This is a genomic window from Alicyclobacillus suci, assembly GCF_017329615.1.
Lineage (GTDB): Bacteria > Bacillota > Bacilli > Alicyclobacillales > Alicyclobacillaceae > Alicyclobacillus > Alicyclobacillus suci.
The window spans coordinates 1-57,671 of sequence record NZ_JAFMTW010000018.1 but is presented as its reverse complement, the minus strand read 5'-3'; the positions used below and the strand labels follow the sequence as shown (position 1 = coordinate 57,671).

The window sequence follows — 57,671 nt, the reverse complement described above, 5'->3', positions numbered from 1 at the left end:
ACGAGCCGATTGCCATCGCCCGCCCACGAATACGCGTCGGGAAAATCTCGGATATGACAATCCACACGCCACCACCCCACGACAGCTCAAACGCGACCGTGTGGAGCAGGATAAATGCCAAGACCACGCCAATACTGACGGTCGCCGCTTCGAACGAGACCCCGAGGATGCTGAGAAAGATGGCCATCATGCTCGCGCCAATCAATAAGAGGCGGCGGCGTCCGACGCGATCGACCAACAACATGAGCACAATCGTGAATATCACCTTAATCGCGCCAATGAGTACGGTTTCAATCAAGGCCGCGTTATCACCTGCCCCCCCCTGTTTAAAGATAATTGGCGCGTAGTAGGCGACAGCACTGGTTCCGGTGAACTGCTGCATCGCGGCAAGCACGACCGCAACCAGCAACGCGACTCGAATTCCTCGCCGCATCAACTCGCGCCACAGGCCATTGACCTCGCTTTCCTCGCGAAGTGAAGTCGTGATCTGCGCGAGTTCTGCCTGCGCCACAACTGCCCCATTAATCTTCTCAAGCACAGCCAATGCGCGCGCCTCGTGCCCCTGTTTGAGCAAGTAACGCGGGCTCTCCGGAACCCAAAACAGCAAAATAAAGAAAATGATACCGGGAATCGCACCCACGCCAAACATCCAACGCCAGCCGTACGCTTGATCCCACGCGTGCGTGTGAATATTTGCAATGACGGCATTGACGATGTAGACAATGAAAATACCTAACACGACACCCAACTGATTGGTCCCAACGAGTCTACCGCGTATGCTCGCAGGGGAAATCTCAGAAATATATAGCGGCGATAGCATGGAGGCCACGCCAATTCCGATTCCACCGACAATCCGCGCAATCACCAACACGGCAACAGAGTTGGCTGCCGCTGCCCCCAAACTCGACGCCACAAACAATAACCCAGCAAGCAACAATACTGGCTTTCTCCCCAACCTGTCACTCAAAAACCCCGCAATCAACACACCGAGCATGGCCCCGAGCGGGATACTGGCCGATACAAATCCTTCAAGGCTAGAGTCCATGTGAAACTGTGTCTGCAGAAAGCCAATGGCCCCCGAAATCACCCCTTGGTCGTAACCAAACAGAAATCCACCAATGGCCGCTACCCCGGACACCAAACTCACAAAACGGGTGTTCGATGGCCGTGCGTATTCCGTCGAAATCTGCATAGACAATTCGTTCACCGTCCCATCTGCGACAAAATTCCTTGCATCGTTCGTCGGGCTATGGAATTCCTCTGCAGTTGGCGCAAGGGATCCAGAAAGCGGTTACAATTTGTACAAAAACACAACCGACAAAGCGCCCGATTTCAGTATACTTGTATACTATTATACTATATGCTGTCCGATTGTTCCATATGATTCTTCAGATAGCATAGAATGGGTGCTCGGCGTGTAGCGGTCGTATATTCTAGGGGGAAGTATATTCAGGAGCAAGCGAAACCATGCTATTCCGCCTGCTCCTTCTCCTCACTTCATAGGGTGTTCCAATAGATTATACTGTAAACGAAACAAATTGATTCGTCTCCGCACTTTGCCATGCAGCTTCCGTGAAACGGGCAACTTGGTACCCACATTCCGCCGGCGCTGCTGGGGAAGCGATGCGCCCGAAAACAAGATTGACAAAATCGGCATCCGGATTGCTCGAGGGCGGCAGAGCCTGTTCTGAAACGCGTTCGACAGGTCCATTCATCCCTTTTGAAACGAGAATCTCCCCGTTTCGGTACCATGCACATCCGTTCGTTCCATGAATAGAGACATCTTCCCACCAATTCACAGTCGCACTGCCAACCACATTGATTGTTCCCATCGCGCCACCCACAAAACGGATGGTCAATGCACTGTCAATGTCGACCTCTGTGCCTCGATTATCGATATTCGCCAGCACAGCCTCAGGTGTCAGACCCGTCAGCCACAATACGACATCTATCAAATGTGATCCTGAATCATTTAACTGGCCACCGCAGGAAAGCGACTTGTTTTGCCGCCAGGTCCCGCGCTGCGACTCAAGCCAGCTTTGCGCCTGGTAAGCGGTGATAAACCGAATCTCGCCAAGTTCTCCGCTTTGGATGAGGTTGCGAAGATAGATATACGGCCCTTGCAGATGCCGCTGATAACTGACGACAAGATGACGCCCCACAGCCTCTGCTTCCTGGATGATTTTTCGCGCGTTCTCACTACCCGCCACAAACGGCTTTTCCATCAACACGTGCAAACCTTTTTGCAGGCAAGCCATACCTTGGTCAAAGTGCTGGCTATGCGGCGTGACAATCACTGCTGCATCCGCTTGAACGGCGTCAAAGGCGTCTTCGATATTCGAAAACGAAGGTACGTCTTGCAACACGCGCGAGCGCGACCGCGCTCTTTTGATAGACTGCTCAGACGGATCCACCAATCCAACAATTTCAGCATTCTCGATTTCTAGAATGTTGCGAATATGCGCCTGCCCCATACCGCCTACGCCAATCATCAGGAATCGCACTTTATTCATCGTCATCGCCCCTCCATGTTTGCAAATTAAGAAAGATGTCCACTCAGATGCGCATAAGCCTTGCGAATTCCATTCAACTCATTGTCTAAAGTTCCAGAGTACCGCGCATCCTCCAACTCAATCGATACACAACCCTTGTAATCGATGCGTTGCAAGCGATATGCCACACGAGCCCAATCCACTTCGCCCGTGCCGGGAATACAATATCTCCATGACCCTTCTGAAAATGCGGGTGTCGCATCCAAACGGGCAGCCATGTTCCCATACAAGTACTGCTGTTCATGAAGCAGTTCCGTGTCTTTGCCGTGACAATGAACGATTCTTTCCGAAAACTCGTCAAAGACGCGAAGATAGTCAATGCCAAGGCGGATGAGATGTGACGGATCGAAACATAATCCCAAAGCACTCGACGGCACTGCACGGAACATGGCGCGCCACACTTCCGGAGTGTAGCCTAGCGTTGGGTAGTGCGGTCCGGGTCCAGGCCACCCTTCAATTGCTATCCGAACCCCGTTTTCCTCACATGTCTTCGCAATGTCCGGAAACGACTCCTCAAAATATTCAAGTGACGCGGCAATCGGCTGATACACATCCTCAGGCACAAGACAGACAAAAGCGGCCTTGCCGCCAAGGCGAGAAATTTGAGCAATCTGATAACAGACACTTTCTACAGCGCGCTTGCGCTTATCGCTGTCGCATGAAATCGTTTGGGCGACATCCTTTAAATCCACGGTTCCGATGGTCAATGCGTTACGACGGCAGACTTCAGCAATTTCCTCATTTATCTCCGGTAAATCAATCGCAATTAGTCCAATCGATTTCAACAATTCCGAAATACGCGGTATCCCCTCTACCCTCAATTTAGACGGAATTCTGGCGCCAATCGGTGTGTTCATGACATCGTCTCCCCTCATTCCAATGTTTGCATCAGCTGCTTACAGCTCGACAAGAAACGTCTTGATTTCGTACGGGTTCAATGAAAACGTCAGACGCTGGGTGGTTGTCTTTTCGCCGATAGGCCGCTCAAGCAAGTCGCATTCTTGCCAGCTCTTTACGCAAAGTCCACTCGTCATCTGAATGACATCGCGGCCACCGGAAAAATCATGCAGGCGAACAACCAACTTGCTCTCGTCTTCCGCTCGTTTGACAGCGTCGACCATGACGTGAGGAGCTGGAATTTGGAAGAGGCTGAACGCATCCTTCCCGGTGCTGCCTTCACAGTAAATCAACGGGTTGTTTAAAAACCATGCAGCCTGCACCGTTCCACCTTCATACCAGTCCCCATGGTGTGGCAACAAGGCGTAAGTGAACTCGTGCTTCCCTTGATCCGCCTCAACGTCCGGGTATGTGGCAGATTTGATCAGCGAGAGGCGCATCACGTTGTCCTTGACGTCGTGTCCATACTTGCAGTTGTTGAGCAGGCTGACGCCATACCCGCGCTCCGACAAATCCACCCACTGGTGCGCAACCGTCTCAAAGCGCGCTTGGTCCCAGCTCGTGTTCCAGTGCGTCGGCCGCTTCACATTGCCAAACTGAATATCGTACGTCGCCTCCGTTGCCCGAATATCGACCGGAAATGCCACTTTCAAAAGTTGCTCCCGCTCGTGCCAATCGACCGTTGTCACAAAGTCCAACCGCCGATTGTCCGCGTATGCCGTCAAGTCCTGTGTAATCGTCGATTGGCCGTACTTCCAGGCAAAGCGAACTTTGATGGAAAGGGGCCCTTCCTCGACAACTTCAGCACCGAGGAAATCGTTCACTTCCCGCATCTTTTCCTGGTAAAAAATATCGATGTCCCAAGCGTCGAACATCATCGGTTTGTCTTCGAAGACCTGAAAAACGTTCCCCCGCTCGCCGGATTTCAGCACTTCCCTGTCCGCTTCGATGTCGTAAATCCGGTCGAGCTGCCCGCGCTGGTTCCACTGGATGTAGTAATGCGGCGTTGTCAAAGCGTTATCCGCTCTCGCAAACGGCGTCGGCAAAGACTCAGACCCGTCCGACGAAACAAACCGAATGGTTGCAAAGCCCAAAGCAGGCAAATCCTCGACTTGAACCAGCACATCGCCGCCGATGACCTGTGTCGTCAACGCCTTGCCTTTTGCGTCGACAAACTGTCCGCCTGCAAATGCGCCTTTGATACGAACCAGTCCGGACGCGGTCCATGGAGCCGAATTAAAAATCGTATACACATCTTCCGTTCCGCTAGAAACCAGCCCGTTGGCGGCCTCGCGCCAGACGCACCTTGCAATATCCTCTGCTTTCTGATATTCCTCGCGGCTGTCTTCATAGACTTCGTGGATAGATGACCCCGGAATAATATCGTGAAACTGATTGCGAAGGATGATTTTCCACCCAGCGTGAAGACTTGCACATGCATACGACTGCCAATCTTGCTTCAGCGCGCAGCCGAGCGCAGACAGCCACTCTGTCTCGCGGTACAACAGCTCAAGCTCGCGGTTCTTGCGCTTATTGTACGCCTGGCTCGTATACGTCCCGCGGTGATACTCCAAGTACAGCTCGCCGTCCCACGTGTGGACGTACGTCTCTGCGCCTTTCACCGTCTCGTGCAAGCGTTCAAAATACGCATCTGCGCGCCCCGTCTGTACTTTCGGAAGACCCGGCATATCCTCCAGCCGCCTGCGCATCTCCAGCATCTCTCGGTTGACGCCGCCGCCTCCGTCGCCGTAACCATAGGACAACAGCAGTTCCCGATTGACCGGTTTGTCACGGTAACGCTTCCATATCCCTTGCACCGTGTACGGGGTGATTTGACCGTTGTACGTGTACCACCACATCTTCTTGTTATCGATTTCCGGCGTTGTGATGAAATGCGCCAACACTTCCGAGCCGTCCATGCCCCTCCACACAAATGTATCGTGCGGCATCCGGTTGTACTGGTTCCAGCTGATCTTCGTCGTCATGAACGTGTCAATGCCCGACTTCTTCAAAATCTGAGGCAACGCCCAACTGTATCCAAACACATCCGGAAGCCACAAATACGTGCTCTTGCGCCCAAACTCCCTTTCGAAGAAACGGGTGCCAAACAGAATTTGCCGCACAAGCGATTCGCCTGAAGTGAGATTGCAATCCGCTTCAAGCCACATCGCCCCCGCCGCTTCCCATCTTCCTTCATTCACCCGCTGCTTCATTTGCTCGTAAAGCTCCGGATAATCCTGCTTGATATAATCGTAAAGCTGAGGCTGCGTCTGCAAGAACACATACTCCGGATACTTCTCCATCAACCGAAGCACGGTCGAGAACGATCTCGCCGCTTTCTCTCTCGTATGCTTCAGTCTCCACAGCCACGCCACGTCGATGTGCGTATGCCCTAAAGCGGTCACCGTGACGGCGTGATGGCGTGAAATGCCCGCGATTCCCTTACGCAGCCCTGCTCTTGCCTCCCGAACAGACATATAAAAGGAACCTGAGCCAGGGACACGCCAGTCAATCATGCGAAACGCCTGCTCAAGGGCTTCAATGAGTTGCGTCCTGTCCGGGTGCTCTTCAGGCAATACCTGAGCGGTTTCTAAGGCCGCTTTTGCCGTGTAATACAAGTCATCTACATCTGTATCGAGCCAGGCAATTTCCGCCCGCTTCACCGTGTGCTTCTGAGGTGTCGGCTTGCCACCGCCCTCAAGGCCCGACCAAAGGCGAAAATCCAATTGCGCGGTCAATCCCGCCAGAGCCTTATCGAAAAACACCTCTTGATGATTTGCATCAACCCCTTGATACGGTTGTCCGTTGACATAGAGCAGCGACTCAAAGCCGGAGTTGTTCCCCCCGCCTGTCTTGCCAAAATCAAAGCGGCCTAACAGGGACCTATCTGCCCAACTCGCAGGAAACGCGGCGCTTGCCGTGATCCAAAGATACCTGTCTCGCCCACCCCACGTATCGCCGACCGATATCGGCCGCCATTCGCCCTCTTCAGCAGGTCTCTGGCCGACTGCCCCATATTCATCTTCTTTACACTTCATATCCGTGAGCGCGATGACGTCGCGATACCGATATTCTGAAAGTTCACGAATGCGAGCTTCTAGTTTCTCCTCTGTCCAAAACAACGATATTCCCTCCTATCCTGACGCGAGCCAAACAGCTTACCCTTTTGTGGCACCGCCAAAGCTAAATCCTCTGGACATATACCTCTGCCCGAAGATGTACAAAAGAACAGCCGGGATGGTGTACAGCATGGAGAATGCCGCCAACTGTCCATATTCAACTGATCCGTACTGACCAAAGAACTGGAATATTGTCACGGAAGCTGGGAGTTTCGCCGGCGTTTGAATCAGAATGAACGGAACGAAAAAGTTCCCCCAGCTGCCTGCAAACGTAAAGATGCCAACCGTGAAGATCCCTGGAATCATGAGAGGAGCCACGACGCTTCGCAGACTTGTCAAAGTAGATGCACCGTCTGTCCATGCAGCCTCTTCGAGTTCAACTGGCACGGAATCCATGAAGTTTTTCATAATCCAAATGGCGTAAGGAAGGCCTGAAGCGGACAGGAACATCATGGTCCAAAACAACGAGTCGGTCATGTGCATGAAAACGAACAGTTCGTAAACAGGCACCATCACGGCCGTGATGGGCAAGCTTGTCGAAAACAAAATGACATACATGAACGGCCGCTTGTATTTCAGCTGATACCTAGACAACGGGTACGCCGCTAGTCCCGCCACAACGACGACGATGATGGACTGTCCAATCGACAGGAGAATGCCGTTCAAAAACGCGCGCTGATTCGCCGGATCGGCCAAAATGGAGCCGAAGTTGGACAAAGACCAGTGTTTGGAAATTTCCAGGGATAAAGTCGCATTGGGCTGAAACGATGCAAAGATCATCCACAAGAGCGGTACGACAAACGCGATGCCGATAAGGACAAGGATGACGTGTGCAAGCACTTTATCCGTTGTCAAACGGTTTATGCGCATCATTCCATTCCTCCTCTCAAAATGCTGAATATAGGCGATGGGTTCGTCACATTTCAATTTTGAGCATCCGCATGTAAACGAAGCTTGCGATAATGCCAATAATGAGGAGAATGAGCGAAATAGCCGTTCCATAACCAAGCTGGTAATCGGAGAATGCCTGTTGGTACATGTAAATTGGAAGCGTTTCTGTCTTGTTGCCAGGGCCGCCGCCTGTAAGGGAGTAAATTAAGGTGAACAGCCCCAAGGTTTGCAGCGTGATGAGGACCATATTCGTCGCGATGGAGCCCTTAATGACCGGTAATGTCACGCGAAACAGCCGTTGAAAACGTCCGGCTCCGTCAATTTCCGCGGACTCGAGAATCTCTTTCGGAACATCACCCAAGGCTGCTTGATAGACAAGCATGGAGAACGCGGTTCCGTGCCAAATGTTCGCTACGACAACAGACACCATCGGAAAAGTGTAAAGCCAAGCGATGGCCTTGATATGAAACCAGCCAAGGATCATATCAAACGTTCCGGTGTTACTGAAAAAAGCGAAGAAAATAAACGCGACGACAATCTCGGGCGTAACCCACCCAGCTAAAACAAGGACGCCGATAACACTGCGAAACGCTCTGTTTCGCTCATTCATGAGAATGGCAAGCAAGAGCCCAAGGATTTGCTGTCCGATGACCGCCGAGAAAATAAGGAAAATGATAGTTTTGAAGACGCTTATGCGAAATGTCGGATCAGCAAACATGGAAGCAAAGTTGCGAAAGCCCACAAACTGTGTAGCGGCGCTTGAGGCGCCTGTGAGAGACAAGTTCGTAAAGGCAAAATAGAAGGTCAACAAAATTGGAACGAAAAAGAATACGAGCAGCAGCACCCACGAAGGGAGCATAAACAAAGCCGCGCGCCAACCAGTGTGACCAGCGCGAAAACCGCGTTTTGACTTCAATTTGCTGGGCTGTGGAACTACGTCAACACTAGCGTTGCTCATCACCGCTTTCCCTCCTCGAAATCCATGACTTCGCTTTTACCATGCCTGGGTCACACGTGAGGCAGACAGGTGCGCATTGTCACCCGCAAATCGTGCACCTGTCCACGCCCTCGTCAAAATTACTTAGTTTCCGTGTTCCCTGCTCCGACGATGCGCTGCACGTTGTTCGCGTACTGTTGCATCGCCTGCTCTGGTGTAGAAGCCCCCGTAGCCACGGACTCAACAGCCGTTTGAATTTGAGTCGAAACACTTGGATATTGTGAGTTTGCAGGTCTGAAATGCGTGAACTTCGTAAAGCTGGTCGCCTCTTTAAAGAATTGTCCTGGAGCATTTTGATACTTCGGGTCGCTTGCGATGTCATTACGAGGTGTCAGATTGCCTTGATTAATGTCATACCATTCCATGTTTTGCTTGTTACATGCCGTCTGGATGAACGCCCAAGCCAGCTTCTGATTTTTCGAAAGCTTGGAAATAGACAATGCCCAACCGCCTGACATAGAGGTGTATCCCGGCGCTTGGCCGTTTTCAGTCGGCATCGCGGTCAACTGGTAATCCTTCGTGCCGTCAGGCCATGGCGATGCACCGTTCGACAACCAGTTTCCAGGCAACCAGTTGCCGTCGATTGCGATACCGATTTGCTGTTTCGGCATGAGTTCCTGTACTTCTGTGTTGCCAGCTTGCGCGTTGAGCACAGTAGAGAGGCTGGGCCCCAGGTTTTGCGAGTAAATCGTTTGAATGAACTTCAAGGAGTCCAAAAATCCAGGACTTTGAACAATCCATTTGTTGGTCTTCGTGTCATACAAAGTATCGTTTGTGCCGTAGAGTAACATCTCGAACGTCTGCATCGTTGTTGCTTCGCCAGTTGCCTTACCCACCTGGCAAAAGAATGGGATAACGCCTGGAACCTTAGCCTTGATGGCCTTCGCAGCGTTAACGACGTCGTTCCAATTCTTAGGGTTCCACGGCACAGGCAACCCGGCCTTTTTGAAGATGTTGACGTCGTAATAGAGGCCGCGTGTATCAGTGCTATACGGCACACCGTAAATCGTGCCGTCATTCGAGGTGGAACCAGACTTCATAGCATCGCTAAACTGCGACCAGTCAGACCAATTTTTCACGTCGTCATTCAAAGGCTGTAAGTAGCCAGCTGAACCGTCCGCATTAATCAAAAACGTATCCTCAGTCACAACATCCGGCGCCGTGCTGGCTGATTTCATCATGAGGTCAATCTTCGTGTAAAAATCATTCTCGGACGCCTCAATCGGCTCCAACTTTACAGTGACCCCAGGATGGTTCTTCTCAAACGCTTTCGCAGATTGCTGCAACCATTCCTCATTGAAGTACGGTGGTTTGCCAAATTGCTGATACGCAACCGTGATGGTGTTGCTTGAGCCGCCACCAGACGATGAATGGGCCCCTCCATTTCCTCCCGCTCCGGACGCAGGCGTCGCCCCGCACCCACCCAGCACGAGCCCTGCCAACGCGATACCCGATACGGCACCAATAAGACGCTTCGCCATTTTGTCTCCCCCAAACGTTTTTAAAGTCATCGACACCACAAATCTGAACAGCCTCGACTCTGTAGCAAGTGCATGAAAATCGATGAAAGCGATTACATCGATAACTCCCGAGAACCCTGAATACACGTAGCAAAGGGTTCCATCTGTCTGAGTTATCTGCGAATTCGATTAGTATCAAATATATATATTGTATCCACTTTGTTCAATGGGTAGGCAGATATTTATTTATCAACATAATTCGACAAAAACCTTATAATCCTTTTATTGCAAGGCTCAACCGAATTAACATACAATTCAGGATATAAATAAAATAGCAAATCGACGATATATTTTGTAGCCAAGCAATTGATTTGTATCAAATGTATACTATACTTATGTTACTGACTAACGCCACTGCTGAAAGGATATGTGCTGGTTGAGATCCGGACCGCCCTTACAAAATGAAATCTACCAAGCCATTCGAAAGCGGATTCTCGCTCGAGAGTTCACACCTGGGAGTCAACTCCCCACTGAACAGAAACTCGCAGAACAATTACATGTAAGTCGGATCACTGTGCACCGCGCACTGCAAAAGCTGGCACAGGAGGGGTTCATCCTTCGGTATCCCGGCAAGGGATCATTCGTGGCTGACAAATATAATGCTGACTTCTCAAGTAAATCGATACAGAGCGAAGGTAACCGTCCCTTGATTGGCTTTATTCTGCCAGATGTCAGTGACGATTTTGGCATTGACGTCCTAACTTCTGCCATCGCACAGGCTGAGGCTGCAAACTGGTCTGTCTTGGTCAGCTTTACAAACCAATCGCAGGAAGCTGAAGAAACAGCGATTCGCCGAGCCGTCCAAGCAGGTGTCAACGGGCTTCTGGTCAATCCGGTGTATGGTGAATTCTACAACGAAGCGTTGCTGCGGCTTCACGTCGAGAATTTTCCTCTTGTCCTGGTTGACAAACGCCTCGATAAAATCCACGTCCCGTATGTGACGACAGACAACCATACCGCCGCCTATGAACTGACAAAACATCTCATTGACCTTGGCCATCGGCACATTGGATTTATTTCTCCGGGGGTAACGGCGACGGCGACGCTCGAGGATAGGTTCGCTGGGTATTTAGCCGCACTTGAAGACCATGGCATCCCGTATGAACCACCGCTCAACCTGTCAGCGTTGCCAACGGGCGGTGCAGTAAATTCTCCAGACGGACCTGAGGTACGTCGCACGATCCAAAATTATCTCGCTCAGCATAATGAGTTAACGGCCGTCGTGGCCACGGAGTACGTGTTCGCGAGCATTTTGGATGACATCTGCCGTGAGATGAATTTATCCATCCCTGATGATTTATCCGTCGTCTGCTTCGACAGTCCAAAGCTTGCACATCGTGGTGAATTCACTCACATTGCACAGGAACAAAAGCAGATTGGCGCCAAAGCGGTTGATATGTTGTTACGGATTATTCGTGAAGAAAAAAGTGACGATGAAACATCAATTTTGCTACCCGGAAAGCTTGTGACAGAGCGCTCTTCCGCAGCACCGTCAGTATGCGGGATGATTTGAATATCAGAATCCCTGGCGCCAATAATCGGGTTGGGCGCCAGGTGAGAATACGAATCATAAGCCTATTAATCGCGTAACCGCCGTACACTGGTTTCAAGACGCCTTCATGGTCAGTGAACCACTGAAATAGTGAAATAGCGCAAATCCCCACCTTACTTATTGAATAAAATGATATTTATATCAATTAAGACACCTAAGACGCCCATGCGACATTCCGCGGTATTCAGACGACGTTCCTGTAGCATGTAGTCCGCGTGCATGCGCCCCACCGCCGCCGTAGCAACAGTATCGTTCGTGCCCACCTACGCGCGCCGCCATCGGTGAAGCCCTGGCATTGTGCATCGACCTGCTAAAGTTATGTGGATAACCCTGTGGACAATCCTGTTGATAACGCTATATATCTGTGGATTACTTACCGATACAGTATGACGATCCCTATTGATTAATATGACCCTATACAAGCAACATGCACCTACACATCCACACGTGACTCTGCTTGTACCTTTAGATATAATATTGAAATCGCATAAAATTATCTTAACAACTAGATTTCTTTTCTTGTACTTCGAGAATCCTTTATCAAATATTCCAATCCAGGGCACATCTGAATTATGAGCTACACGAAGGGACGTTATCGTGATTGGACCGAGTGATTGAGACGTCAATCCTGGCACAGCAAGTCTACCAAGTATTGCGTACAGACATTATCGGTGGAAAGTACTCGCAAGGGGCAAAGCTGGACATTCATGCCTTAGCTGCTGAGTTTGGTGTGAGCCGTTCTCCTGTGAAAGACGCAATCAGCCAACTAGTACACGAAGGTCTCATAGAAATAGTCCCCAGAAAAGGCACGTACGTCACTAAGATAAACTGCGAAGATTTCCTAGAATTATTGGATGTGCGGTTAATGATTGAGTTGTGGACTGCACAGCAAGCAATAAATACACTATCTGAGTACAAAATGAAATATTGGAATGACCTTTTGAAAGAGATGGATTCTTTAATTTTGCAGAAACCGTTTCCTTTTGAGCAATACTCGCAGTGTGATATGAAATTCCATCGAGTACTTGTTGAAGCTGCAGGTAACACACGGCTTGTAAAGCTTTACGATTCACTAAATGCACCTGCAGCACTTGCAAGGGTGGTATATCATCGGTCTTATGAGAGCACAATTGCTCGTCACGATGACCATACACGAATGTATGAGGCCGTTTGTAAACGAGATTTATCAGCATTACTTCATACACTTGAATCTCATATACGCAGTTTACAAGAAGAATCAAAAAATTTATGGGACGACAGCTTTCCTAGTGACTCAGATAATTGATAGCATTCATCCGACTCGCTTAGACAGTTGGATGACAAGAGGCGTGTATGATATACGCCTCTTGTCATCCACCAAAACGATACGTCGATATGCCTCGCGTACTCGTCTTCATCACGAATAAGCGCCCTGCTAAGGGTTGCTCAGCAAGTTGCTGTGTAGACAAGCCGTATCGAGCAGAAGTAATATACAACTCATCAAGTGCGTCCCCCCCAAATGCGCATGAAGTCACACGAGCAACAGGCAATGCATACTTTTCAATTTTAAGTCCGGTCTTTGGATTCCAACGTGAGATCTCATATCCATCCCAGTGCGCAATCCAAAGCATTCCCTCGGCATCCACAGCCATTCCATCCGGATTTCCAAACTCATGTGCAAAATCTATGAGCACTCGCTCATTACGAAGGGTGGCCGTCTCCAAATCAAAATCATAGGCAAACACCTGACGAACCCCGGAGTCTATGTAATACATAATTTGATTATCCGGACTCCATCCCATTCCGTTAGAAACGGTAACTTTTCTGCGTACAAGATGGATTTTCTGGTCAGTATCTAAATAGAACAAACATCCCTTTTGATACTCTTCTTCAAACGACGTCGTCCCTGCCCAAAATCTTCCATACGCATCGCACTTTCCATCGTTGAACCGATTCACACTTAAATCATAATCACGCTCACCTGGCAAACCAATCTCGCTAAACCCTTCTGTATTTAAATCAAGTTTGTAAAATCCTTTATGCAAGGCACATATCAACTCATCATCATGACTAGGAACCACACATCCCGTCCACTGCCCAGTCTGAATAGAACGTGACTCGTTTAGCTTCGGATCCCAAATATGAATCTGTTGTCCCGTAATATCTACCCAGTAGAGCCGATGACGTTCATCGTCCCAACTAGGCCCCTCACCTAGATCAGAAATAATATTCGTGACCAAATGGTAATCTGCGTTCTTCATCATATCGCCTCCACACATCATAGAGAAGGAAAGTAGGTATTACACTGAGGCCTTATCTCCAGATGTTTCACGCATCAAACTCATAGGAATAAATGTTAATAAGCAGACGGCGGCTAACATGACATAGTCCCAGTGCCATCCAAAATGCTGAATAAAATATCCCGCGACCGGCGTAACCAATGCTCCAGATAAACCTAGTCCCACACCGACAAGTAACCCGAGGCTCGCACCAGCCGACTTCGGAGCGGAATCGACCAGCATCGCATACAATACCGCATATGGAGAGTTTCGAAAAATACCCCAGATAATTAAAATCAACCAGGCTGTCGCCGCACTGTTAATAAACATGCAGCAAAGGATACAAGCAGTAAACCCAACGGTTAGGATCCTCAGGCAGAATTTTCTCCCAAGCTTATCACTAATTGCACCCCATACAATTTGCCCCATCCATCCGGTAATACCGGATGCACCGGAAATCACAGCCGCTTCAGATAACGGTAAACCTACTTTCGATGTCAAATCCAACGTCAGGAACGTCGCCACGCCCATCTCGGCCCAAAGATACATAAAGTTTGTTAGTAAGCCTAGCCCCACATTACGATCACGAACTGCTTCCGCAAAATGCTTTAACGGGTTGCGGTTGGGTTGATAACTATGATCTACAGGTACTGTCAGTTGACGCTCAGTAATCCAATTATAAACCCGCTGTTCATTCCGCTTTGTTCCAACAAAGGATTGTAAAAGCATAATTACAATCCCAATAATCGGTATCCATAAAAATGTCGCGCGCCAACTTCCAACAGCCAAAATCGCCCCCATGAGTACAGGGCCGACAAACTGTCCAAACGGCATTCCGGTTTGGTGTGCGCCCACAGCAAAACCCCGATCTTCTTTTTGCCAAAACTCACTGACCAGTGCGACATTTACAGGTTCCATCGATCCCGTACCAACCCCCATAATGAGTCGCCAAAACTTTAATCCACCAATACCTGTCGTGAAAAATGTAGCCAGTCCAGAAACAACTGTCAGCATGGCTGTGACCATCCACGACCATGCCCGCCGATGCCCGCGTCCAATTCTATCAGCGATATATCCAATTACTATCGCTCCAACAAAGGATCCAATATAATTCATCGAATTAAGCCATCCAGCCTGCACAGAATTCAGGTGAAACGTTTTCATAATGCCAGGCAGAACGGTCGGGAGTATCTGTCTGTCAATGGAGCAAAGCAACATGGCCAGAGTAGTGACCAGTAGCATGAGCCATGACACTGGATGGGCTTTCGGGAGCCATCTAACACGTGAGTCAGATATTACTTTTTCAACGGACTGGATCTCATTTTTAGCCATTCGTCTCACCTCTTTAATTGGTCATAACCTTTAATGGATGGCGTGCGCTGTGCGAGTTAGATACGCGTATACCGAAGTAGCGATTGGTATGCCAGATTTTAAATACCTATCTTCTTTGATTTGTTCGGGTTCTCCCGGTACCAAAACGCGGTCGAAACCTGGAGCTACCGGGTGTTCATGAATTTCCGCGATCATCTGATCTATATCTTCCAAAAACTGCGATAGAGACGTGAAGAATGCTGGATTAATCACGCACACACAATGACCAAGATGTCGCATCTTGTCATAGTCACCGTACATTGGTGCAACATGTGGACCATATGAAGCTCCCATCAAAATGCCAGAGAGTACATCTACAGCCAGTGCTAATCCATATCCCTTCGGACCCCCGGCCGGAAGGAGTGCGGCAATTTGGAAGGGATTCTGGCTAGGGTTCCCATCCTGATCAACACCCCAGGTCATGGGGACCTGTGTCTCTGTTTCCCGAGCTTGTAGAACCTTTCCAAAAGCCACTTCACTCGTAGCCATATCAAGAATCACTGGACGATGCCTCTTTGCAGGAAATCCAAATGCAATCGGATTTGTGCCAAAAAAAGGCTTCGCTCCACCAAATGGAACCACGCTCTTGTCGGTATGCGTCATCGCTATACCAATCAGATTTTGGTCCGTGGCTTGCTTCACAAAATAGGAGAGTGCTCCACAATGACTACTATTGCGCACGCCAACAAAGCCGATTGCGTTCTTTTGAGCTAAGTGAATTGCATGTTGCATGGCTTCCTTGGCTATCACATGTCCAAATCCATCATCTCCATCAACGATTCCAGACGCGGGACCGGTCTGTTCAAAACGAATGGATGGACTCGGATTCAGCCCTCCTTCTGCGACCCGCTTTACATAATGTTCGGTACGCAATACGCCGTGGGAATGTACTCCACGCAAATCAGCGTGAACCAAGACATCGGCAACAATTTCAGCATGCTCGAGCGGTACATTCACTTGCTGGAGCTTTTTCACGACTAGGGACTTTAATTCTTCATGCGGTACAAGTACCTCAGGCATCAAAGTAACCCCTTTCATCAAAGTTCAAGGAATAAAGCGAAAAGCCACCTTTCTGACATGTAACATTTCACATGTCACAATCAGATTAAAATCAAGCTTCAATTGTGTCAAGATTATTCGTTTAAGAAAAAATATTCTACCGTTTCAGAAATTTCAACATTGATATCTGATATCTGATATCTGATGGAATTTTAGTGCCTCGTCACTTCCCCCTCCGCCAGCCCATCCGGTTTCGGATGGGCTGTTCATCAGGGCTCATAAATCGCCACGCCAATTTTCGAGTCGGCCATGCCATAATACAAATAGTAGGAATCGCGATAGGACACGAGGCCCTCCACGAATACCACGTTGTCCACCTGACCGACAATTTCGTCCGTGGTTCCGGGAACGAAAAATGGCAATTTGGTCCGACGAAGCACCTGCTGCGGACGGTCCTTGTCGAACAGCACTTGCCCGGCGGAGTAACGCATCTTGCCTTGGGCGGGATCGTCCGCTTCCGTGACCATACGAGCTGCATTGTAAATCAGCAGAATTCCTTCGTCTGTGAGCATAGGTTGCGGGCCCGGCTCCACCAGCGCACTGTCGAAATCATCTGGGTGATCTGACGGGGTGATGACCGGTTGTGGATCCGGCGTCCAATGGATTAAATCCTCCGAATAGGCCACCCAAATGTTTGTGTCACCAAAGTACATGACGTAACGGCCGTCCAGCGGCTGCGGCAGAATCGCGCCGGATTTTGACCATACCTTATTCATACCGCCCGTCCACGTCGAAAAGAGAATGCCGTGTTTCGTCCAGTGAAACAAGTCGTTGGACGTGGCCAAACACAAGTACGCGCCGTCTCCGTCAAACGCGGTATAGGTCAGATAATAGGTGTCACCGACCTGTGTGATTCGCGGGTCTTCACATCCTCCAGGCAATTCGTATGGCTCTGTGGGAACGAGTACGGGCTCAGGATAGCGCTCAAAATGAATGCCATCCTCACTGACCGCCAGGCCGATTCGGGATGTGCCATTCCACGTGCCCGCTCCGGTATTGTCCTCGGCGCGGTACAGCATATAAACCTTTTCGTCCCGGACGACAGCAGTCGGATTAAACAAGTCCTTTGCTTCCCACGTTTCGCCTTGCGGTGTCATAATCGGGTTGTGTTCATACTTGCGAAACGGACCGATTGGAAATCGGACAACCGATGTCATGCAATCAATTCCTCCAATGTCCCATTAAGGCAATCGCACAGATATGAGTAACGTCACGTCGTCAATCTGGTTTTGTGTATGTGCCATCTTCGCGTGTTTCCTGTGTGAACTTGTCGACTTCTATGCTGGAATGATGTGTGTAAATATGCGTTGAACGTTGCGGAGAAATTCATCAGCGTGGAGAACTCTGAAACGCGAACGTATTTCTCTCCCTTCAAAACAGACTCTCTGGAGAAGATGTGCGCCCACATCTTCTGTCCCACCCGCCATGTCAACGTGCTGACATGGTGAATCAGGACTTTTTTGTTGATCTTAAAACCCTTGTGATGCGTTGGCAAGTCAAAACTGAGGCGCCCAACAATTTCGTGATAATCTGAAAAATCACGCCCGCCACGGAAAAAGAATACGTGCCCTTCCGCGGCAACCGCCTCACAGCGCCAATGGAATAAACCGCAATTCACCTTGAGGTTCACTGGTGCAAATGGATAGACGGTAGTCCCCCAACATCATTGTGCAAAAATACCATTCCTTCAAAGAGAAGGACGATTGATGCAAGACAAGCTCATCGAATTGAATCGCTTTGAGATCATCGGTAATGCCCGTGCCAATGGCTTTCACAAATGCCTCCTTCAGCGTCCACATCCGAAAAAAATCATCGACATTCCCATTGCCGTTTCGCATGAGAAAGTGCCATTCCTCATGGGTCAAGAACTCAGTCGCTATCGAGACATCGATATTTGTCACCTTCTCGATGTCAACCCCAATCACGCCGTGCCGTGTGACACCACAAATCATCATCTTGTCGGCGTGAGAAACATTAAAATCAAATCCAATGGGCTCCCGTATCTTCGGTTTGCCCGCCGGTAGCTTCTCAAGCGATACATCCTGACCATAAAAATTGCGAAACACGATGGGAACTATCCCCTGCGTTTGGTGAATGTGCGGATCGTAATTGTCCATGATATAGAGCTCCATCACACCACGTGCCCCTTGTTGAAATACGCAGGGCAAATGGATATCCCATTTGCCCCAAATCGTTAACTCGTTTGGGAAGTTGTTGGTTGCGACGTCGGAAAGTATCCTATTTCTGCTGCGTACCCCAGCAGTTTTTCAAAGAACGTTTGCGTGACCGCCGTTCGCTTCAACTGTGCCTTATCGACCAGTCCCTCGACGTTTTTACAGTCGAAGATATACGGAGAGTCAATCGCTCCATCGCCTTCTAACTGTGTGATAGCAAATTGAATCGCGTCCTGATAGCAATCATCCGTTTGATTCAAAACCCAATTGACATACGCGGCATTGTCCATCAACTCGATATGATAGCCACACGCCCGTATCATGTCTATCATCGCGGTATAGTGAATTGGTGTTGGATTACACACGTGAAACACTTTGCCTGACGTGCGACCGTCCTGCATCAGCTTCAAAATAACCCCACTTGCATAATCGACTGGCGTAATGTCCACGTGCCAATCCACGAGGGGTGCCCGCTCCAACAGTAACATCGCCTTCACCATGCGATAGAACGCATTGCTGTCGATGTTTTTTTGAAATTGTCCAGTCTCCGAGTGACAGACCAGGTTTCCGATACGGTAGATAGTCGCCTGCAATCCCGTTTCCGCCGCATCGTAAACCAACATTTCGGCCTGCAGTTTCGAATCGGTATAGACATTCTCCACGTGCAAACCGCTCGGGAATTGACCCGTGCTAACAATGGATGCCCATTGTCCACTAAGTGCTAACTCTTCCGGAATCCCCACCGTCGAGATATGGTGGAATCGGACGCCTGGGGTGGAGCGCGCGAGTTCTAAAACACGTTTGGTCCCCTCGACGTTTGTCTTCTCGAAATGCTGTCTATCGCCAAAATGCCGCACGTCTGCAGCACAGTGAACTATCGCGTCCAGCGTATTTGTGAGGAATATCCACTGGTTTTCCTCAAGTCCCAGCCTTGGCGCCTGCAGGTTCCCCTCATACACATAGAGCCGGTCGCTTTGCTGCTTCGCGAAATCTTCTCCGAAGTAAAAAGCGAGCGTTTCCAGCAATCGCTCTAGCCCTGTTTGATTCGTCGTCCCTCGGACGAGACAATGGACTGTCGCTGCCGATCCCGATAGCACATCATGCACCAGATGCGCCCCTAAGTAGCCGGTCGCACCGGTGATAAATACGTCGCGCAACGCAGGCAATTCGACGTCGATGTCGAGCCCAAAAGTCGTCGGCAGTTCTTCAAGTGCAATCGGGGTGGAGCCCTGCTTCATGGTACCTTCCTTACTAGTACGGACGATTGCAACGTGTTCGTCTGCGAGACCCTCGATGCGCTCTGCCAACGTACGAATGGTTGGGCACTCGTAAAAATCGACAATCCTGACACCTGGAAATCTAGGCTTCAACTTGACCAGGACATCGATAATTTTTAAGGAAGTGACACCAATCTCAAAGAAGTTCTCATCTACACCGATAGCTTGGAGCCCCAATGTCGCTTGCCAAGCGCTACTAATCAATTGTTCTGTCTCTGTCTCCGGCAACACCACTTCCCCTGTCACCGTCGATTGCGGCGTATAGTCCACCATGGCAAGCGACTTGCGGTCAATCTTCCCCGTCGGAGAAATTGGGAGTTCCTGCAAGTGCACAAAATGCGTCGGGATAAAGTAACTCGGCACCCTCGCGGCTAAAAATTCTTTTAGGTCTTGCGTCGAGATGGCCTGACCCGATTTCGTCGAATAAAAGGCGACAAGGATCTTTTCATTGGTCGTGTCTTTGCGCGTCACCACTGCGATATCCTGCATATCCTCGAAGCTCGCGAGCTTATCTTCAATTTCCCCGATTTCTATGCGATACCCACGAATTTTCACTTGGGAGTCTTTTCTTTCCACATACTCGATGTTCCCGTTGCGCAACAGCCGTACGATGTCGCCAGATAGGTATGCGGTTTTCCCCGCCTCAAATGGATGTTCGATAAAGCTACGCTTCGTGATGTCCGGTTGGTTCAGATAGCCGACTGATAACCCAACGGTCGATATGAGCAGTTCACCTGGAACGTACGGCGGACACAGTCTGTTTTTGCGGTTCACAATCTGAACCTGATAATTCATAATAGGCTTGCCAATCGGCACGTGAACCAGGTCAGCAGGCAACTCCTCGGTCACCTTAAAGGCCGTGGTACATACCGTCGCTTCCGTCGGCCCATATAAGTTGCCAACCACAATATTTTTTGGGAATCGCTTTTGAAAACGCCGTACATGCTCGCCGTACATCGCGTCCCCGGCGACATTCAGGTGTCGAAGTTTGGACAAATCACAATCAGCCGAACCGTCATACTGTGCCAGTTGATTGAAGAACACAGTCGGTATGCTCGGTACAATCGTCGTCTTCGTCCGGCTGAGCGCTTGAAGAAACGCCTCTGAGGACAGGCGCTCTTCAAACGAGAGAAGGTACAGCTTCGCCCCCCAAAAGAGCGCGCCAAATGTATCCCACACTGCTGCATCAAAGCTAAAGGTGGAGAATTGTGTCACCACATCCGATGGTGTCACAGAAAAAAGTTGCTGAAATGCCGCGCCAAGATTGACGGCACCTGCGTGTTTGAGCAGGGCGCCTTTGGGCCTTCCGGTCGATCCCGACGTATAAATCACATACGCCAAATCACTTGGTGAAACGGATACCTCTGGCTTGGCAGTGGGGAAGTGAACTTCGTCCTGTCGAATCATCACGACATCTTGAAGCGTTGGCAACTCTGCACGAAGTCGATTGACGTACGAACGGAATTCCTCGTTCGTCACCACAAAGGGCGCGGCCGTATCTTGAAGAATGTAGATATTTCTGTCCTCTGGATGTGCCGGATCGATAGGGACATACACGCCACCCGCCTTCAGAATAGCCAACAGACTGATAATCATCTCAATACTTCTTCCAAGTACAATCGCGACAAAAGTCCCTTTTTGGACACCTTTCGCGCACAACAGATTCGCCAATTGGTTCGCCTGTTCATCCAATTCCTGATAGGACACCTGAACCCCGTTAAACTCCAGCGCTACATGGGTTGGGTACATTTTAGCAGCCTGTTCAATCATCGCGTGAATCGTCTTGTCCGTCGGATAAGGTCCATCGGTTTCATTTAACGCCAAATACAGCCGTTTGTCGGCTTCTGAAACAATATCGAAATCATCCGGCGCAACCATGGGATTTTCCGAAACTTCATCGAGAATGCGAATGAAATATCCAATAAAGTCATCCATCGTCGACGATTTGTACAGAGACGCGTCATACGATACACGTAAAACATACCCCTCGCCTGACTGAGCGAGATTCCAACTCATCAACGACCGCTCGGAATCTATCTCCCGATTGACACAAACCACAGTCTCCATCTCAGCGTCCGTCGCGCACGCGTCCGCGGACAATTGAGTGCGCACCTGATTGCAAAGTTCACGGAAGGAAGAGACAGGCTCAAAGTCTATCGCAACCTTTTTTAACCCACCCGATACATGGGCTACCGTGTGAACTTCCATTTCGTTCGTCATTCGATGTAACCACGTCAAATATACACTTACAAAAAATTCATCGGGATGGGAGATTCGCGAGACAGGGACACCAAGCGTCACACAGGGAGTCTGAGTGTGTCGATATGTCCTCGTCTGGAGCGGATAGTCTGTATGTAATTTCATCGAGGTTCCACTCTGTACATAGTTCACTTGAATATCCTCCTATCCTCAAAGTGGGTGCCCCCTCCTTGTTTTGAGGGGACACCCACATAGGCGGTTTACGGATTATTGAATCACGAATTTCTCAATCGCTGCCTGTAGCGCTTCCGCCATTTCATTCAACTTGCTCGACGATTCCGCGAGAACATCCATCGATTTCTTTTGTGCGTTCACCGCATCCGCAATATTTGTCACATTTTCCGACGAACGCTCAGAGATAGTGGACAAGTCAGTCACCGCCGCCGTCACTTCTTCCGTGTTCGCCGAAATTTCCTCAGCCGCACTGGACACATTTGTAATCTGATTGGCTACAGTGCGCGAAGACTGCATAATCTCTTCAAAAATCTTGCCGGTGTGTTCGACCATATTCGCACCAGTCTCTACTTGCTTCGTCCCCTTCTCAATAGCTTCAACGGCCACGTTCACCGCGCTTTGCGTGGATTCAATGAGATCATTTATCTGACTAGATGCTTCACGAGACTGTTCTGCCAGTTTGCGTACCTCGCCCGCAACGACCGAGAACCCTCGCCCATTTTCCCCGGCTCTCGCCGCCTCAATCGCCGCATTGAGTGCGAGCAAGTTGGTCTGTTCGGAAATCGACCGAATCACACTTGTAATCGTGCCAATTTCATTGGAATACTTCTCTAACAACTGAATGGCCTCTTTGGTTTGCTCAACTTCTGAAGTCGCGAGCTTCATTTGCTCCACTGCATTCTGAATTGCCTCTTCACCCTGATGCGACTTCTGATCCATTTGATACGCTACTTCAGACACGTCTGACGCGCTAGCAGCAATTAACTGAATCCCGCTAGCCACTTCACTCATTGCCCTCGCACTCTCAAATGTAGATTCATTTTGCGTTTTGACGTTTGCCTCAACTTCCTCAATGTGACGGGCAATCCCGTCAAATATCTGACTGTTTTGCTGGTTCACTTGATTTAATTCTTTCGCCGAAGCCGTGACAGAATGCGACGTCTCTTTCACCTTTACTAACATATTCCTGATATTGGATATCATTTCGTTGAACTGCTCGTTCACTTTACCCAAGTCGTCATTTCGCGTCTTGATTTGAATATCTAAATTCCCGTCACTGACCTCGCGAATTCCGGTCACCAAATCTTTAATCGGAGCCAGCGTCCTTCGAGACACGATATATTGAACAGCAATAATGATGATCAAAAAGATGATCAACAAAATAATCCCATTTGTGAGCAATTTATGAAGACCTTGTGGCAACATGCTGGCGTCTGCGTCAACGCCAAAGTACGCGAAAATGTGCCCGGATGAATCAGTGATTGGATAAACAATGGTTTCCCATGTGCCGAATCCATCGCTATATACCGAAGTAAATTCCGGCTTCTTCGTCTGCAACATGTGTTGAATGGCCACCACGACGTTTTGAGGCTGTTGATACATATCCCCGACGTTCATCTTCGCTTGGGCCAATTGCTTTGTCAGTTTCGTCGGGGCAGAGATAATCGAAGTTTCATCCCCATTTTTCAATTCTGTGCCAAACAAATAAGCTTGTGCGATGTTCGGATTGTACTGAGAGATTTCATTAAAATACTTCTGGAGTTTTTGATTCACCGGACCATTAAAGCTCTTCTCAGCCATGGCTTGTTCAACTTCGTTTGCCGTGACGCCCTTCTCCCAGGTATCCGTGACCGTGGTAATTTGCTTGTGCAATGTAGCGGTGAGAATGTTCCGCTCTATCACGTAACTAGAGATAATTAACGCAGCACCAATCGCAATAATATTTATGCTTGTAAATAGTATATTTTTTGTAAAGAACGATAAATTCAATTGAAGTGACCTACGCCCCAACTTCACTTTTGTCAATTCCTCCTCAGTTTAATACCCCGATACACGCTAGAAACGCAAAAAAAGACACATCCTTACCCGGATGCGCGATTTCAATGTGCAACCCGGCGATCATAGACAAAATATCTTTAGACCCGTAGCTTTGCGTCCCAGATTTTCATCTGGTTTGCCAACTATTCATTTCATGAAACTCAAAGAAGGGTGAATACGACAGTTTCTTATCATTCTCTCGCAATATGTTTGGTGGGTGAGCTACCTCATTTCTACAATTGAGTATTTAAACCTACTTATCCAATATGTAATCGCATTGTCCATATTAATCCATTCTACATGATTCGACAACATCAGGAAACGGGAGAAATACCGATAATAGCTACAATGACGAATAATGACAGCCAATTGAACTACAGTCTCTGTCGACAAAAAACGACAAAATACGAGACGATTCATAGTATTCCGCATTTCCTTTTGAGAGGAATTCAAAGTGATGTAGGCACAGTAATCATACTTTCACTTATCCACAGCCCGATAATTTTACAGCGTGAAACCTACGCCACTACTTTGCGGATCCGGTAAGTTATGCACAGAATCTCTGTGGACAACTGGACAACTTATCCCCAAAATCCACAATACGATGATAAATTGAAAGCATGCTGTTGACACGTCAAATTAAATTGTGTAAAATTAAATTGTAAACAATTAAACTGAGGGCTGCAAACGATGAAGAAGGACGATTTGCTCAAGTTAGACAATCAACTTTGTTTTAGCGTCTACGCCTTGTCGCGGGAGATTACAAAGCTATATCGCCCGCTACTCGACGAATTGGGGGTGACGTACCCACAGTACTTGGTATTGCTGGTGTTGTGGGAAGAGGAAAGTAGTACAGTCAAACACCTTGGTGAACGGCTCTACCTCGACTCTGGCACGCTGACGCCAATGCTAAAGCGAATGGAAATCGCTGGTTTATTGCGACGGGATAGAGACAAGGAAGACGAGCGAACTGTGCGGATTTCGCTGACGGAAAAAGGGGAAAAGTTGCGAGCCAACGCCTATTGCATTCCGGAATCGCTCCTGAAACGTCTCGGTTCTGAAGAACAAGAAGTAGATCGCCTACTGGCGACTCTTCGAGGAATGATTCAACAAGTCCAACAACAGATACCAAATTGAGGAGAGATGAAACATGCAAAACTTATACACAGCGACAGCAACGGTTCAAGGTGGCGGACGAAATGGACACGTCACATCGTCTGATGGCATATTGGATTTAGATGTTCGGATGCCCAAAGAGCTAGGTGGCGCCGGCGGGGCGACCAATCCTGAACAATTATTTGCAGCTGGTTATGCAGCTTGCTTCGACAGTGCGGTGAATCTCGTCGCACGGAGCAAAAAAATTGTTGTCAAGGATACGTCTGTCACGGCTCATACAACCATTGGCAAAGAGGACGATGGTACCTTCGCGCTGTCTGTCCGCTTGGATGTCAAAATTCCAGGCGTATCTCAAGAAACTGCTCAGGAGATTGTCGAGGCAGCTCACCAAGTTTGCCCCTACTCGAAAGCAACGCGTGGCAACATCGAAGTCCAATTGAATGTCCTGTAAGACGAACAATCACAAACACGAAGTCATGCAGAAAATTACTTAGATTACAAAAGAAAAAAAACGGTGCGGCCTGTCACCCCTGTTCATCAGGCCGCACCACTTGTATTATTAAGGCATGCTCAGAATTTAATTTTCGACCACCACTTGTTCCGAGCTTGCTATTCGAGAATCAATTAGATTACGACTAATCAGCGCAAGGCCAATTGCCGCAATGATAGCTGCAAGCGCCGCCAACATAAGAATATTGGGGAGACTCCAGTTCGCCGCAACCAGCACCCCACCAATCAGCGGACCGACGATTGAGCCAATGCGCCCCACTCCCAAGGCCCAACTCGCACCAGTTGACCTTGCACTGGTCGGATATACACTGGCTGCAATCGCGTTCATATTCGATTGGACGCCAACAATGAAGAATCCGGCAAAGAACAATACGGCAATAAGTGCACCAATGGTGTGCATGTAACCAAGCACAATCAGCAATATCGCAGCGATAACGCTCGAAATTCCCAAAATGACCTTCGGGTTTCGGCGATCACTCGTAGAACCTAACACAATGGTACCGACAATTCCTCCTCCCTGTAGCATTGCTGTGGCGATAATTGCCTTGCCCATCGGAAAACCAACACCCTTCAGAAGCGTGGGCATCCAGTTTGTCAGGAAATAGATGAGTAACAGTGTCATAAAGAATACAATCCATACAAGGATTGTATTAAGCGCCCTACCCTCTGTGAACAAGTGTTTCACCGGGAAACCCGGTAACTTCTCCTCTGGCAAATAAAAGTCGTTGTGATTACTCACGGACCCCGAACCAGCAATTCGATTTAGTGGAGTCACAATTCTATTTCTATTCCGTCCATGAAGCACCAGAAACCGAATCGATTCAGGCATTCCAAACACCGCTATAAATCCCAAAACAATTGGCGCAATCCCGCCGAGGAAGAACACTGATTTCCAGCCGAACGCAGGAATCATTTTTGCCGAGATGACGCCTCCAATGGTCGCACCGAACGGAAATCCGCACCACATAATACTAAGAACAGTTTTGCGGATTCTCGTGGGCGCATACTCCGCGAGCAATGCTGTGACATTCCCCATGCAACCGCCGAGACCGAAACCGGTTACCAACCTCCAGAACAGCAAAGCACCTAGACCCGATGACGTTGTGGTGAGTATCGAAAAAATACCGAACAGAAACACTGCGATGATTACCGTCGTTTTACGCCCAATTTTGTCCGCGATAGGCCCAGATATTAAAGCTCCTATGGCCAATCCGACAAGACTAGACGAAAAGATTGGTGCCAATGCTGCCGAAGAGGTTCCCCATACCTTTTCAAGTTCTGGGGCAACAAACGAAATGACTTGTGCGTCATAACCGTCCAGAGCCAACAGCAGAAATCCTATAATGACGGTAATGACCTGATATGCTGTGAATGGAGTTTCGTCGATAAGTCTCGATACATTCACGCGTTCGTCGGACATGCAGTATCCCCCCCGAGAGGTATTTATCTTGACCCATTGGGTTAAGACCAACCATAGAGATGCCCAATCAATTCCGCTGCTGTGTCGTTAGGACTACTTCAGTCAAATTGCACAAAACAATCTTCGAGACTCCGCTTCCCACTGATGAAACCTTGCTCACACGCCGCATTGTAGAATGTTCTAAGGATTCTATAATTTTTCTCCCAACCGAAACTGTTCCAGTCCTTGTCAAGCATCGAATCTGTACGTTGCAAATGCAAATCCGCAAATGGGAGATACATACTTACAGAGTTCCCCACATCTTTCAGTCCAAGATCCCTAGACCGTTCGAACAAGTGAACTAGCTCACCCACCAGATTCGGGTTTGACTCAAGAAGTTCTTCCCTCACCACAATGACGTGTGTAATAGGAACCATGCGAACATCGTGATAGAACTTCGTCGTCTCCTCTATCGGATTCGGCTGCACAGTCCGAATCCCACGGTCGTCATCGATTTTGCGCGCGTAAATGAAAACGTCTACTTCACGACTACGGAGAAGCTCAGGCGCAGATTTTCCAACGTGCCGCCAATCGATTTGATAATGGTCAGGGTACGGAGCAACAACGCGATCTCTTTGTAGCGGAAACCACGTAATCTGCCCGGGCTCTATCCCGTAATAACGTTCAAATAACCACCTGTGCCAAATACCAGCCGTAATCCAAAACTGCGGAATCGCAACTTTTTTTCCCACTAGATCTCGCGGGCTCTGAATGGACGCGTCGTTTAAACAAAATTGGTAATGATGAAGGAATTTTCGCGAGAAAATTGGTAGCGCTTTCAAACCGGTCTGAGATTCAGCTATTTTGAGAAATGTGGCTAATGAACTCTCCCCAACGTCGTATTCTCCCCCAAGCGTTTTCAAGGTACATTCATCAATAGATTTGGCCCGCTCAGGCTGGACACAAAAACTGTCCAGCGTGAGTCTCCCCGAGAGTATCGCATCTGTGTGTAGGTACTGCGTACATCCAATTCGAATCGTTGAAATCGCCATGTTACACCCTCCCGTTACCGACTGTCTGTCGCCATGTCTCGACACTCCCGACTTTCCCCATACGAGAATCACGATAGCTCCTCCACATGTCACTTGTCTCCGGAGCGCCATCCAGCATCCTAGGCGCACGGGCACCCACTTCCGGGAATTCCTCCATGCCGAGGGTATATTCAATGGTCATCTCATCCGGGTCTAAGAAATAAACAAAGATACTGCCCGAAGCGTAGTGACGTCCGGGCCCACAAACGACAGGAATCTGTTCACGAAGTAGACGATTGTAGCCAATACCAATGTCATTGATATCCTCAACCATAAACGCGAGGTGCTGTAGCTTCAGTGCTGAACCGGTCGCAAATCCAAAAGAGTGATGGTAAGGACTGGGGAAGCAACGCATCCAAACAAAGGACAACTCACCTCGCTGGTTATAGCGCTCGTCGGAAGGCTTGAAGTTCAAAATATCCGTAAAGAAAGAATAGACGTTGAGGATGACATGCCCCAGCCTGCTAATTTTCACTAAATGAGGTTTCTTTCGAAAAGGACGGTGTTGCATGCCACAATAGAATTCAAAGACGACACCGTTCGGGTCTGCGAAACGGAATGCCTTTCCGATGCACAACTGTGCACATTCTTCGGCACTAACAGCGACGGGGTGGTACCCATGCTCAGACAAATGATTCCAAGCCACCTCATACTGACTGACATCTTCCAGTTCCATCGCAATTCTTTTCAGTCCTGGGTCATCCGACTGATGCAGGACGATACAGTGGTGTTCATCGCTACAGGTCAGATAAGCACGTTCCGACGAGACTTCATCAACTAAAGTAAACCCAACCATATCCTGATAGAACTGTGCAGAACGCTCCACGTCACGTACATTCAGTGCGACATAGCCCAATTTCTTATACCTAATCAAGTTTTCCCCTCCATAATTCGTTATCACAGTCTGTAATTGTCCAACCCCCAAAAAGAAAGCGCTTTCTAAAATATAAAATTCATTTTGTTATCTCTTTTTAAATTATTCCGCGAACATAAATCAAAGATAGCGCTTTCAATGAGCTGCAATAGATTTCACCAATATGACAGGCTACCTATGAAACGATAGCCACTTGTAATCCATTAACGTATAGTTAATGATACAAACATATTGTTTACATCTGAAAGTGTAGCACCAGAATCTACACCCAGTCAATCGATGGGCGACGGAAGATGGACCGTTCCCGCTAGACTGTGTCTCCATTAGGCGCCAAGTTCATCCAATAGTGGTATCAGTCTTTCCAACCCAAGCCTGCTCAACAGACCCTCGACATCCACATTCGACAACGCAGGACGTGGTACCGGAGGTTCCACACCATTCTGCAACGCAGAGACAATCATTGTGACGCGCTTTTCGTCCAGCTCATCAATCATCCGCACCGTTTCAAACCCTTCGACCACACACCCGGGAAGTTCCGGGTATCGGACGATACGTATCCAGTCTCCATCTCGAATCAAGGAATCGGACGCAAGAATATAAGGAACGGACAAGTACGCGCGAAGGCTCACTACGCATCCCCCCTTTGAGCTTCGCTGAACTGCGTAATCTTGGGCAATATTGTGACATGTACGGCCTGTTCAGGATACTCACCCGCTGTCAAACGAATCGCTCGATCAACTTGGTCTAAACCGAAATGATGTGTTGACATCTCACTTATGGGGTATTTCCGAGATTTTATGATCTCAATCGCCAATTCCACAGCTGCATAGCTATGTCCCCTGACACCACGCATCGTTAAGCAACGTTTTGAAAGTTGCGCCACTGGAAAGTGAGTGATTCCCTCAGCGACGCCTGTTGGCAAAATCAACTGTCCGTGCTTCTTCAGAACAGCCATTGCAATGCCAATCGTTTCATCGCTTCCCCGCGCAGTGTCGACAACCATGTCAACGCCTTCCCCATGTGTCATATCTCGTACCAGCGTTATCAAATCTTCATTTGCACCATGAAATACGATATCTGCACCAAGGTTTTTTGCTACTTCAAGTCGTTTAGTATCCCGTGAGAGCCCAACGACGATAATCAGCCTAGCGCCCGCCAATTTCGCGGCGAGAACACAACCCAGCCCCTGCTGCCCTGGCCCCAGAATAAGGACCGTTTGCCCTGACTTGAGTTGTCCTTCTCGAGTTACCCACTCAATCCCATTGGAAATCGGTAAAGCTAGTACTGCCTCTGTGGCAGGAATTTGTTCGTCCACATGATGAAATACCGTTCTTGGGTGCAAATAGAGATATTCCGCATATCCGCCCCACAAACCTGATCCGACATTGAGCGGCGTAGAACCAAATCGTATAGCTGTGGGCGATAGAAGTGAATCCGTTGCCCGACACGACCGAAAGTTACCCGTCCGACAAGCGTAGCAGTGGCCACACGGCAAATACTCCTCCAATAGCACACGGTCTCCCTCCGAGACCCCCCAACGTTCTTTTGCAATCGGTCCCAAAGCTACGACGCGTCCCAAGTTTTCATGCCCCAGGATTCTCGGTTCTTCAATGGCAGCTCGGTAATGTCGTACATCGCTACCACAAACCCCCGCAGCCTCTATTTTCAGCAGTCCGTCATCGAGCCCGATATCCGGTAATGACAGACGTTTAAGTTCCGTCACGCCACTTCCAGTCATCACTGCAGCCTGGATTTGCTGCCTCATCACACCACCCCCTTGTCACACAAAGTGAACTTTACTCTGATCTGCAGAAGTCACCAACTCCGCCTCACGAACCCAGTCAGCATCTTCCGGTAAACGCATGGATGCGGAGCGAATATGATAAGTTGCTGGCGCTGACACACCTACCGGTTCAACCCCTCGCTCTTGAAGCCCCTTTGCAGTATTGAGCCACAAGTGACGCATCCGAATAATCGCTAGGTCAGCGGTGCCAAGGTGCTCCTTCCTACGGTCGAAAATTGGGCCCATTGACTCCTGTACAGCTTGATCTTGCATGGCGATAGTCGGAATCCCAGAAAACGACTTGGTCGCTTGTGCATTCCAATCAATTAAGTAGTCATTGGCAAGATTCAACTTCGAACGCCATCTGCTATTTGCAATAGATGTCTCCTCCATATACATGTTCAATGGTAGATGACGACCATTCCCTTCGCTCGTACCAACGCGATCAGGAGACCAGTACTTCATGTCATCCAACTCATCCTGAGTCAGGTCGCGTATGGGGTGCCAGGTGATTGTCCAGACCATCGTGCTGTAATCATCAATTGGAACCCAAGCGTGCCCGCTGACTGGGCTGTCAGTGCCGTAAGATGGAAGAATAGTATAAAACGGCATTAAACACTGTGTAATGCGCCAGTAATGGTAGCCCGGCTCAGCACTTCTTCTAGCGCCGACCATCATCCCGTACGGGGTTTCAATCGTTTCGTAGTGCGGGAATTTGTCACCCGCCATATACTTCATACCTTTTTCACGTGGACTTCCAGTGAAATCCGTCGGATTGAGCCGGCTGTGCAAAAACGACACGTGACTAGAGTCAATGCCTCCTTCATAGGCTTGAACCCAGTTACAATCTTCAACTCGTTTGCTGATGTAACAGCGAGATTCAGGCACCAGATTCCACTCAAAATCAGGCAGGTCAGGCCGGTTCTCGTCAGACTTGTTGCCCATATAAGCCCAAATCACACCATTGCGTTCTGCACAAGGATACGCGTTTGCCTTAATCCGATTTTTGAAGGTACTTGTCGGTGGCTCATTCGGCATGTCAACAATAGTACCGCTTACATTGAATTTCCAACCGTGATAGACACAACGCAGACCGCATTCCTCATTACGTCCGAAATATAATGATGCTCCGCGATGTGGGCAGTGTTCATCTAACAAACCCACTTTTCCCTCACTGTCTCGAAATGCAATCAAATTTTCTCCCAGAACCCTGACTCTTAATGCTCTGCCGTCGTTTTCGGGCAGTTCATAAGACAATAAAATCGGTATCCAGTATGAGCGCATCGCTTCTCCCATTGCAGTTCCAGGACCAACCTGTGCGATAAGCATGTTATCTTCTTTGCTTAACACAAAATAGCACCTCCGCTGTTTGTGTGAGGGTTGTTTACACCTAGACCATCAAAGTAGTCAACAATGGCCCGCCGTATAATGTCTATCAGTAGATAAGTGGATTTTGAGCCAAGGTAAATCATTGATAACACGGATTGAATGTGGGACAACTGCTGCACTTGTAAACCAACCAGTGAACCTTCTCGCAATTCCCTCTGTACAGCAATCAGAGGTAGCAAACTCACACAAGATGACTCAATCACCATCACCTTTGCGGCTTCCAGTTGGTTCAACTCGGCAACCACGTTGGGGATTGCCTGATACTTCCCGAATGCTTTCTGGATTCCCCGCCACGCGTCTGTAGATTGCTCGTACGTCACCAAAGGCTCATGCAACATGTCTTCGAGACCAATTTGTTGAAACTGCGTCAATCGGTGCCCGGGGGCACAAACTAATATCCACGGAGTGGCATAAGCTGTCACCCGCTCTATCTCACGATGGGTCACCTCGGAGGCAACCAGGCCAAGGTCTACTTCATTGCCGATAATCATGTCGCGAATGGTTCGGGAATTCCCGTGAACCACGTGAAACTCTACGGCAGGATTCTGAGTTCGAATCGTGCCAAGAATTTTAGGCAGAACATTCACTGACCATGTGGGTGTAGCACCAATTCGAATAATACCTTCAGCCTTTTGCTGGATACTACGAAGCTTGTTCTCAGCCTCCTGCATGAGCTGCATCATTCGTCTAGCGTAAGGCAAAAACTCCCTCCCCTCTTGTGTGAGATAAATTTTGTGGTTCTTATTTCGAATAAATAACTTCACACCGAGCCGTTCTTCTAATTTCTGTATTCTCGCTGAAACAGATGGCTGACGGAGGTTCATGACATGCGCCGTTTTTACAAAACTCAGTGTTGAAGCGACGGACAAAAAAGTTACGATACTCTCCAAGTCTTCCAACTGACTCACCACGTTCCCTATAATCGATATTAAATACACAATTTCTATTTGTAAATTCGGACTTTTCTATCAAAAAGCCAAGATATATAGAGGAAATGTATCTGCCATAACACCTGACTTCTCGAACGTATCATGTTGGCCTTACGGACATGCATACACATGAAAACACCCGGCTGCAATACTGTCACATGCTGCAGTCGGGTGCTCCATCGTATACAAAATCAATCATGGCATAATGGGCTGAAATGCATCCACTACTTCCTGGTGTCCATCGTTCTCTAAATAATCCGCTTGCCGCTCGAAGTGAAACGCCTCCATCATCGGGATGTCGTTCGTAGAAAACAAATACGCGTCTTGTATATCGGACAGATTCACATGTTCATGCCAAGTCCAGGAAGGTACAGCGAAAAAATCCCCTGCAGACCAGTCGAAACGAACACCATTCATCACCGTATAGCCCCGCCCCTGATAGACATGGTAGACGTTCGTGTGCACATGTCGGTGTGCTCTCCCATGAAATTTCGGCGGCAGTTTTTGCATCCAGGCACCTAGGCGCCCGTCCGCGTCTCTACCGGTCGACGGATTGATGTATTCGACCGCGTAACCTTCTACAGGATCTGGATCAAATTCACTCAGTCCATCTAGCGCCTTCTTCGTAAGGTCCCACCGATAGCGACCCAAGGCAATATTTTTCGGCTGACGATCAGACACCGGCCGCACCATTCCCCCTTGATACCGTCTCGAACTAAAGTCATCAGGGACAGTCAACGGCTGCCGACGTTCTGGATAAAATTCAGTGAAGGATACATTCATTGCCATGATAAATGGCGTATCAAGACAATCCATCCATATGACTGGCTCCTCCCCCTCATTGATATGTTCATGCCAGGACCAATCGGGCGTAATTAGATAATCACCCGGTTCAAAGGTAATGCGTTCACCGTCAACCGTACCGTACCCGCCGCGTCCTTTCATCACGAAGCGCAGCGCAGCCGACGTATGGCGATGCGGTGGTGCTAACTCACCAGGATTTACTGCCTGTACGGCCGCGTATAGCGTCTGGGTAGTACCACCCCATCCATACGGTTTCAAATCCTTCATACCCGGATTAATCAGAAATACGGCACGGCGTTCCGCTGACCCTACCCCAACTTCGAGCAATGTCTTTGCTTTATCAAGTTTGTCATCAATGAGTTCTCTTTTCCATAGATACGGTACCGGCTTTGCAATCGGCTCAACCGAGTTGAACGCCGAAATCGACGCCCACAGTGGTCCAAGATTGACCGCTTCCAACTCTTCGTGAAAGTCCTGCAATTCCTTCGTCCATTGTTGATTAGACAACATCCATCGCCCCTTATTTAAGCGCTTACTTATAAGCTACATGGACGGAAAATTCTCCGATGCGTTCAATCCAGATGCGCACTGTATCACCATCCACAATCGGCCCCACTCCCTCAGGGGTACCCGTCGTGATGATATCACCGGCCCGTAGCGTCATGACACTGGATGCAGCTTCAAAAAACTTATAACAGTCATAAATCATCGTCCGTGTATTCGTTGCTTGACGAAGTTCGTCATTCACCCACAGCTTCAGGTCAACCTCATTTGGGTTCCCCATTTCGTCTGCCGTAACAATCCACGGACCGATTGGCGTAAACGTATCAAACGACTTCCGCCATGGTCTATCCTCCTTACCACGCACAGTGATATCCATCAAAGCAAAATAGCCAAAAATATACTTCGACGCCTCCGACGCTGGAACATCCTTCGCATCTCGTCCAACGACAAACGCAATTTCTGCTTCATGATCCGTTCGTCTGTCACGAAATGGTAACAACACCGTATCACCAGGTCCGATGATGGAAGAAGGTGCCTTCAAAAAGAAACCAAGATTCTCAACGGTATACTGCGCATTATTAAACTGAACGTTCATTTCATCCTGATGCAGATAATAGTTGACGGGAGCCGCCACAATTTTCGACGGGTAGGGCACAGATGCTCGTAATCTGACAGCTTGAAGCGGAATGATACGAGCATCCGATATTCCTTCTTCAATGACGCTTTGCAAATGGCCGTATCGCGACATCAGGGAAACCAACGACGCCTGCGGTTGCGCACTGTCCCATCCGACGATTTCACTCACATCAACAATTCCGTCTCCCTTGACAACACCAACTTTGTAATCATCAAACAGCGCGATTTTCATCTGGTGCCCTCCGCATCCGTAAGTCTCATACAATTCAATGTATAAACAGGACAATTCATAATGGTGAGAGAAATCAATCAAGTAATTTGGCTAACACTTCGTCGAATTCTTCTTGTCCAATAACGGATAGACCTGCGGCCTGTAGCAAATTCCTTAATGTAATTGCCTCTATCTTCTTCGGTTTTGTCATTGGTGGACGCATAAATGGATGTGATATCAATCCTCTAATCCATACAGCTGTCTTATAGCGAGTGTGCAGACGCGCATGTTCTTCATACACATAAGCGTGCAAATCGCTTAACCCAGCTTGCCATATCGCCTTCGCCTTATAAAAATCATGTTCTTGAAACGCTTTGATATGTTCCATCATGGGTTCTAAAGCATAATTAAATGAGCCTGATACCGTTCCATCCATTAAGTCACACGCAAGTCCTTCATGAAAAGCCCGCGCCGACGACGCCAGTACCGCAACATTGTTTTCTAAGGAACGAAGATACTTCGCTACCCGTTTCCAAGCCTCCCAAGTATATATCATCTTCCATCCCACAATATTCTGTATCCCTTCACACATCTTCTTCACTGCTGGAAGCGGAACCCCAATTCCATAATTCGCATTGAAATTGGCCACTGGATGCGCAATCATTGGCAAATCCACTTCCGTATCAATGGCCTTAGCCAATTCCACCCAAACTTCAGGATACTTTTCAGCATTCCAAGACGTGGTCAGATCTGCCGTGCCAATAGGCGGCATGAGGAAAATGCCATCTACACCCTCTTCCTTGGCGTCTTTGGCCACCTGAACCGTGTCCTCAGTGCGCAAGTCTATGGCTCCAGCAAATAACGGGACCTTGCCGCCCACCTCTTCAACCGCAATTTGTACTGCACGACGTTTCTCCGCACGAGACATATAGAACAGTTCGCCTGCTTCAGGATTGATAATGATGCCTATACCAGCCTCCACATACTGCGGTTGTGTAAAGTAACGCAGCAGTTTCCTCAAACCCTCCTCATCGATATCGTAGCCACCCTCTTTAAAAGGCGTTACCGCAGCTGTAAAATAACGATGAAATCTACCATCATGCCAGTCTTTGTTCATTTGAAAAACCTCCGTATCATCATGTTATTGGGCAATTTCTTCTAGTGCCCTACCCTTTGTTTCTATGCCAAGCGTCGCTATCGCAATAGCGCCGATGAGGCCAGCTAAAGCAAACATCAGGAACACCGTACCGACGCCCATTCCCTTTCCAAGAATCCAACCGACCAGCGTTGGCGCAATGAAACTTGCAATTCGGCAAAGACTACTGGCCGTGGATGTCCCCCAGCCACGCATCCGTGTCGGATACAACTCCGGCGTATACGTGTAAACACCTACAGAACTCGCTCCAGACCCAAGCAACATCAAAATCGCCGCGATAAATAAGGCCACCCATCCCGAAGCATGCAAGAAGTTCAGTTCCACAAAACCAAGAACACCGCCAATGACAACCACAACGAATCCTATGATAAAGATAGGTTTTCTACCGACGCGATCGAGAAGATAAGCGATTACATAGGATTCAACAAGGTTAATCAGCCCTGTCACCGTCGTTAAAAGCAAGCTCTTGCCCGTAGACAGATGCCCCACTTTTTCGTAAAGACTGGGCAGCCAAACAGTATATCCATACATAATGAAATAGCACATAAACCATTGAATCCAACATAATGCTGTTCGCCGTCGATAGTCCTTAGAAAACAACTCCAGGAACCTTGTATGCAGAGATTGCACATTTACTTTCAGTTCAGGGTCCGGGAGTTCTATTCCAAGTGAAGTAACTTCGGTTTCCAATTGGTCGACAATCCGATTTGCTTTGTCTATTTTTCCTCGTTGCGTCAACCACCTGACTGATTCCGGGATAAACTTAAAAGCAATCAACGCATAGACGGCTGGAATGGCCCCGATTCCGAATAAAACTCTCCATCCAACAAGAGAACCGAATGCGCCTAATACGACGTACCCAATCAGCGGAGTAAGGAACAAACCCCAGGTAAAAAACGTCTCATAAATCGTTACATATCTCCCACGCTGTTTTCCCACCATATATTCATTCACCAATGCTCCAGCAATCGGCACTTCTCCACCAAGGCCGACACCCTCCAACAGCCTAAACCAAACCAGACTCTGGAAACTCCATGCTAAGGCGGCCACAAGACTGAATATTCCAAATAAAAACATACTAGTTAACAAAGCCTTTTTGCGACCTATCTTTTCACTTAAATAACCAAATAACAATGCACCAACAAACTGACCAATATAAGCAATACCAGCAAGAAATCCAGCGTTCGCCAAACTGACGTGAAATGACTCCAGAATGACAACCAATACGACTGAAAGAGCCAAATTATCATAAGAGTCAAAAAACGTCGCCATCCCCAACTTGGCAATCAATTTTCTGTGGAATCCATAAATAGGCACCCTCTCTAATCTTGAAATGACCGCATCACTTTGCTCACTCACCTTTTCCACCCTTCCCATATACTTCGATTAGAAACATCACTACTCCGGTTGTATCTATTGTGTCTGTTGATATACTCATTTTGATAACCCCAGGTGATATCCGAGTTGCGTGGAGATTTCAGCGACGGCCCATAGATAGGCACACACAATGAAGCGACACCGTCGACCAAACTGCTTTAGGTCACTGAAAATCCTTCCTCACGCACCCTAATAATGTATTTTCCATACATCTCCGCATCCATTCTTCCTTAGGCCAATCAGCTCTAGCCGCAATGACCAGCGTGGTGTGTCACCATCTTGGCGCGTCAGCACCCCTAAATCCACAAATGTGTTTAAAAATGTAAACAAGTTTTGGGACGCCAAACCCTGTTTTCAATTGTTTTGAATCTTCCCCCATCCATATGCCATGCTGCCGACAGCCGCACACGTTACACACCGCACAAAAGCAGTATTTAGCTTTAGTCGCCGAGACCAGTATTTGGGCGATAATCCGGTTCCATTCACTTTGCCGCTAGTAAATCGGCAACGCTTCAGCAAACCGCGAGATTTTCACCAACTGGTCATAAAGATTCTGAACAAACAGACTGGCTACTCCAATCGTTTTTATTAATCACCACCACCTTTCCTGAACTAAGAATTGGCGTCAGCCGTCAAACCATGCGACTGCTTATTCGCATCGTCATCATCAAAACAGAACCTTCGAACACAAACGCATGGCATGTTAGTCATGCTGGCGCTTATACGTGGGATGCGGATGGTCGTTCGCCAATCCCCTGTTCCCGTACACTCAACAGGAGAGACGAATTCAACAGCCACTTGTACGCACGTTCGGGATCAGCTGCTATTTCTGCCATCTCTCGCTGTAGCCGAAGGCGATCCTCTTCATTTTTCTCCGTCATGACTTTCGTGTTTTTTTCACTGATGCTCCTCACATAATTGACTGCAACCGCACGCCGTACGTTCGCGTAAGTCTCCAGTTCGGGTACGATATTCTCTCCGTCGGATTCAAAAATTCGAAGTAATCGATGGCTCAAATCTACCGCGTCGTGAATCCCACTGTTCAATCCCAACCCACCAAGTGGACTATTGACGTGTGCCGCGTCGCCAAGCAGTATGACACGACCGCGATAGAACTTCTCAGACACCCGCTGGTGAACGCGATAAATCATGTGTTCAATAATTGGAAATGTATCTGACGTATGAAGTGCGGCCTGAAATTTGGACTGGATATACGCTTCATCCAGTGCAACGTCATCCGGAACAGACGGCGGCACCGGCCACAGTAACCTCCAGGCATCTGGCACGCGTAAAATGAACAGAAATTCGTCCGGATCAGATACGTAATTTACATAGGCGATGTCCTTGAGGTAAATGTCGAATGGTTTCGAAGTGCCAACAAGTAAAAACCGCTCCTCCAGCGTATATCCTTCAAACTTAACACCCAGTTGATGCCGCACTGTACTACGTGCGCCATCCGCCCCCAGTAAGAACGCGCCGCGCAAGGTATACTCACCTTCTGGCCCTTCCACAGTCACGGTCACACCATCGTCATCCTGTTCGAAGCTGACCACCTTTGTATGAAAGCGGACATCGATGCTATCACGCTGTTTCACCCGGTCGTAGACAATTCTCACATACGTCGATTGCGGACATTGCAGGCGGAATGGATACTTTGTGTCATTCGACAACAGATTGCAATCAAACTCAGCGTACAAACCAGTCTGGCGATCACGGTATTGAATCCGATCAGCTTTCAGTCCAACTTTCAAGAGTTCATCAGCAATACCAAATGGTTCTAGGAGTTCCATCGTCGCGGAGTGGAAGGTTGACGCTCGCCATTCTTTCCCTGGCAGGTCGTCCTTCTCTAAGACCACTACAGAAATACCTTTCTGAGACAAAATTTCCGCAACTGTCAGTCCAACTGGCCCTGCTCCGGCGATAATCACTTGTTCGCTCAACATGATGCGTCCCCCCAACCCTAATCGCTCATCACGATTCTCATCCAATTACCTGTGCCGACCGACCGCCGCGATAACCCATTCGATAGGAAATCTCTCTCGCAGTTTTCAGAAGATGCTGTGCGGCTGACGCCTCCATAGACACATCAAGCTCCCCTCGAACGCCAATCACGCTTAGTGCCCCCGCTAGTTGTCCAGACGAGTCAAAAATTGGTGTACTGATAGCAGTCGTTCCCGAATTCAAACTGCTCTCCGTTACAGACAAGTGAGTCCTCCGAATCTCTTCAATATCTGCGTCGTACGTTTCTGGGTGGATCATATCCTGAGACACGAGTTCATTGTAGAACGGGTCAGTGATCTCAACCGGCATAAATGCGCGGAATATTTTACCGGTGGCAGAGAACAGTGGTACATAGGACCCCGTGTCAACGCCGACATTAATGAGCTTGTTGCTCTTCTCCCAGCGCAGAAAAAACGGTCCACGTTCCCTCCAGATGCTAAGCGCTACAGTTTCATTAATTTGATTGCGAAGATCAATCAACAGCGGTGCTGCTTGCTTCGCAATGTCAATTCCGTCGAATGCAGCCCCTCCCAACGCAATTAACTCTGGTCCAAGCGACCATTTCGGCGTTTCGTCGTCATAACGAATCAATACTCCTAGATGAACAAACGAATTTAAATAGCGGTACAATTGACTTTTGAACAAACCAGTAGCATTCGCCAACTCACCGAGTGTCATTGGATGTTTATGGTCCGCAATGGTCCGCAATATGCCAAACCCAACTTCAACGGATTGAATGCGGCGACTCTTTTCATCCTCTTCACTCACAACACATTCCCCCACATCCACCATAGATTTCGCGGTGTTAACTTTACGTTAACACCATAAACTCTACGTTCAAATTATCACAGGAGTTCATCAATAGTCAAGCGCTTTCAAAAGTCGACCTCTCCAAAGTTGACGAATGACACACCCTTTGTAACTTCACAGAGCAACTTTGTTGCCACAAAAAGAAAAACGCCTCACTAAAATTGAGGCGCGTCACTTCTTTTACTATGGAGCGGGTGATGGGAATCGAACCCACGCTACCAGCTTGGAAGGCTGGAGTTCTACCATTGAACTACACCCGCACGATGTGGACACCCCATAATATACCACATTCACATAAATTCTGCACTTCCGGTACTGAACAGTGCCCCACTTTACTACATGATTTGTTTTTATTTCGCTATTGCGCCGCAACTTTCCGGTTGATATTTTGTTACACTAGATTCGCTAGTTTTTTGAGGAGGAATTATTGTGTTCAGTCAATACAGCGATGTCGAAGCAGCCATCAACCGGGTGGTTGAAGAGGAATTTTTAAACGGTGTGTTTCTTAGTACATTAAGAGACGGAGGCTACACCATTCCTCAAATTCAGTACTTTGCTGTTCAATATTCGTACTACAGTCGCCACTTCCCACGCGTTTTGGGTGCAGCTATCTCGGCCATGGAACCACTTGACACATGGTGGGTACCGCTCGCCGACAACCTTTGGGACGAAGCTGGACGCGGTGAAGAAGGCAAATCACACGAACAGTTGTACAAGAGTTTTCTCTTGTCCGTATATCCTGATGTCCAGCTTGACCATCGTGGCATTCCGACACAACCAATGTCTATTGCAGTTCGCAACGCCATCGACACCTTCATCAAATTCTTCCGGGAGGCCACGCCGTTGGAAGCCATGGCTGCCGTAGGATTGGGATCGGAAATGTTTGCAGGCACTGTGATGGGCGATATCGCAAACGGACTCAGGCATCCGAACTATGGTGCGCCCAACCTGTTATTCTGGGACGTGCATGCAGACGAACACGAACCACGGCACTATCAGTTGTGCAAAGATATACTCGTGCAGTTCAAAGCGCCCAAAGAGCTCGATGTGATGTTTCAAGTCGGATTGAAAATTGCGAAGTCGGAAGCGCTGATGTATGCACAACTGCACGAAGAAATGATTCAACGTGCCTAAACACCCAACTGAATCACGAGATTCACATAGATAGATGCAAAAGGGCCTCTGCAGATGCCCTTTTTGCATTAGGCGACTAGGGATGTATAACGACCACACGAAATTCTCATCTTAAAAAGGATTTCAGACAATTGCTGGTTGGGGGGAATGTTGGAATGACTTCGAAAAATGAATCGGAGAATAAAGGAACCATGATGAAATCGCCAAGCGTCATGAAACAGTTGAAGGAACTCGAAAGCGAAAACCTCACAAATCAGAAACATACAAAGGGCAGCACTAATGAAATTCAACCGATGGTCAACGATGACGGATTGAATCAATAAGACACCAAAATATAGCGAGCGAATCCCATAAGAATCAATGCGTATGAAACACTGCCCGCGTGAAGCAAACGGCCCTACACATGTGGGGCCGTTTGTGCACTCTCCATGCATGGTATGATAGAAGGCCCTCACGGCGTACCAAGGCGGCCACAGCCCCCTGCCAACTCAGCAGATTTCAATTCGTAGCGGGGTACACGTAAACCCATTCACGACGCTCTCTTCACACGGACAGGCAGACACGCCGACGACAACATCCATTTCCGCTCGCAAGGAAACATAATCTCCCGCCTTTGAAAGGGGACGTTCTACTGCCACGCGCCCATTTGGGGACAATGCGGTGTTCATGAAAAAATTCACGGTGTAATGTTGGTCGGGTATTGGAACCTCATACTTCTCTAAAACCTCATTTAAATTGCCGTAGCAGCTACGGTGGTTCGATTTTTCGTAGAGAAATTCATACATTTCACTTCTACAAGCCGAGTTAAACAAATCGTGGCATTCCACAGTATCCTCTACAATGGTGAACATAGGGCGGTATTTATTTGTATACAAAACATCATTTTTACCCAGTTTATAGACGCGGAGGGCATCCATGGTGACTGACGGATCGAGCCTCTCGGAGTAATCACCAGAGCGATATGCCACCACATCGGCAACCTGCTCGCCGGCAACATCGATAATGCGAACGATTTGACCTTTCTTCATCGTAAACGCAATAGCCCTTGTCGCTGGAACAAAATGCTCGTTTCGCATGATATCCCCTCCTTCACTTCAGCCATTATGGAACCGCCATGGACTCTTTATTCGCGCCATAGACGAAAGGACGACAAGACAGCATGGGTAATAAAGGGAATCTAAAGTGGGGACAATTTGCCCTGATGGGTGTTGGGCTTACAACAGGAACCGGATATTTTCTCGGCTCGATGGTCGCCATCCAAAAAGCCGGGCTAGCGGTACTCATTACCTTTAGTCTCGCCGCAATAGGAACGTACATTGTTTATGAAGCACTGGCACAACTTTTTATCATGCACCCAGAACAAGGGTCCTTTCGCACGTATGCCAAGATGGCTTATGGACGGTGGGCGGGATTTAGTAACGGGTGGATTTATTGGATATCTGAAATGCTCATTTTAGGAAGTACATTGACTGCGCTTGGACTATTCACACAATACTGGATTCCGAGCGTTTCGCTCTGGGTATTGGCCTCCTTGTATGCGGCATTGGCCGTGGTTATCGTCGCACTTGGGGTTCGTGGGTTCGAACGCACAGAAAACGCGCTGTCTGTCGTCAAAATTGCCGCCATCCTCTTGTTCGTCATCGTCGCTGCGACAATTTTCTTTAAAAAATTTGGTTATATCAATCACCAAACCATTCTCCAACATACGATGTCAGCGGGGCAACCACTGTTCTCCAGCACGGGGGTCATGAATCTGTGGACAAGCCTCATATTTTGCTTCTACGCGTTTGGCGGGATAGAAGTACTGGGACTCATGGCGCCCGAATTGAAAGAGCCAAAAAAAATTATCCGCGCGGGCCAATGGATGATTATTTCCCTCACCGTTCTTTACTTGTCATCCATTTTCTTTGCCATACTCTTAATGCCCAAGACGCATTTGTCGACCAACGAAAGCCCTTTTGTAATTGCATTAACCCCCTACCATTTGCCTGTTCTGCTCCACTTTTTCAATGCAATTTTCGTCGTGGCTGGATTCTCCGTCCTCATCGCGTCACTCTACTCCGTTACACTCATGCTCGTATCACTGGCGGAGGATGGAGATGCACCACGTGTATTTCAACGCAGCACCACCGAAAATTCGCACCGTCTTCCCCTTCCCGCGCTCTTTATCACAACCCTAGGTTTGTTTTCCTCGCTGTCCTTGACCTACATGATTCCAACACATGTGTACGAAGATATCACGACTGCAGCAGGAATCATGTTGCTGTACACATGGATGTTTATTTTACTCAGCCATCGTCGAATCATGAATATCGATCCGATGGGCCAAGCGAAATCCATCATCGGTTTTTTGCTCATTATCTCCGCGATTGTCGGCGCACTATTCGATAAAACCAGCCGTATTGGCTTCTTCGCAAGCCTAGCGTTCGTCGTTTTGCTTGTCGCCATGTCCCTCATCAGGCACCGGAAACAAACGCGACTCATTTAACATCAATCGGTCGGCACCCCAAGCGGTTCCATGTTTAAATGGACACTGTGTTGGCATTGACTCATTGTCCCGCAAAAAATATTGTTGCCACTCATGATTTTCTGCCTCACCGTACCACCCCAAAGCTGGATGAATCGGGACTTCATCATATGCAGCGAGCCGTCTGCGGATGGCTTGCTTCAGTCTCCGCCCATATGCTGTATTTTGGTGAATATCGTCAAAGACAAATCGAGGTTGAAAGGCCATCGTAAAGTACTCAGAATATCGACTCTTGCGCAGATGATGACTAGGAGTAGAACAGAATGCGAAGTACGGCTGTCCACCAAAACAAAATTCCCACGAATAATGATTGGGATCCATCGAAATATGATTTGGCCACACCGTTTCATCCAATTGGTGTAAGTCGGACAGAATGGACCAAAACAAGGATTCGAATCCCAAAACATCCAACGTGCGCAACAACGACGTTTCATAAAATATGACCAAAGAGGTGTAGCGCCCCGCTTGTCGAGCACATTTATCATACTGTCGCAACAAGTCCGCTAAAACCTCACGGGCCACTTTCGTTCGTGGATCCGGCAGAAAACCAAATCTCAGATGCCCTTCTAACAATCCCTGCCTTCCTGGTACGCAGGGATATAAATTCTCCTTATCACCAACGCGATTCACAAACGATGTATACGCATCGCGTTGCCATTCTGTTAAAGTTTGTAGATTGTCCTCTATCCATTGCTTTGTCAGCAATCTCTCCATAACCATCGCCCCTTACGCCATGCATGCTATGGCATAGGAGTAGGTCGGGTGCCTGTCTCTCAATTAAAAGAGCGCTTGGTGCGCTTGCACCGCAAAGTAACCGGCAAAACCAATCAGTGAGAGGCCCGCTACGCCTGACGTAAATTGAAGTATACGGCGATTTGCATATCGTTGAAAGAAACTTGCTACAAGTGCCATGCTTACATCCCACACCGCGATGCCAAGAAAAATAGCGACACTATGCCCGAGAAATGTCAAACGCCCTTCCTGATGAGCCGCCTGCGCCAAAACAGAGCCGTAAATCCCAAACCAAAATACAAAATTCATCGGATTCGATACCGCCATCAGAAATCCTGTCATAAACGATCTCGCGCTCGACTCCTGCCGAATGTCAGAGGTGAACTGAAATTGTCTTGCATGCAATAAGGTTTCAATGCCGATGTACATCAATATGATGCTTCCGGAAATCCAAAGAAACACATCAACGCCAGGGATGTGAAAAAGATTAGATAGGCCGAAATATATCAATGTCATATAGAGAATGTCCGCGAGCATTGCGCCCAGGCCAACCATCCAAGCATTCATAAATCCATACTTCATTCCCTTGTCCAATTGAGCGGCATTAATCGGCCCAATTGGCGCAGATAGAGCCAATCCCAACATGACATATCGAAGTAAGTCGCCCAATGCTTCCGCTCCTTTGCATGTAGCCTGCTTGTACGTATCTTTACGCACAAGCAGAACCAATAGAACAAAAAACGTGTACAGCGCGGAATCCGCACTGTACACGTACCCATGAAATCGTCAAACTCACTGAAACGAAGGATTAACCGGTGAACTGACGTTGTTGGTCGCCTGAAACGACGTAAGCGACTGTGCCATATCAGGCTGTGACAATTGAGGAACCTGATAATCGCGCCGCTTGTTCTGATAAAGAAAAATCTCATACGCCATCTCGATGTAACAAGGCACCATTTGTGCCATCAATCTGCGCATAGACGGATTGGTGACCTCCATTGCAGACATCGTCAAAAGTGAACCTGCAGACTTGATAAGCCCTAACATGTAACCGGAAATACTCTGATCATTGATGTCCTGAATGGATGTACTCGGCCGCTTCGGCTCCGTCGGCTCCAATCCATATACGATTTGTTGAGGTTGTGCCTGATATGGTATATAGGGGCGATTCGGTGCACGACCGGTAGAAAACGTCTCCACCATAGCATTATACGCGTTGAGAATATGCTGATATTGACGGGACAAAATGGAAATCAACTCTGAATCCCGAACGTATTGTCGAAATATCAGATATTGGTCTAGCACATGAATGGTTCCCGAAAGGACTTCCGACACATCGAACAACTCGTGCCCGCCATGATTGTACGATTGGTTAGCCGGCGCGTTTTGCATCAGAGGTTGCATATTCAAACATTCCTCCTTTTTCTGTAGTTTCAGCAATGGAACATTGTGTTATGCAATACCGACCATTCTATATGCCCTTTATGCCCTTTATGCCCTTTATGCCCTTTGTTCGGCGCAACCTATTCGGAACTTCCGCTCCGTATAGGGCAAACGAATTTGTAAATGAGGATTGATCTGATGAATGTAAGTCCTTATAATATAAACCGTGGTTCATCGGATGCGGCAACTTGACGACACGCCAAGTTGGTACGAGATGGGCTTTTGCATCCGTTAATCTACATTCCTCGATAGCTCAGCGGTAGAGCATCCGACTGTTAATCGGAGGGTCGTAGGTTCGAATCCTACTCGGGGAGCCAAATTAATGCCGAATGGTGTAATGGTAGCACGACTGACTCTGACTCAGTTAGTCTAGGTTCGAGTCCTAGTTCGGCAGCCAGTCTATTCGAACCGCCCCATCACTCGGGGCGGTTTTGTTTTATCGACTTTTACCAATTACCTTGTACCGATATAGGAGGAGGCAACCCCGTGTCCTTTCGTGCGGATTTTATCAACAAGATTAACGAACGTTACGCGGATGACGCGGCCAAGCGCCGGTCGATTGAGTCGGACTGGGGTAAGATACGCGGGTACTTCACGATGTTTATGGAGGATATTTCGGACGTCATCGACTTTGCGCTAGCAAGCGTAGAGGAGAACGAACAGGAACTAGCGCTTTTGGTGGAGGGCCATGAGTTGTCATTTCGCAAAAGTGATGCTGGCATCCGGGTGAAGATAGACGGTGACTACGTCGATCATTTCACGCCAACGACAGAAGGGCATTGCGTCAACTTCCGAGGGAACAAGTTGTTAGACGATATTGACCGCTACATGGCCCTGACATTTGCAGACGTGCGAGATAAGCTGTGATACACCTATGCTAGGCCTGTGCTGTCCGGATTCATACAATCGCACTTTCTGTAACGTGAGCAATTCGCTCCCGCGTTTTTCCGACTCACTTGAGAGAACGTTCACCTGGAATGACGAGGGTCTGAAACGACACATACGGAACGATTTGTTTGATTGCTGGGACAACCTGCGAACCTGTATAGGTGTACTTGGTAAATGGCATTGCACCCGCGCACGGTTCGTATGGGACACCTTGTCGCCTTGACCGAATTTATACCAAACACTGCATAATGCTGTGCAGAGGAGCCTAAGTTTGCGTGTCCGGTATCTGTCTACCGAATTAGACGCTCAGTGCTATCCTCAAGTTACATATAGCATGGTGTAGCATGGTGCGTCCCCGGTATCTGCTTTCTTAAAAGGTTGTTAAAAAGCTGATATTCATGCACCATAAAATTTATTGAATCCCTTCATTTATAAATCTAAATTCCATTACGACGTCTATTTTTTGTTAATTTATAAATTTAATATTTGTTTACTTGTTGAGAATCAATGAATTTCGACATATAATACAGATTATTCGGTGGCTCGATAATCAGTGTATCAAATTCGAGCGATTATAAAAAATGGGGGAAGTTGTGTGAAAGATATTTGGAAACGGGGTATGGCAACGGTTGCAGGTGTCGGGATGATTTCTGTATTACTGGCAGGCTGTGGCACGAACAGCACGTCCGGCTCAACAGCTAGTACTCCTTCTGCTGGTGGTACATCCTCTAGTGAGAAACCAGTTGAGGGCGGCTCAATTACAGTTGATATGGCTCAAGCAGTTCCAGATCTAGATCCGGCAATCGAATTTGATACCGTATCAACGGAAGTTGTCTCTCAGGTTTATCAACAATTGGTCACCTATTCGGGAAGTACACATAATATTACGGGTGAATTGGCACAAAGTTGGGATGTTTCGAACGATGGGAAGACATATACTTTCCATTTGCGCAAAGGTGTAACATTCTCCAATGGTGATCCGCTCACATCACAGGATTTCGTATATGAGATTGAGCGCGTCTTGGATAAAAATCTGAAGCCAAAACCGTCGCCAGGGAATCAATTCTTCATGGACATCACTGGTGCGCAGGCGTACTACAACGGTCAAGCGAAGACCATTAGTGGTATCAGCACGCCAGACAAAAACACGTTGGTCATTCATCTGGACAAGCCAGAGCAGTTCTTCTTAAAGATTATGGCGATGCCATTTGCTTCTGCAGTTGACCCTGCTTTTGAAAAGAAGGTCGGCAATGCAGCATTAGATACCACGCAAGCAATGGGCACAGGACCGTTTGAGGTACAAAAGAATACTCAAAGCCAGGTAGTCCTTGTGAAAAACCCACATTACTGGCAGAAGGACTCGTCTGGGAATCAACTACCGTACTTGAATAAGGTAACTATTAACATTAACAACAACGGTCAATTGGCTGCACTGCACTGGGAGCAAGGTCAGACAGCCCTGATGAGCCCATGGTTGATAGGTGGCGATGGCATTCCTTCAGCTGCTTATCCTACCATCATGAATTCGCCGAAGTACAAGAGCGATGTCGTGACACAGCCTATGAGCTCTATTGAATATGTCGGTTTGAACATGAAGCCAACGCTCAACGGCAAGCCGAACCCATTGAGTAACATCAAGGTTCGCCAAGCCATTGAGTATGCGTTCCAGGACAGCCAGATTATAAAGATCAACAATGGCGCTGTTAAACCGCTGAACCAACCGCTCCCGAGCACGATAGAGGGATATGTTTCGAAATTAGATCCGAGTGCTCAGTACTCGTACAATCTGACGAAGGCAAAACAACTCCTGAAGGAAGCAGGATATCCGAATGGCTTGACACTCGATTTGTGGAATGAAAACACGGACAATGCCAAGAAGCAGGACCAAGCTTTCCAAGCAATGATGAAACAAATCGGGATTACTGTAAACATCCACGAAGTGACCTGGAAGGACTTCCTGACAAAGGCCATGTCGGGCACAGCACAAGTATATGAGAGCGGTTGGCAACAGGATTTCCCGGATGCATCTGACTTCTTGAATACACTCTTCAACTCGAATCAGATTGCAGCAGGTAACAATATGAACAACTACTCGAATGCTCAGGTCGATGAATGGTTGAACCAAGCTGAATACTCAACCGACCAACAGCAAAGAGACGAACTTTATGGCAAAGTGATTAACAAGGTCATGTCTGATGCAGCATGGGTTCCGTATTACCAAAACGTTGGCTATTTCAGCATTCAGCCTTGGCTGCACGGTGTCGTTCCAAGTGACATTGTGGAAGATCAATTCGGGAAAATGTGGGTTGATCCAGGTCACGGAGGTAACTAACACTCGATATTCCAAACGAGTCCCTATTATAGGGACTCGTTTTGTATTTCAGCCTCGTCTTCGAGCGCTTCAATTTCATCCAGCAAATCCGTCTCCAGTTCAGGAATATCAAACGTCGCATCCGTCACTGGGCGCACATTCAACGCCTTCACATAGCCGTTACCTTTGACGGAGAAAAAGTCGTGATGCTTAGTCTCGGTGCTGAGCCCCTGCTCCACCACCGGATTTATCTCCTCATCCGGAAACAGATGGTCAAAACCAAGATTGTCAAAAGCCTTGTTGGCGTTATACCGCAGGAACGCTTTCACTTCGTCCACCAACTGCAAATCCCCATATATCGCTTCTGTGTACACCAACTCATTCTCGTACAATTCCAGCAGTAATCTATTCGCAAAGGCTTGCAATCTATCTCTCGTCGGTGCATCCATAGCGTCAAACCGCTCTTGTGCCAACAATCCGACGTATTGTCCGTGCACGGATTCATCGCGAATGATGAGATTAATAATCTCACCGCTCGCTACCATTTTGCCCTGACCAGCAAGGTATAATGGGTAAAAGAATCCAGAATAAAAAAGAAACGACTCCAACAATACACTCGCCACCATCGCCTGATACAGCGCTTCATCAGTGACCATTGGCTGGAACAGCGATTCGTAGAAACAACTAATGCGTTGCGCCTTGTATTGCAAATTTGGCTGTGTTTGCACCCATTCAAACAATTGGTCAATGCGCATGGGGGAACACACCGTCGAAAAGATGGAAGAATACGATTTAGCGTGAATGTGCTCCATCGCCCCCATAAACGACAAAACAGCGCCCCGTTGCTCGTCATCTATATGGAGTGCAATTAAGGGCATGCCGCGCTGTGCTTGTTTCGTGTCTAACAGCGTCAGCCCTGCCAAAACCTCTTCATACGTACGTTTTTCGGCTTCCGACATCCGATTCCACACCGGCACGTCCATGCTTAAATCGATTTCTTTCTCCAGCCAGAATTGTGACGTGTTCATATCCCAAAATTCCAAGGTGTATTCGTCGGTCAACCGATTCCAGTTGACCGCGCGGTGCACCGCATTGCTCACCATACGGCTTTCTCCTCCTTATTTCACCCGAATGACCTGATCAGATGGCGCAAGACTCACAAATATCGTTCTCGTTCGGCTTGGTACGATTGCGAACATAGTACAAACTCTTTAATCCGCGCTTGTGCGCATACGCAAAATACTGAACCAACTCGTCGGTCGGAATATCCTTTTTGACAAACAAGGTCGTCGAGATGCCTTGGTCGACGTGTTGTTGAATCACTGCCACCATGTCGATAATCTTCTTCTGATCCATATCGAACGCCGACTTATACAGCCACTGCGTGGTCGGACTAAGAAACGGCATCGGATAATACGTGCTGGCATTGCCATACGTCCGGTTCTCTATCCGGCGTACCACCGGCATCACCGACTGCGTAGAATTTTGGATATAACTGATCGACTGAGTCGGCGCAATTGCTAGTCGGTACGCGTGGAACACGCCATAGCGCATAACATCGTCACGAAGGCGCGCCCAGTCACGCCGCGTGGGCACGTCAATGCCTGCGAACAGCGCTTTGACCTTCTCACTGCGCGGCACAAAATCGCGTGTCAAATACAGCTCAAAGTATTGGCCGTTGGCGTACTCGGACTGCTCAAACCCTTCGAAGCACTGCCCGCGTTCTTTGGCAATCAGCATACTTTTCTCCAAGCTGTAGTAGTTGACCATCGCAAAAAACACGTTAGCAAAATCGCGTGCCATTGCACTCTCATACGGAATGCCGTGCTTGGCCAAAAACCCGTGCAAGTTCATGGCCCCGAGCCCCACTGAGTGGAAGCGTCGATTGGCACTGCGAATGGACGGCGCGTTTCGGACGTCACTCATGTCTGACACCGTGGTCAATGCCTCCATCGCGGTGTGTACCGTCTCGCGGATGTTCTGGTGCTCCATCACGTTGACAATATTAAGAGAGCCCAAGTTGCAACTGATACCTAGCTGAATCTCATCAGCTTCCCCGTAGTCATGAATAACCGAGTGTCGACTCAATTGCATAATCTCTGTACACAGGTTGGAAAATTTGATACTACCTAGCGCTTTCAGCGCATGATTGCGGTTGGCATTGCTCTTGAAGAACAAGTACGGATAGCCGGACTCTAACTGTGTAATGGCAATCTGCGTCATCAACTCTCGCGCGGATAGCTCGCACAGTTCCTTCTTCACCTTCGGGTTGGCGACGAGTTCGTCGTACATCTGGTCGAGATTCATCTCGTCCAAGTGCACCCCATACGCCTGATGGACACTGTAAGGCGAGAAGACGTAAAACGGTTCGTCCTTCTCCAAGATTTGCATGAATCGATCCGGCACAATAATCCCCGTCGCCAGGGTCTTCATTCGCGTCTTCTCATCTGCGTTGACTTTCTTGGTGCTGAGAAAGCGTACGATGTCGCCGTGAAAAATGTTCAGATACACTGCCCCGGCACCTTTGCGCTGGCCCATTTGATCCGCGTAGGTAAAACCATCTTCAAGCAACTTCATCACCGGAATGACGCCTTTGGCTGCCTGTTCCACGCCACGAATGGGGTCTCCGAGCATCCGCAGTTTCGATAGATTCGTAGAGACACCCCCGCCAATCTTGGACAGTTGCATGCATTGGTTAATGATGTGCCCAATGGAATTGAGAGAGTCGTCCATCTCATCCAAAAAGCAGGAGACCAATTCTCCGCGCCGGGCTTTCCCCGCATTCAGGTAGGTCGGCGTCGCAGGTTGGTAACGCTGCTCCATGAGCGCTTTCGCCAATCTGCACGCCATATCCACGTTCCCTTGCGCGAGGAAAAGCGCCACAATGGCATTGCGATCTTGGTAGCGCTCAAGGTAATAGGCCCCGTCGTTCGTCTTCAGGGCGTAATCGCGATAAAACTTGGAGATAGCCATGAACGACTGAAACGCAAATGGAACACTTTCGACCACCGCGTACACAGCCTCAATCTCCGTCATGCTGTACTGCTCAAATAGGTTGTAATAATAGTTGTGGTCTACCAAATAGCGCAACCGCTCCTCCAGAGAGGAAAATTTCAACGACTGCGCCTCCACCTCCTTGGCGAATTCCGCAATGGCCAGTTCATCCTTTTCCAGTTGCCAAAAACCATTTTCGCCCCGCCGATTGATTTCAGCATTGTACTTGAGGTATGCCTTCATCCAGTGCTGCCACCCTTTCCAGAAATCGTTCTCTATCTTTCTCCGTACCTCGCTTCTCGAACTTGAGCAGGAGTTCGGCCTGCGGATACATCGCGCAGACGGCGTCCGCGCACTTAGCGAAGTTTTCCCGCCCCCAATTCCGCTCGCCACTCGCCGCGACACCGTAGAGATAGCGATGATTTTTGTCGAGAAAGGCCTGCGTCTTGCGCGGAACCTGACCGCGACCAGTCGTATATGTAACCAACACAAACGGCTCGTCCACAGTCATCTCTTCCGTAATCGGCGCTGCGTCGAGCCCACAGTCTTTAAGAAACCTTCGCACGTTACCCGTGCGGCTATCGTAGAAAATACGCACGTCTCATTTCTCTCCCATGCTTTGTGAATCTAGCGGACACAAAAAAACCCATTCCGCACAAGGGAATGGGGTGCTATGCGCAATCATGAATCCACGATAAAAGATCACCATTACGAAACGCCCCTCCCAACCCCCCGTGAGAGTGTACAGCCATCGAGCTAGGCAGGTCTTCGGACTTAGACGTCATCCGCAGAAACCACCTTCCCTGACTTACGTCAAGTGGTTGGTGCATAAGCACCTCTGTTTCTACGTCGTTCTTCACCGCAGCGAGGACTGTTCCGGATTCTCACCGGATTCCCTTTTCACTCACGTGAACGTGAGCACCTGGCTCGCAAATTGAAATTGTGTCTATGTTATACCACTGTATCTAGTGATAATCAATAGATTGAATTCTCCTGTGCACTAGATATGGTGCACACAGCAATGATGCATTCCACAATAATGCGTTCAAATTCCACTCTTGGAGTTGCGTCTTCAACCATTCGTCAAATTGCAGTGCCCAGTCGCTCCGCTGAAAGCCGAGGGTTGACGGACATGGAGATAACGGGAACATACGCGTTGGGATAAAAGTAGGCGTAATATGATCCAGGCGCCGTGACCGAGTCCACGTGTTGGGTCAACTTCAGACGCAATGCCATCTTTCATCAACCTCTCTGCAATCCGATGAGCGATTTGTCGATCTCCTTTGGCCGGATACCGAATCTGATAGAGTTCATCCGGGAAGCCACCAAAATCGTAAATCGTGTCGTATTCGGTTACCCCACTGACCTGCTGTACACCTGTCACCCAGTGTGCGGAAAATAGGATCACGGCACTTGGCCGCGGCAGCGTTTGCCCCAAGCCGCTTAAAACCGCGTGTAATCGTTGTCCTCAATCGCTAAGAGCGGTGCCATGCGCAATAAATAACGCTGGAACCATGTTCACCCTCCCTTGTCGGCAAACGCAAAACAGCCGCCCCAGATACTGAGCGGCTGTTTTTGTAACGTGTTACGCCTGACCTTTTTTCACCCAACTAGCGACAGTCACCACGCGGTTCGCTTGGTGCTTAATAGCCGCAGTGGTTGCTTCGTCTATGGAGCCGTCCTCGACCGCTGTCGCACTGGTTCCATATGGGTTACCACCAGCACCAAACACAACTTGATCCGTGTAACCCGGCGCCACAACGATTGCCCCCCAGTGATACATACTTGTGTAGATGGAAAGGATGGTTGCTTCCTGGCCGCCATGCGGGTTTTGAGCGCTGGTCATCGCACTGACGACCTTATTGACGGTCTTGCCTTGTGCCCAAAGTCCACCCATCGTATCGAGAAACTGTTTCATCTGCGAAGGAACATTGCCGAAACGGGTCGGTACACTAAAGATAATGGCATCCGCCCACTCAATGTCAGCCGCCGTAGCTGTAGGAACGTTCCGCGTTTCTTCAACGTGCGCCTTCCAGCTTGGATTTGAAGCGATGGCTTCCTCTGGAGCCAACTCCGGCACCTTGAGAACCTTCACATCAGCCCCTGCTTCCCTCGCTGCCTGAGCAGCGGCATTCGCCATCTTGTAATTTGTTCCTGTTGAACTATAGTAAATCACCGCTAATTTTACGTTCGACATTTGTATCGTCCCCTCTTTGGCTTGCTTGCCGAAAATTTTGGCGAACAATCCCATACGTTCACCTCATTACGTTGTTAACAGAATGTGCACAGCCCAAACATTCATTTCACAATCAGCTTCTCTTTGATTAGTAACGCCTGTAGTTCAACAATAAGTTATAAACTTACCTTTTGTCAATACATGAATTTAAGTTAGATTGTGAACAGGCATTGAGGCGTAGGGGGGTAAAGGCGATATAGGGGTAAACAAAATTCAAGGTACCAAGGAGTATAGCGCCGTCGAACGAATCCTTTTCTCGGGCCTATGTAATCAGTGGCATCACAGGCAGACCCCCACGTTACTATCCGTACGTGGGAGTCCGCCCCGATCAACTTTTAAATGTTCGTAAGATGATCCATGTTAGACTTCAAAAGCATTTGTCTTCTCTTAATGCGTCTCGACCACCATGCAGTAAGAAATGGCGTAACAATGGAAGTAACAACTACAGAAGCTACCACAAGAGCAGTTGCATCAGGCGCCATGATGGCAAACTTGTGATTAGCCGCAGCCATTGCAGCCGGAACGGTTGCACATGCTCCTGCGGAAGACGCTGCTGCAATACCTGCAGTGCCATTTCCACCTGTAAATTTGTCAGCCAAGAACAGCGTACTTCCTGTTGTGACAATCACTAATATGGCAAGGAATATCCCTAGATAACCTGCTTTAGCGACATTCGTGAGGTTAAGACCCGCACCCAGGGCAAAAGAGAAGAACGGAATCAGCACGTTGACTCCATTACCGAAAAATCCCCGCATTTCTCCATCCAAATTACCTAAAACCATCCCAAAGACAAATGGAATAATCGTACCGACAAGAAACTGCCAGGGAAAATGGCCAAGCCCCGTGGCACCAAACGTTACCATTGTCAAAAATGGACCCGATTCCATCATCATAATCGAGGACGCTCCAATGTCCTCTTTCCTTCCAAATTGTGCCATCAAAGCCATCCACATACCAACATTCGTTTCATTCATGGCTGCAACAATAGCAAGTACAGAAAGACCGGCAAAAAAGCCATTTTTGATATACTGATTTGGAATTAGCTGATTCGCAATTAATCCAACGACTGCAGCAGTACAAACCTTTGTGAGAAGAAACGTCAGCCCTTTCTTGAGTATATACGGGGACGCCTTAAAATTAACAGTTGCACCTACGCAAAAATAGAATACTCCTAAAATTGGCAATGAACCTGTCATAATTGCTCCAGTAAAAGAACCAAATACATTTGCCGCACTTGGAAATATCGTATTAATTACTGCCCCGAAAAACAGGGGAACAACCATCATTCCACCAGGAATTTTTTCAATGGAAGCTTTAATTTTCATACCATCACCCTCAATTCGAACACGCTTGATTAGTGAGGATGTAGTTTCTGATTCTCCCATAAATATGTCTAGTACACTTCTTTAACCCTATTCGTCAGCCTACCTAATTTTTCAATTTCTACGTCTACTACATCACCGTCTTTAAGCCAAACTTGCCTCTCCTCTGGATACCCAAGAATCACACCTTCAGGCGTCCCAGTGAGGATAATGTCACCAGGCATTAACGTCATATATTGAGAGATATAACTCACAATGTAATCACATTTAAAAATCATGTCCGATGTATTCGAATCTTGCCGCAAATCACCATTAACGTATAAACGAATTCTTAAATTATTCGGATTTTCTATGTCGCCAGCAGTTACTAGATACGGACCGATAGGTGAAAAACCGTCACAACATTTTCCCAACATCCATTGCGATGTCCGCATTTGCAAGTCCCGCGCAGATAAATCATTCGCCACACAATAGCCCAAAACGTAATCTAAAGCTTCATCTTTCTTGATATTTTTGGCTTTTTTACCGATAACAATTGCCAATTCGGCCTCATAATCTATTTGACTCGATAGTCGCGGCAGTTCAATATCTTGTTTATGCGCCGCTATGGAATTAGAAAATTTGTTAAACAGCACTGGATAATTAGGAATATCCATGTGAGATTCTTCAGCATGCTTTCGGTAATTCAATCCCACACATATTATTTTTCCTGGATTAGGAACACAAGGCCCAAATCGTAAGTCCTCACCTTTCCCTAATAGTTCACCATTATACTGCTGTGCAAATCTCGAGAGTCCGCGTAACCCCGCATCCATATCAGCGAATATATCGCTTAATTCTAATGGACTCGGGAAAATCCCCTGCTCCGTACTCACTCCAAGCTGGTGGCCTTGTTCTGTTTTAACCATACACAACCTCATAACGGTTCCCCCTCACCTTTTACGCCATCTTTCCAAAGACGGCTCCACCATCAACATACAATGGAGATCCAAGAATGAACTTTGAATCGTCAGATGCAAGGAACAGTGCAGCATTTGCAACATCTTCCGGTGTACCCAGTTGTTCACTTAGCTGACGACTTTTTATTGTATTAAGTGCCTCGTCTGGATTATCGTACGCTGAACGCAGGTACCCCTCCACAAAAGGGGTTAAGATTGTACCTGGCAATAAAGCATTCACACGAATCTGATAGGGGGCGTAATCCACTTGCATCGATTTGGTTAAAGCAAGAACTGCACCTTTCGTTGCGGCATAAACTGAGCGACGCTGAAGTCCAATTTCTGCAACACAAGACGACATATTAATAATGGATCCTTGTCTACGTTCCATCATATGTGGGATTACATACTTACTTGGAAGATATACACCTTTAAGGTTTACATTTACTACCTTATCCCAGGTATCTTCCTCTATTTCGTGAACCGCTCCGACACCAGCAATACCGGCATTGTTAAATAGCACATCTATCTTGTTAAATGAGCGTTTTGCAGAATGGTCGTTTTGGGTGGAGGTGAAAAAGGAACAACACCTAGGGTAAGCAGACAATATTCCATATATCGGTATTCTTGCGCCGTGT

47 protein-coding genes, 3 tRNA genes, 2 pseudogenes and 2 riboswitches (1 of these 54 running past the window's edge) are annotated in these 57,671 nt (G+C 48.2%); of the genes and pseudogenes, 11 read left to right on the top strand and 41 right to left on the bottom strand.

Annotated elements, in window-relative coordinates:
• From J3482_RS10865 to J3482_RS10835, 7 genes and pseudogenes are all read right to left on the bottom strand, one after another.
• A pseudogene (locus J3482_RS10865) lies at positions 1–1,228 on the bottom strand (sugar porter family MFS transporter); its annotated part reaches 212 nt to the left of the window's first position; the annotation flags it as partial.
• 289 nt (positions 1,229–1,517) lie between these two features.
• A complete protein-coding gene (locus J3482_RS10860; RefSeq protein WP_223204287.1) occupies positions 1,518–2,513 on the bottom strand; it encodes a Gfo/Idh/MocA family protein in 996 nt (331 codons plus the stop codon).
• 26 nt (positions 2,514–2,539) lie between these two features.
• Positions 2,540–3,409, bottom strand: coding sequence for a sugar phosphate isomerase/epimerase family protein (locus J3482_RS10855; RefSeq protein ID WP_146824513.1), 870 nt, complete (start codon positions 3,407–3,409; stop codon positions 2,540–2,542).
• Positions 3,410–3,448: 39 nt separating this feature from the next.
• Positions 3,449–6,571, bottom strand: coding sequence for an alpha-mannosidase (locus J3482_RS10850; RefSeq protein WP_146824514.1), 3,123 nt, complete (start codon positions 6,569–6,571; stop codon positions 3,449–3,451).
• A 36-nt stretch (positions 6,572–6,607) separates the two neighbouring features.
• The gene (locus J3482_RS10845; RefSeq protein ID WP_146824515.1) at positions 6,608–7,441 is read right to left on the bottom strand and encodes a carbohydrate ABC transporter permease; all 834 of its coding nucleotides are present in this window, start codon (positions 7,439–7,441) and stop codon (positions 6,608–6,610) included.
• A 43-nt stretch (positions 7,442–7,484) separates the two neighbouring features.
• A complete protein-coding gene (locus J3482_RS10840) occupies positions 7,485–8,417 on the bottom strand; it encodes a carbohydrate ABC transporter permease (RefSeq protein ID WP_438938589.1) in 933 nt (310 codons plus the stop codon).
• Positions 8,418–8,536: 119 nt separating this feature from the next.
• On the bottom strand, positions 8,537–9,937 hold the full coding sequence (locus J3482_RS10835; RefSeq protein WP_146824516.1) for an extracellular solute-binding protein: 1,401 nt from the start codon (positions 9,935–9,937) through the stop codon (positions 8,537–8,539).
• A gap of 415 nt (positions 9,938–10,352) precedes the next feature.
• Between J3482_RS10835 and J3482_RS10830 the strand changes: the two genes are divergently transcribed.
• Both J3482_RS10830 and J3482_RS10825 read left to right on the top strand, forming a co-directional pair.
• A complete protein-coding gene (locus tag J3482_RS10830) occupies positions 10,353–11,489 on the top strand; it encodes a GntR family transcriptional regulator (protein ID WP_206922404.1) in 1,137 nt (378 codons plus the stop codon).
• 649 nt (positions 11,490–12,138) lie between these two features.
• Complete coding sequence (locus J3482_RS10825) at positions 12,139–12,813, top strand: GntR family transcriptional regulator (protein ID WP_146824518.1); 675 nt, start codon at positions 12,139–12,141, stop codon at positions 12,811–12,813.
• Between the two features lie 64 nt (positions 12,814–12,877).
• Here J3482_RS10825 and J3482_RS10820 read toward each other — a convergent pair whose 3' ends face one another.
• From J3482_RS10820 to J3482_RS10790, 7 genes are all read right to left on the bottom strand, one after another.
• Positions 12,878–13,768, bottom strand: coding sequence for an SMP-30/gluconolactonase/LRE family protein (locus tag J3482_RS10820; protein WP_236018139.1), 891 nt, complete (start codon positions 13,766–13,768; stop codon positions 12,878–12,880).
• 39 nt (positions 13,769–13,807) lie between these two features.
• Positions 13,808–15,028, bottom strand: a complete 1,221-nt coding sequence (locus J3482_RS10815; RefSeq protein WP_268884569.1) for an MFS transporter — start codon at positions 15,026–15,028, stop codon at positions 13,808–13,810.
• Positions 15,029–15,148: 120 nt separating this feature from the next.
• On the bottom strand, positions 15,149–16,177 hold the full coding sequence (gene allD, locus J3482_RS10810; protein ID WP_206922402.1) for an ureidoglycolate dehydrogenase: 1,029 nt from the start codon (positions 16,175–16,177) through the stop codon (positions 15,149–15,151).
• A gap of 248 nt (positions 16,178–16,425) precedes the next feature.
• Positions 16,426–17,373 (bottom strand): glycoside hydrolase family 130 protein, encoded by a 948-nt coding sequence (locus J3482_RS10805; RefSeq protein ID WP_206922401.1) that lies wholly within the window; start codon positions 17,371–17,373, stop codon positions 16,426–16,428.
• Positions 17,374–17,802: 429 nt separating this feature from the next.
• Entirely contained in the window at positions 17,803–18,333 is a 531-nt protein-coding gene (locus J3482_RS10800; protein WP_206922400.1) for a 4'-phosphopantetheinyl transferase family protein, read from the bottom strand.
• Positions 18,334–18,410: 77 nt separating this feature from the next.
• Positions 18,411–21,887: a non-ribosomal peptide synthetase family protein gene (locus J3482_RS10795; protein ID WP_206922399.1), complete on the bottom strand. Its 3,477-nt coding sequence runs from the start codon at positions 21,885–21,887 to the stop codon at positions 18,411–18,413.
• 246 nt (positions 21,888–22,133) lie between these two features.
• On the bottom strand, positions 22,134–23,897 hold the full coding sequence (locus J3482_RS10790; RefSeq protein ID WP_206918540.1) for a methyl-accepting chemotaxis protein: 1,764 nt from the start codon (positions 23,895–23,897) through the stop codon (positions 22,134–22,136).
• Positions 23,898–23,983: 86 nt separating this feature from the next.
• Positions 23,984–24,069: riboswitch (cyclic di-GMP riboswitch) on the bottom strand.
• Between the two features lie 539 nt (positions 24,070–24,608).
• Here J3482_RS10790 and J3482_RS10785 point away from each other — a divergent pair.
• Together J3482_RS10785 and J3482_RS10780 are read left to right on the top strand one after the other, a co-directional pair.
• Positions 24,609–25,055, top strand: a complete 447-nt coding sequence (locus J3482_RS10785) for a MarR family winged helix-turn-helix transcriptional regulator (RefSeq protein WP_146824646.1) — start codon at positions 24,609–24,611, stop codon at positions 25,053–25,055.
• Positions 25,056–25,068: 13 nt separating this feature from the next.
• The gene (locus J3482_RS10780; RefSeq protein ID WP_146824645.1) at positions 25,069–25,485 is read left to right on the top strand and encodes an organic hydroperoxide resistance protein; all 417 of its coding nucleotides are present in this window, start codon (positions 25,069–25,071) and stop codon (positions 25,483–25,485) included.
• Between the two features lie 126 nt (positions 25,486–25,611).
• On the opposite strand, the gene J3482_RS10775 is transcribed toward J3482_RS10780, so the two are convergent.
• From J3482_RS10775 to J3482_RS10710, 15 genes and pseudogenes are all read right to left on the bottom strand, one after another.
• The gene (locus tag J3482_RS10775; protein WP_146824644.1) at positions 25,612–26,964 is read right to left on the bottom strand and encodes an MFS transporter; all 1,353 of its coding nucleotides are present in this window, start codon (positions 26,962–26,964) and stop codon (positions 25,612–25,614) included.
• 98 nt (positions 26,965–27,062) lie between these two features.
• On the bottom strand, positions 27,063–27,995 hold the full coding sequence (locus J3482_RS10770; RefSeq protein WP_206922398.1) for a substrate-binding domain-containing protein: 933 nt from the start codon (positions 27,993–27,995) through the stop codon (positions 27,063–27,065).
• A 1-nt stretch (position 27,996) separates the two neighbouring features.
• Entirely contained in the window at positions 27,997–28,908 is a 912-nt protein-coding gene (locus tag J3482_RS10765) for a VOC family protein (RefSeq protein WP_206922397.1), read from the bottom strand.
• A gap of 323 nt (positions 28,909–29,231) precedes the next feature.
• Positions 29,232–29,537, bottom strand: a complete 306-nt coding sequence (locus tag J3482_RS10760; protein WP_146824641.1) for a hypothetical protein — start codon at positions 29,535–29,537, stop codon at positions 29,232–29,234.
• Positions 29,537–30,673 carry a zinc-dependent alcohol dehydrogenase gene (locus tag J3482_RS10755; protein ID WP_146824640.1) on the bottom strand — a complete coding sequence of 379 codons (1,137 nt, stop codon included), beginning with the start codon at positions 30,671–30,673 and terminating at the stop codon, positions 29,537–29,539. The genes J3482_RS10760 and J3482_RS10755 overlap by 1 nt, the downstream gene beginning before the upstream one ends.
• Before the next feature lie 15 nt (positions 30,674–30,688).
• Positions 30,689–32,041: a Rieske 2Fe-2S domain-containing protein gene (locus J3482_RS10750; protein WP_146824639.1), complete on the bottom strand. Its 1,353-nt coding sequence runs from the start codon at positions 32,039–32,041 to the stop codon at positions 30,689–30,691.
• Positions 32,035–32,781: a substrate-binding domain-containing protein gene (locus J3482_RS10745; RefSeq protein ID WP_223204307.1), complete on the bottom strand. Its 747-nt coding sequence runs from the start codon at positions 32,779–32,781 to the stop codon at positions 32,035–32,037. Before J3482_RS10745 ends, J3482_RS10750 begins: the two co-directional genes overlap by 7 nt.
• Before the next feature lie 18 nt (positions 32,782–32,799).
• Positions 32,800–32,988: pseudogene (locus J3482_RS21825) on the bottom strand (LysR family transcriptional regulator); the annotation flags it as partial.
• A 216-nt stretch (positions 32,989–33,204) separates the two neighbouring features.
• Positions 33,205–34,320, bottom strand: coding sequence for a cupin domain-containing protein (locus tag J3482_RS10740; protein ID WP_438938614.1), 1,116 nt, complete (start codon positions 34,318–34,320; stop codon positions 33,205–33,207).
• 25 nt (positions 34,321–34,345) lie between these two features.
• A complete protein-coding gene (locus tag J3482_RS10735) occupies positions 34,346–35,185 on the bottom strand; it encodes a fumarylacetoacetate hydrolase family protein (RefSeq protein ID WP_146824636.1) in 840 nt (279 codons plus the stop codon).
• 73 nt (positions 35,186–35,258) lie between these two features.
• The gene (locus tag J3482_RS10730; RefSeq protein WP_146824635.1) at positions 35,259–36,281 is read right to left on the bottom strand and encodes a dihydrodipicolinate synthase family protein; all 1,023 of its coding nucleotides are present in this window, start codon (positions 36,279–36,281) and stop codon (positions 35,259–35,261) included.
• A gap of 24 nt (positions 36,282–36,305) precedes the next feature.
• Entirely contained in the window at positions 36,306–37,679 is a 1,374-nt protein-coding gene (locus J3482_RS10725) for an MFS transporter (RefSeq protein WP_206922395.1), read from the bottom strand.
• 737 nt (positions 37,680–38,416) lie between these two features.
• Positions 38,417–39,640 carry an FAD-dependent oxidoreductase gene (locus tag J3482_RS10720; protein WP_146824633.1) on the bottom strand — a complete coding sequence of 408 codons (1,224 nt, stop codon included), beginning with the start codon at positions 39,638–39,640 and terminating at the stop codon, positions 38,417–38,419.
• Positions 39,641–39,677: 37 nt separating this feature from the next.
• On the bottom strand, positions 39,678–40,466 hold the full coding sequence (locus tag J3482_RS10715; RefSeq protein WP_188332386.1) for an IclR family transcriptional regulator: 789 nt from the start codon (positions 40,464–40,466) through the stop codon (positions 39,678–39,680).
• Between the two features lie 228 nt (positions 40,467–40,694).
• Positions 40,695–40,768 (bottom strand) — tRNA-Gly (locus J3482_RS10710).
• 169 nt (positions 40,769–40,937) lie between these two features.
• Here J3482_RS10710 and J3482_RS10705 point away from each other — a divergent pair.
• On the top strand, positions 40,938–41,642 hold the full coding sequence (locus tag J3482_RS10705; RefSeq protein WP_223204247.1) for an iron-containing redox enzyme family protein: 705 nt from the start codon (positions 40,938–40,940) through the stop codon (positions 41,640–41,642).
• A gap of 155 nt (positions 41,643–41,797) precedes the next feature.
• A complete protein-coding gene (locus J3482_RS10700; protein WP_206922394.1) occupies positions 41,798–41,965 on the top strand; it encodes a hypothetical protein in 168 nt (55 codons plus the stop codon).
• A 165-nt stretch (positions 41,966–42,130) separates the two neighbouring features.
• On the opposite strand, the gene J3482_RS10695 is transcribed toward J3482_RS10700, so the two are convergent.
• Positions 42,131–42,718 (bottom strand): DUF1989 domain-containing protein, encoded by a 588-nt coding sequence (locus J3482_RS10695; protein WP_206918544.1) that lies wholly within the window; start codon positions 42,716–42,718, stop codon positions 42,131–42,133.
• 83 nt (positions 42,719–42,801) lie between these two features.
• Here J3482_RS10695 and J3482_RS10690 point away from each other — a divergent pair, with 83 nt between their 5' ends.
• Positions 42,802–44,130 carry an amino acid permease gene (locus J3482_RS10690; protein ID WP_146824221.1) on the top strand — a complete coding sequence of 443 codons (1,329 nt, stop codon included), beginning with the start codon at positions 42,802–42,804 and terminating at the stop codon, positions 44,128–44,130.
• On the opposite strand, the gene J3482_RS10685 is transcribed toward J3482_RS10690, so the two are convergent.
• The 3 genes from J3482_RS10685 to J3482_RS10675 form a co-directional block, all read right to left on the bottom strand.
• On the bottom strand, positions 44,062–44,883 hold the full coding sequence (locus J3482_RS10685; protein ID WP_146824222.1) for a YqcI/YcgG family protein: 822 nt from the start codon (positions 44,881–44,883) through the stop codon (positions 44,062–44,064). The genes J3482_RS10690 and J3482_RS10685 overlap by 69 nt on opposite strands.
• A 63-nt stretch (positions 44,884–44,946) precedes the next feature.
• Entirely contained in the window at positions 44,947–45,570 is a 624-nt protein-coding gene (locus J3482_RS10680; RefSeq protein WP_146824223.1) for a LysE family translocator, read from the bottom strand.
• Between the two features lie 123 nt (positions 45,571–45,693).
• Complete coding sequence (locus J3482_RS10675) at positions 45,694–46,305, bottom strand: spore coat protein (RefSeq protein WP_206922406.1); 612 nt, start codon at positions 46,303–46,305, stop codon at positions 45,694–45,696.
• 281 nt (positions 46,306–46,586) lie between these two features.
• Here J3482_RS10675 and J3482_RS10670 point away from each other — a divergent pair.
• From J3482_RS10670 to J3482_RS10655, 4 genes are all read left to right on the top strand, one after another.
• Positions 46,587–46,661, top strand: a tRNA-Asn gene (locus J3482_RS10670).
• A gap of 6 nt (positions 46,662–46,667) precedes the next feature.
• A tRNA-Gln gene (locus tag J3482_RS10665) sits at positions 46,668–46,741 on the top strand.
• A gap of 89 nt (positions 46,742–46,830) precedes the next feature.
• Positions 46,831–47,211, top strand: coding sequence for a hypothetical protein (locus J3482_RS10660; protein WP_146824224.1), 381 nt, complete (start codon positions 46,831–46,833; stop codon positions 47,209–47,211).
• Between the two features lie 616 nt (positions 47,212–47,827).
• A complete protein-coding gene (locus J3482_RS10655) occupies positions 47,828–49,564 on the top strand; it encodes an ABC transporter substrate-binding protein (RefSeq protein WP_146824225.1) in 1,737 nt (578 codons plus the stop codon).
• Positions 49,565–49,590: 26 nt separating this feature from the next.
• Here J3482_RS10655 and nrdF read toward each other — a convergent pair whose 3' ends face one another.
• From nrdF to J3482_RS10615, 8 genes are all read right to left on the bottom strand, one after another.
• Positions 49,591–50,646: a class 1b ribonucleoside-diphosphate reductase subunit beta gene (gene nrdF / locus J3482_RS10650; RefSeq protein WP_146824226.1), complete on the bottom strand. Its 1,056-nt coding sequence runs from the start codon at positions 50,644–50,646 to the stop codon at positions 49,591–49,593.
• Between the two features lie 37 nt (positions 50,647–50,683).
• Positions 50,684–52,780, bottom strand: coding sequence for a class 1b ribonucleoside-diphosphate reductase subunit alpha (gene nrdE / locus J3482_RS10645; protein WP_146824227.1), 2,097 nt, complete (start codon positions 52,778–52,780; stop codon positions 50,684–50,686).
• On the bottom strand, positions 52,752–53,135 hold the full coding sequence (gene nrdI, locus J3482_RS10640; protein WP_146824228.1) for a class Ib ribonucleoside-diphosphate reductase assembly flavoprotein NrdI: 384 nt from the start codon (positions 53,133–53,135) through the stop codon (positions 52,752–52,754). Before nrdI ends, nrdE begins: the two co-directional genes overlap by 29 nt.
• A 144-nt stretch (positions 53,136–53,279) precedes the next feature.
• Positions 53,280–53,478, bottom strand: a riboswitch (cobalamin riboswitch).
• Positions 53,479–53,609: 131 nt separating this feature from the next.
• Positions 53,610–53,975 (bottom strand): DODA-type extradiol aromatic ring-opening family dioxygenase, encoded by a 366-nt coding sequence (locus tag J3482_RS10635; protein WP_223204248.1) that lies wholly within the window; start codon positions 53,973–53,975, stop codon positions 53,610–53,612.
• Between the two features lie 147 nt (positions 53,976–54,122).
• The gene (gene wrbA, locus J3482_RS10630; protein WP_223204249.1) at positions 54,123–54,788 is read right to left on the bottom strand and encodes an NAD(P)H:quinone oxidoreductase; all 666 of its coding nucleotides are present in this window, start codon (positions 54,786–54,788) and stop codon (positions 54,123–54,125) included.
• 320 nt (positions 54,789–55,108) lie between these two features.
• Entirely contained in the window at positions 55,109–56,098 is a 990-nt protein-coding gene (locus J3482_RS10625; RefSeq protein ID WP_146824229.1) for a 2-keto-3-deoxygluconate permease, read from the bottom strand.
• Positions 56,099–56,166: 68 nt separating this feature from the next.
• Positions 56,167–57,003: a fumarylacetoacetate hydrolase family protein gene (locus J3482_RS10620; RefSeq protein WP_223204250.1), complete on the bottom strand. Its 837-nt coding sequence runs from the start codon at positions 57,001–57,003 to the stop codon at positions 56,167–56,169.
• A 31-nt stretch (positions 57,004–57,034) separates the two neighbouring features.
• The gene (locus tag J3482_RS10615) at positions 57,035–57,562 is read right to left on the bottom strand and encodes an SDR family NAD(P)-dependent oxidoreductase (protein ID WP_438938615.1); all 528 of its coding nucleotides are present in this window, start codon (positions 57,560–57,562) and stop codon (positions 57,035–57,037) included.
• Positions 57,563–57,671: the final 109 nt, after the last annotated feature.

Excerpts from the sequence above, each read along its gene's own strand:
- J3482_RS10860 (WP_223204287.1), bottom strand. The coding sequence starts at position 2,513 with ATGAATAAAGTGCGATTCCTGATGATTGGCGTAGGCGGTATGGGGCAG.
- J3482_RS10855 (WP_146824513.1), bottom strand. The coding sequence starts at position 3,409 with ATGAACACACCGATTGGCGCCAGAATTCCGTCTAAATTGAGGGTAGAG.
- J3482_RS10845 (WP_146824515.1), bottom strand. The coding sequence starts at position 7,441 with ATGATGCGCATAAACCGTTTGACAACGGATAAAGTGCTTGCACACGTC.
- J3482_RS10840 (WP_438938589.1), bottom strand. The coding sequence starts at position 8,417 with ATGAGCAACGCTAGTGTTGACGTAGTTCCACAGCCCAGCAAATTGAAG.
- J3482_RS10835 (WP_146824516.1), bottom strand. The coding sequence starts at position 9,937 with ATGGCGAAGCGTCTTATTGGTGCCGTATCGGGTATCGCGTTGGCAGGG.
- J3482_RS10820 (WP_236018139.1), bottom strand. The coding sequence starts at position 13,768 with ATGAAGAACGCAGATTACCATTTGGTCACGAATATTATTTCTGATCTA.
- J3482_RS10815 (WP_268884569.1), bottom strand. The coding sequence starts at position 15,028 with ATGCTACTGGTCACTACTCTGGCCATGTTGCTTTGCTCCATTGACAGA.
- allD (WP_206922402.1), bottom strand. The coding sequence starts at position 16,177 with ATGCCTGAGGTACTTGTACCGCATGAAGAATTAAAGTCCCTAGTCGTG.
- J3482_RS10805 (WP_206922401.1), bottom strand. The coding sequence starts at position 17,373 with ATGACATCGGTTGTCCGATTTCCAATCGGTCCGTTTCGCAAGTATGAA.
- J3482_RS10800 (WP_206922400.1), bottom strand. The coding sequence starts at position 18,333 with ATGGACAATTACGATCCGCACATTCACCAAACGCAGGGGATAGTTCCC.
- J3482_RS10795 (WP_206922399.1), bottom strand. The coding sequence starts at position 21,887 with ATGACGAACGAAATGGAAGTTCACACGGTAGCCCATGTATCGGGTGGG.
- J3482_RS10785 (WP_146824646.1), top strand. The coding sequence starts at position 24,609 with ATGAAGAAGGACGATTTGCTCAAGTTAGACAATCAACTTTGTTTTAGC.
- J3482_RS10780 (WP_146824645.1), top strand. The coding sequence starts at position 25,069 with ATGCAAAACTTATACACAGCGACAGCAACGGTTCAAGGTGGCGGACGA.
- J3482_RS10775 (WP_146824644.1), bottom strand. The coding sequence starts at position 26,964 with ATGTCCGACGAACGCGTGAATGTATCGAGACTTATCGACGAAACTCCA.
- J3482_RS10770 (WP_206922398.1), bottom strand. The coding sequence starts at position 27,995 with ATGGCGATTTCAACGATTCGAATTGGATGTACGCAGTACCTACACACA.
- J3482_RS10755 (WP_146824640.1), bottom strand. The coding sequence starts at position 30,673 with ATGAGGCAGCAAATCCAGGCTGCAGTGATGACTGGAAGTGGCGTGACG.
- J3482_RS10735 (WP_146824636.1), bottom strand. The coding sequence starts at position 35,185 with ATGAAAATCGCGCTGTTTGATGATTACAAAGTTGGTGTTGTCAAGGGA.
- J3482_RS10730 (WP_146824635.1), bottom strand. The coding sequence starts at position 36,281 with ATGAACAAAGACTGGCATGATGGTAGATTTCATCGTTATTTTACAGCT.
- J3482_RS10720 (WP_146824633.1), bottom strand. The coding sequence starts at position 39,640 with ATGTTGAGCGAACAAGTGATTATCGCCGGAGCAGGGCCAGTTGGACTG.
- J3482_RS10700 (WP_206922394.1), top strand. The coding sequence starts at position 41,798 with ATGACTTCGAAAAATGAATCGGAGAATAAAGGAACCATGATGAAATCG.
- J3482_RS10695 (WP_206918544.1), bottom strand. The coding sequence starts at position 42,718 with ATGCGAAACGAGCATTTTGTTCCAGCGACAAGGGCTATTGCGTTTACG.
- J3482_RS10690 (WP_146824221.1), top strand. The coding sequence starts at position 42,802 with ATGGGTAATAAAGGGAATCTAAAGTGGGGACAATTTGCCCTGATGGGT.
- J3482_RS10685 (WP_146824222.1), bottom strand. The coding sequence starts at position 44,883 with ATGGAGAGATTGCTGACAAAGCAATGGATAGAGGACAATCTACAAACT.
- J3482_RS10675 (WP_206922406.1), bottom strand. The coding sequence starts at position 46,305 with ATGCAACCTCTGATGCAAAACGCGCCGGCTAACCAATCGTACAATCAT.
- nrdF (WP_146824226.1), bottom strand. The coding sequence starts at position 50,646 with ATGGTGAGCAATGCGGTGCACCGCGCGGTCAACTGGAATCGGTTGACC.
- nrdE (WP_146824227.1), bottom strand. The coding sequence starts at position 52,780 with ATGAAGGCATACCTCAAGTACAATGCTGAAATCAATCGGCGGGGCGAA.
- wrbA (WP_223204249.1), bottom strand. The coding sequence starts at position 54,788 with ATGGGATTGTTCGCCAAAATTTTCGGCAAGCAAGCCAAAGAGGGGACG.
- J3482_RS10625 (WP_146824229.1), bottom strand. The coding sequence starts at position 56,098 with ATGAAAATTAAAGCTTCCATTGAAAAAATTCCTGGTGGAATGATGGTT.
- J3482_RS10620 (WP_223204250.1), bottom strand. The coding sequence starts at position 57,003 with ATGGTTAAAACAGAACAAGGCCACCAGCTTGGAGTGAGTACGGAGCAG.